Origin of the sequence: Micromonospora sp. DT233 (assembly GCF_049841815.1) — a bacterium.
In the GTDB taxonomy this organism is placed as follows: domain Bacteria; phylum Actinomycetota; class Actinomycetes; order Mycobacteriales; family Micromonosporaceae; genus Micromonospora.
This window is the reverse complement of the sequence record NZ_JBNCLB010000018.1, coordinates 57103-103383: the sequence shown is the minus strand read 5'-3', so window position 1 is coordinate 103383 and position 46281 is coordinate 57103. Positions and strand designations below refer to the sequence as shown.

Sequence of the window (46281 nt, the reverse complement as noted above, 5' to 3'; positions counted from 1 at the left end):
TCGTGCCGCTGCCCGGCCACCCGTTCGCCCGGATGCGCTGCTGGCTGCCCGACCCGGCCCCGACCGGTCCCGTCGCGGCGCCGCCCGCGCCCCCCCCCCCCCCCCCCCCCGCGCCCCCCCCCCCCCCCCCCCCCCCCCCCCCCCCCCCCCCCCCCCCCCACCCACCCCCCACCCACCCCCCTCCCCCCGAACAGCAGCCCCGTCGATCATGGACTTGTGGTGCCTCGCAAAGGCCCCGTAGGGGACAAGGCCGGCACCACAGCTCCATGATCGACGAAGTGGGGCGGGCTCCGGCGGCGCGGGGGACCGCCTGCGTTGACCGGGGTGCCTAGGCTCGGCGTGTCCGCGATCCGCTGCACGGAAGGACCGATCATGATTCGGAGACTTGCCGGCCTCGCCGGCGTCGGAGCGTTGCTCGCCCTCCTGCTGGCCTGCGGTTTCGGCGGTGCGGGTGGCGATGACGACGACGATGACGACGATTTCGCCCGAGGTGCCGCCGTGGTCGCCCCGCGCTGACCGGGCGGGGCACCGGCCTGGTGCCCGGGTTTGCGCTCGTCCCCGGTGGGGCACTGCCGAGGATGGGTGAACCGTCGGACCAGGCCGGTGGGCGGACGCCCAAGACGGCCAAACGCCGAAGTGCGAAGTTTCGCACGCTTCGGCACCCCCGAGGAGGTAGAGGCACGATGTTCGGAACCGATCTGCTGGACCGCCGCAGCAAGCCCGAGCGAATCGCGGACCAGGCGTGGCAGCACCTGGTTTCCGCCTTCGACACCGCCGGGGAGAGCGTCCGGGACACGGCCCGCGCGGCCCGTCGCAACGGTTCGGGTTTCGCCGACGACGCCGGTGACCTGGTCGGCTCCGCCGCCGAGGAGGCCCGTCGCCGCGCGGTGCTGGCCTTCGACGCGCTCGCCGGGCGTCGGCCGGCCCTGCCGTGGACGCTGCTGATCGGTGCCGCGCTGGTCGGCGCGGCGGTCGGCTGGGCCGCCGGATCGGCGGCGCGGGCCGCCGTCGCCCGTGGTGAGTCGGGCACCGACGACATCGAGTTCGTCGACGTCGACCGGCCCGACTCCCCCGTCGGCCTCGACAGCTGACCCGATTCCCCGTCGGCCTCGACGGCTGACCAGACCGAACGGCGGCGGGGCGTGGCGGGGACACCGCCACGCCCCGCCGTCCCCGCCCGGTTCCGGTACCCCGCCCGGCTCAGGCGCCCCGCCCCGCCCGGCTCAGGCGCCGCGCCCCGCCCCGCCCGGCTCAGGCGCCGCGCGCCGAGCCGGCGACCAGCACGCCGACCGCTGGCGGTGACGGCTCAGTCGAGGTGGTAGACGATCCCGTCGCCGACCGTCTCGCGCCGCAGGCCGAGCCCGTCCGACGGCCTGGACGCCGCGTCGGCCCACGGGGTGCCGGCCGCGTACGTGGGCAGCAGCACCACCGTGCGCACCCCGACGCCCCGCAGGTACGCCACCGAGGCCGCGTCCGGGAACCCCGCGCTCGCCGCCCGGATCTCCTGCTGGCTGGCCGGGGTGAACGAGGCCAACCCGTTGACCACCTTCGGGAACCCCTCGGTGGACCAGAGCATCACGTGGAACTCCCGGATACCGTCGCTGGGCAGCACCAGTGCCGGCCCGCGTAGCCCGTGCAGTGCCGCCGGCTGGGCCGGGGCGGGCACGTGCGGGGTGCGGTTGATCCCCTCGGCCAGCACCAGCAGCACCGGCAGGACGAACACCAGCCCGGCCCAGCGCCGCCACCGCCCACCGCCCGCACCGGACGCCGGATCGGGGGCCGCATCCGCACGGGACGTCGCGGCCGGATCGGGAGCCGCGTCCGCACCGGGCGTCGCGGCCGGGTCGAGGGGTGGATCGGCACCGGGGGCCGGCGGCGACTGAGGTGACGTGGCCGCCGTCGGCTCGCGGATGGTCAGCGCGCCGGCGGCGAGGATGCCCAGCAGCAGCGTCGTCCAGAGCACGAGCCGCCCCGGGGTCCGCACGCCGTCCCAGCCGGGAACGTGCTCGACCAGGGTCACGTAGCCGGGGTCGCCGTCGCCGAAGAGCGTGCTGCCGGCCGCCAGCGCCGCGCTGACCAGCACCCCGGCGGCCAGCGCCAACCGGTGCCGCAGCCGCCACGCCGAGACGAACAACCCGGCGGCGGCGAGCCCGATCAGCACCATCCCCGGCAGCAGGGTCATCTCCCCGGCGAAGCTCAGGGTGGCGCGGGCGACGGCGTGCCGCTCCCCCCAGAGCCAGGACTCCGGCGGCGCGGTGAGGAAGCCGCGCGCCGGCGGGGAGAACATAGCGATCTGCTCGACGGTGCGCCGGCCGCTCGGGTGCCGGGCCACCACCTCGAAGTAGGGCGCGGCCATCAGCAGGGTCACCCCGGCGAAGAAGACGCCACCGGCCAGGTCGGCCACCAGCAGCCGGCGCGGGAACGCCGGTCGCCGCCGACGCCGCCACCACGACCAGCCGTACCCGCCGGCCGCGCCGAGGCAGAGCAACGCCAGCGCGTACGCGAAGGGCAGGCCGATGCCGAAGCCGAGGCTGACCTGCCAGGCGGCGACCAGCCACCCGGCCGCGACCCAGCCCGGCCGGACCCGGTCCGGGCGGTGGCCGTGCCGCAGCGACCAGCCGTGCCCCCGGGCCAGCATGGCCAGGGCCAGGGCGATCCCGCCGATGCTGAGCACGTGCAGGTGCCCGGCCTGGGCCAGCTTCCACGGGGCGTACGCGAAGGACGCGCCGGCCACCGCCGCGCCCGCCCGGCCCGCGCCGAGTTGCCGGGACAGCGCGTACGCGCCGACGAAGGCCAGGGCGTGCACCAGCACGTACAGCAGGTTGTAGCGGACCACGGCGGCGACCGGCCCGTGCCCGATCATCCCGAACGGGGCGTAGCCGAGCAGGGTGTCCGAGTAGGCGTAGGTGTACGGCTCCGGCCAGAACGTGTTGGAGTGCCAGAGCTGCGTGGGGTCGGTGAGCAGCGCGTGACCGCCCCAGGCGACCTGCCACGCCTGCAGCGTCGGGTCGCCGACGTCCTGCGGGATGGTGCCGGTCAGGTCGGCCAGCGTCGGCCAGGTCAGCACGGCGGCCAGCAGCAGCGAGCCGAGCACCGCCAAGGTCCACTCGTGCCGCGCGAACCCGATCAGCCGGGCGAGCGCCGCCCGGCCCGGCCGAGGGCGCGCAGGCCCGGTGACGGCGGCCGGGGCCACCTCACGAACGTCACTCACCGCTTACTCCCCGCTGCCGCTGGTAACACCGCCCACGATGCTGCCGGACCGGACGGCGCTTGTCGATGTCTGCCCAGCACCGAGGTCTCCTCGCTGGGCGCGCAGGCGACGGCGGCTGCGCTGCGGCTGCTGCGCCGACGACCGTACGCGACGACCGGGGCTGCTCAGATCAGGCGCAGCTCGCGGGCCCGGAGCACGGCCTCCCGGCGGCGGGTGGCCTCGAGCTTGCGGTAGATGTTGCGCACGTGCGTCTTGACCGTGTTGACCGACAGCGACAGCTCACCGGCGATCTCCACGTTGGACAGGATGCTCTGCAGGTACCGCAGGACGGTCAACTCCCGCTCGGTGAGCGGCTCGCTCGGCACCCGCCCGGACACCGGGGCCGGGGCCGACACCCCGACCGGAACCGATGCCGGGGCCGGGGCTGGCCCTCCGACCGGAACCGATGCCGGGGCCGATGCGGGGGCCGATGCGGGGGCCGATGCGGGGGCCGATGGTCGGGCGGTCGGGGCCGGGGCACGGAGCAGGTCGCTGACCGTCGGCCAGTGCGCCGTGCCGGAGTCCAGGTGCGCGGCCAGCAGGTCCCGCACCTCCGGCTCGGCGCGGGTGAAGACCCGCCGGTGCCCGTCCGGGTCGGCCAGTTCCAACGCCCGTTCCATCAGCCGCCCGGCCCGGCGCGCGTCGCCGGCCCGCCGGGCCAGCAGCGCGTCGAGCACCGCCGCGTCGAGGCGTACGGGCAGCGACCAGTCGGCGGCGTGCGGGCCGTCCCAGTCCGGCAGGGCGTGCCCGGCGGCTCGCAGGTCCCCGGCCCGCAGCTCGACGCGGGCCAGGGCCACTGCCAGCGCCTCGCCACCGCCCCCGGGCGGGCGCGGCCCGCCGACCAGCAGGCCCCGGGCGGTGTCAAGGTCGCCGTGGGCGGCCCGCAGGTCCGCCTCGGCGGCCGACAGCCAGTCGGTGAGCTCCCGCGCGCCGCCCCACCCCCACGCCACCGGCCCGTCCGGGTTCCCCAGGCCGTCCCGTGCCGCCGCCACCGGCCCGTCCGGGTTCCCCAGGCCGTCCCGTGCCGCCGCGAGCAGGCGCAGGCCGGCGACGGGGTCGCCCCGGTCGCGCAGCAGGTGCGCCCGGCAGAGCGCGGCCAGCGCCCCGGCCACCGGCCCGGCGTCGTCGAGATCGTCGCCGCCGCCGGCCGGGGCGGCCAGCGCCAGGTGCGCCGCCGCCTCGTCGGGCCGGTCCCGATGAAGCGCCACCAGCGCCAACGCCAGGTGACCGCACGCGCAGTCGACCCGGCAGGACCAGCCGTGGCAGGACGGCAGGTCCAGCGCCTGCCGGGTGAGGCGTTCGGCCGCCCGCAGTTCCCCGAGGGCCGCGTGCAGCAGGGCGGCCCGGCTGGCGCAGAGCAGTGCGGTGCGCGGCCGACCCGCCTCGCGGGCCGCCAGCAGCGCCGGACCGAACTCGGCCGCCGCGGCGCGCAGGTCGCCGCCGGCCAACGCGGTCAGGCCGAGCGCCGCCCCGGCAACCGCCCGCACGTCGGCATCACCGCCCCCCGCCGGTACGTCGGCATCACCGCCCGCCGCCCGGACGTCGGCGTCACCGGCCGCCGCGAGGGTGGCATCGTCGGCCGTCCCGGTCCGCGGGTCGTCCCCCACCGGCGCACGCGTACGCGTGGCCAGCAGTCGGCACGCCGCCCGGCGTACCTCGTCGTGGTCGCCGGCCAGCCGGGCGAGGGTGAGCTCCAGGGCGGTGGCCAGCCGGTGGAACCGGTCCCGGCGCGGCGCCGGCAGCGCCTGGGCGTGGCCGACGGCCCGGCGCAGCTCACCGGCGGCGGCGTCCCGGTCGCCGGCGTGGGCCCGCTCGGCGGCGGCGGCCAGGCCCAGCTCCGGGTCGCGCCGGATCGTCTCCTGGGCCGGTGCGGCCGGCGCCGGCCCGCCGAAGCCCTCCCGGTCGTACGGAATCAGCTCCGGCCAGCGGGTCACCAGCAGCTCGGTGGCCCGGTCCCAGCCCTCGGCGGTCAGCGCGTGCCGCAGCGCCTCGGCGGCCCGCCCGTGCGCGGCGTGCCAGTCGGACGCCCGCAGGTGCAGCTCACGCCGCTCCTCGGCGGGCAGCCCGGCCAGCTCCGCCCGCAGCAGGTCGGCCAGCAGCGGGTGGCAGCGGTACCAGGGCGGCGCGTTGTCGTCACGGCGGACGAAGCCACCGGTCGCGGCGAGCGCGGCGAGCAGCGGCTCGGCGTCACACCGGCCGGTGAGCGCGTCGACCAGGTCGGCCCGGAAGACCTCCGCCACGGCACCCCGACGCAGGCAGTCCCGGGCCGGGGCGTCGAGCGGGTCGAGCACCTCTTCGCGCAGGTAGCCGGCCACGTCCGGCTGGTGGCCGCCGAACCGTTGCAGCCAGCGCGCCGGGTCGGGCCGGTCCCGTGCGGCGAGTACGGCGAAGCGCAGCCCCGCCGGCCACCCGCCGGTGCGCTCCCGCAGTCGGGGCGCCACGGCCGCCGGCAGCTCCGCGCCGTACGCGGCCAGCAGCTCCGCCACCTCGTCGTCGGTGAAGGCCAGCTCGTCGGGGCCGACGGTGCTCAGCCCTCCGGCCAGTCGCAGCCGGTGCAGCCCCGGCGGCAGACCGGTGCGCGCCCCCACCAGCAGCCGCAGCCGGTCTGCGGCGTGGCGCAGCAGGAACTCCAGCCCGGTCAGGGCCGCCGGGTGGGTGATCCGGTGCAGGTCGTCCAGGACCAGCAGCACGGGGCGTTCCCGGGCGGCGAGCCTCGCGGCCAGCAGTTCCAACTGGTCGGGGCCGGGCGGCGCGTCGGGTGGCGACGGGTCGGGTCCCGGTTCCGCCGGGTCGCGCAGTGCCGCCGTCAGGTACGACCAGAGCCGTGCCCCCGTGTCGCCGGCCTCGACCGACACCCACGCCGGGGTCGGCTCCACGAACCGGGCCCAGGAGCCCAGCAGGGTGGTCTTGCCCCAGCCCGCCGGGGCGGCGACGAGGGTCACCGGGCCGGCGGTCCCCTCGTCCAGCCGCCGCAGCAATCGTGGCCGCAGGAGCACCGGTTGGGCCAGCGGGGCGGGGGCCAGTCGGGACGCCAGCAGCGGAACCCGCCCGAACACCGCCGCGCCGTTCATCCGGGTCGTCGCCGGTGCGGTGCCGGTGGCGGCGTCGGCCGGGGCGTCCCGGTCGTCCTGCGGCGTCCCCGTCCCCACCCCCACGGATGCGTCCACCTCCCCCGAGTCGCGCGGCGGGCGGTTACCCGCGCCCGCCCGGTTCACCCCTTCAGGGGGAGCCCGCCTCACCCGGTCGGCGGCGACCGTGATGGCAGGCGGCGGGCGAGGTGGGGCCGGCCGGCGACGAGTGTCGACGGAGCCGGACGAGTGCCGACAGAGGCAGGGGGCGGGTGGGACGGATGGGGCGCGCGACGTGGGGCGGGCGGGCGTCGGCCCGTACCGCCGGGGTGGCGGGCGGCGGCGGGACGGCGCGGGTGACGGCGCGCGCCGGGGCGGCGGTCGCGCGGGCGTTGCGCGGCTCCGGGCGGGCGGTGCGCGGGTCCGGGCGGGCCGGCCGGCGCCACGCCCCCGGGGAGGGTGCCCGAGCGGACCGCTGGCAGGTGGTGACGGTCGACGGGCCGCCGGAGCGGGTGCTGCCCGGCGGGCGGCGGCCCGAGCCGCTGCGCCACCTCGGCGACGGGCTGGAGGTCGTCACGCGCCCGGCACCCGGTGGCCGCGGCACGGAACTCGCCGCCCGGCCGGTCGGCGGCCGGCCCCTGACCGGGATGGCCGCCCACCTGGTCGGCGACGATCCGGGGCTGCTGATCCGGGAGAGGCTGCGGCAGGCCAAGCAGCTCGCCGAGACCGGTGAGGTGCTCCGCCCGGACCGTTCGTCACTGGACGGACCGGCGGGGCGCGGATGAGGGCGCTGTGTTGGCTGGGCGACGAGGGCCTGGGGGTGCGCGAGGTCCCCGACCCGGAGCTGCGCAACGCCGCCGACGCCGTCGTACGGGTGCGCCGCAGCAGCACGAGCGGGGCGGACCTGCCGCTGTTGGGCGGCCGGATGCCGTACCAGTCGGTCGGCGACGTGCTCGGCCGCGAGTTCCTCGGCGACGTGGTCGAGGTGGGCTCGGGGGTGCGCCGGCACCGGGTCGGCGACCGGGTGGTGGTCTGCGCCGTCGTGGCCTGCGGAGGCTGCTGGTTCTGCCGGCAGGGCCGCTACGGCTGCTGCGACAACGGCAGCACCGGCCCGGCCGTGGCCGAGCAGGCGTGGGGGCAGCCCACCGGCGGGTGCTTCGGCCAGCCCAGGGCGGCCGGCGGGTTCGCCGGTGGCCACGCCGAGTACGTCCGGGTGCCGTACGCCGACGTCGGCGCGTTCGCCGTGCCCGAGTCGGTGGACGACGACCGGGCCGTCTTCGCCGCCGACACGGTGCCGACCGGCTGGCTCGGCGCGGAGCTGGGCGAGGTGCGCCCCGGTGACGTGGTGGCCGTCTGGGGAGCGGGGGCGGTGGGCCAGATGACCGCGCGGGCCGCCCTGCTGCACGGCGCGTCCCGGGTGGTGGTGATCGACCGGCACCCGGACCGGCTGCGCGCGACCGAGCGGCACGTCGGCGCGGAGACCCTCGACTACGAGGCCACCGACGTCGCCGCCGAGCTGCGCGAACGCAGCGGCGGGCGGGGCCCGGACGTCTGCGTGGAGGCGGTCGGCGCGGCCGGGGACGGCGCCGGACCCCGGTCGCTGGCCGAGCGGTTCGCCACCGCCGCGCGGGCCGCGCCCCCGGACCGGCCGATCGCCGTACGCGAGGCGGTGCACGCCTGCCGCAAGGGCGGCACGGTCGTCGTGCTCGGCGCGTTCGCCGGTGGTGTCGACGCGTTCCCGCTCGGCGCGGTCATGCACAAGGGGCTGACCGTGCGCAGCTCCCGGCAGCACGGCCAGCGGTTGATACCGATGCTGCTGGAGCGGATGGCCGGCGGCGAGATCGACACCGCCCACCTGGCCACCCACCACCTGCCCCTGGAGCAGGGCGCGCACGGCTACGCCCTGTTCCGCGACCGGGTCGACGGCTGCCTGCGGACGCTCTTCACCCCCTGACCCGTCACCGAGGTGCTTGTCGGGGCTGCGTGCGGCGGGTTGCGGCGGGTGCGAGACTCGCAGGATGCGTGAGGACCGGGCGTACGACGTCGTTCTGTTCGGGGCCACCGGGTTCACCGGGGGGCTCACCGCCGAATACCTCGCCCGGCACGCGCCGGACGGGCTGCGCTGGGCGTTGGCCGGGCGCAACCCGGCGAAGCTGGCGGCCGTGCGGGACCGGCTGGTCGACATCGACCCGACGCTGGCCGAGCTGCCGCTGCTCACCGCCGACGTCACCGACGCGGAGTCGCTGCGCCGCGTCGCCGAGGCCGCCCGGGTGGTGGCCACCACCGTCGGGCCGTACGTGCACCACGGCGAGCCGCTGGTCGCCGCGTGCGCGCGGGCCGGCACCGACTACCTCGACCTCACCGGCGAGCCGGAGTTCGTGGACACGATGTACGTGCGTCACCACGCCGAGGCGGTGCGCACCGGGGCGCGGCTGGTGCACGCCTGCGGCTTCGACTCGATCCCGCACGACCTGGGCGTCTGGTTCACGATCAAGCACCTGCCGGCGGACGTGCCGATCACCGTGGACGGGTACGTCCGGGCCGGCGGGAAGTTCTCCGCCGGGACGTACCACTCGGCGCTCACGGCGTTCTCGCGTACCGCGCAGGCCAGCCGGGCGGGCCGGGAGCGCCGCGCGGTCGAGCCCCGGCCGCAGGGCCGCCGGGTCCGGGCGGTGCCCGGCAAGGTGGGTCGGTCGGGGGAGCTGGGCGGGTGGGCGGTGCCGCTGCCGACCATCGACCCGCAGGTGGTCCGCCGATCGGCTGCGGCCCGCCCCGAGTACGGCCCGGACTTCCGCTACCGGCACTTCGCCGCCGTGAAGCGGCTGCCCACGATCGTCGTCGGCGCGGCCGGCCTCGGCGGCCTGATGGGGCTGGTGAAGGTCCCGCCGGCCCGGCGCTGGCTGCTCGGCCGGCTCGCCTCCGGGCAGGGGCCGACCCCGCAGCAGCGGGCGAAGTCCTGGTTCCGGGTGACGTTCGTCGGCACCGGCGGGGACCGTCGGGTATTCACCGAGGTCTCCGGCGGCGACCCCGGGTACGACGAGACGGCGAAGATGCTCGCCGAGTCCGCGCTCTGCCTGGCCCTGGACGACGGTCTCCCGGCCACCTCGGGTCAGGTGACCCCGGTGACCGCGATGGGCGACGCCCTGCTGGGCCGGCTCCAGCGGGCCGGGCTGACCTTCCGGGTGCTGAAGGAGCAGCGGGCGCGCTCGGCGGTCGACGCGGCGGCTTGACCCTCGACCAGGTCGAGGCAACAGGATCTGCGGTCGTGGAGAGTGAACTGCGCAGCATCGGCGAGCTGGCTCGGGCCAGCGGGCTGACGATCAGCGCCCTGCGGTTCTACGACCGTTCCGGGGTGCTGGTGCCGGCCCGGGTCGACCCGGCGACCGGCTACCGCTGGTACGCCGACGACCAGGTCGCCCCGGCCCGCCTGGTGGCGGGGCTGCGCCGGGTCGGGATGCCGCTGGCGGAGATCGCCGCCGCCGTGCGGCTACGCGCCGAGCCGACCGTGGTGCACCGGCTGCTCGACGAGCACCTGCGCCGGCTGGAGGACGGCCTCGCCGACGCCCGCCGTGAGCTCTCCCGGGTCCGTGCCCTGATCGACTCCGAGGAGAACCTGATGATCACCGATCTCGCCCTGTCCCGCGCCGACCTCGTCGCCGCGATCGACGCCGTCCGCTTCGCCGTCGGCGCCGACCCCGAGCTGCCGATGCTCTCGGCGGTGCTCTTCGAGGCCGAGGCCGACGGCGTACGCCTCGTCGCCACCGACCGGCACCGGCTGGCGGTCTCCCGGGTGCCCGGCCGGGTCGACGGGCCGGCCGTGCGGACGCTCGTCGCGGTGGAGTCGGTGGACCGCATCCGCGCGCTGCTCTCCGCCGACGCCGACGCCGACGCCGACGTTGCGGCCGGCGACGCGGCGCGGCTGCGGGTGGACGGGTCCACGGTCGTCGTCTCCGTAGCCGGTCGGGAGGTCACCGGCGCCGCCCTCGCCGACGACTTCCCCGACTACCGGCGGCTGCTGCACGGGCACGTCACGGGCACGCCGACGCACCGGATCCCGGTGGACGTGTCGGTGCTGCGCGCGGCGCTCGCGGGCGGGGCGCCGGCGCTGGTGCGCCAGTACGAGGGGGTGGACGTCCCGGTGACCGTGCTCGGTCTCGACGACCGGGGCGGGCTGCGGGTGCTCGACGGCGACGCGCTCGGCGACGGCGACCCGGGCGCGGTGCGGGTCGGGGTGAACGGGCGGTACCTGCTCGACGCCCTGGACGCGGCGGACCGGGGTCAGCTCGTGCTGGAGCTGGACGGCCCGATCGCGCCGCTGGCCGTGCGCCGCCCCGACGACGCCGACGCGTTCTCCATCCTGATGCCGATCCGGCTCTGACGGTCGACGGGTGCGTTTGTCGTCGCCCTGGCGGCAACAGATGCACCCGTTGGACGGCGGCGGAAGGCGGGACCGGGGGCGGCCGGCCGCGACGGTAACATCAACGGGTTACCTGACCCCCGGACGGAGGCGTACGGAGCAGCATGCTCGACATGGAGTTGATCCGGAAGGATCGCGAGGCGGTGGCGACCGCGCTGGCGAAGCGACTGGATCCCGCCGAGGTCAACCGGGCGCTGGACGAGATCCAGCGGCTCGACCAGGAGCGCCGCGCCCTCATCACGGAGATCGACGCCGAGCGGCAGCGCCGCAAGGCGGAGGCCCGGGCGTACGCGGCAGCGAAGCGGGCCGGCACCGCGCCGGAGTCCGCGACGCCGGAGGCGGAGCGCAAGCAGCTCGCCGAGCTGGAGTCCCAGCTCGACGAGGTGCAGTCCCGGCTGCGCGACACGATGAGTGAGCTGCCCAACCTGCCCGCCGACGACGTGGTCGCCGGCGGCAAGGAGGCCAACCGGGTCGTGAAGACCTTCGGCCAGCCACCGGTCATCGAGAAGGTCCGCGATCACGTGGAGCTCTCCCGGTCGCTGGGCCTGGTCGACTACGAGCGGGGCGTCAAGCTGGGCGGCTCCGGCTTCTGGATCTACACGGGGCTGGGCGCGCGGCTGGAGTGGGCGCTGGTCAACTGGTTCATCGACCGGCACGTCGCGGCGGGGTACGAATTCCTCCTCCCGCCGCACCTGCTGCTCGACACCGTCGGCTTCGCCGCCGGGCAGTTCCCCAAGTTCTACGACGACGTCTACCACCTGGACCGGGAGTCCGCCCCGCGCGGGCAGTTCCTGCTGCCCACGGCGGAGACGGCGCTGCTGGGCACGTACCGGGACGAGATCCTGGACGCGACGAAGCTGCCGCTGAAGACGTTCGCCTACACGCCCTGCTACCGGCGCGAGTCGGCCGGGTCGCACTCCGACGAGCGGGGCACGGTGCGGGGCCACCAGTTCAACAAGGTGGAAATCTTCCAGTTCACCCTGCCGGAGCAGGCGGACGCGGCGCTGGAGGAGATGCTCGCCCACGCGGAGAGCCTGGTGGAGGGGCTGGGCCTGCACTACCAGCGCACCCTGCTCTCGGCCGGCGACGCCAGCGCGGCGATGAAGCGGACCCTCGACATCGAGGTGTGGATGCCGAGCACCGGCAAGTACAAGGAGGTGTCGTCGGTCTCCTGGGCCGGCGACTACCAGGCCCGCCGGGCGGCGATCCGCTACCGCGAGCCGGGCGGTAAGCAGACCCGCTTCGCGCACACCCTCAACGGGTCGGCGCTGGCCACCAGCCGGCTCTTCCCGGCGATCCTGGAGCAGTTCCAGCAGCCCGACGGCTCGGTGCTGGTGCCGGAGGTGCTCCGCGACCGGCTGGGCACCGACCGGCTCGTCCCGGGCCGCTGACCGGTCGCTGACCGGAGCGCGGACGGGTCACTGACCGGTCGTTGACCGGGAGGCGACCGGGGTCGTCAGACCGCGAGCGTAGGCGGGGGGTTCGGGTTCGCCCGAGCCCCCCGCCTTTGTGCTGCCCGGGGCCGGTTCAGCGGGCAAGGGGGCGGCGAGGGCAACGACGCATGTCCATGCATTGACAGGCCTTGCAACACGCTTGTAATCTTCCCGCAAATTTCAGCCTGGCCTGCAAGATCCCGTCAGCCGGGCTGGGCCCTCCCCCGCCGCGCCACCCACCCCCACGATTCCCCCTCAGGAGAACCGATGCATCGACGTAGCCGCCGTTCGGCGGTCCTCGCGCTCGGCGTGATCGCCAGCCTGCTCCTCCCCACCGCCGTGGCGGCACCCCCGGCCGCCGCCGCCCCCTCCGGCACGAAGCGCGTCATCGCCAATCTCTTCGAGTGGAACTGGCCCTCGGTGGCCAGCGAGTGCACGTCGACCCTCGGCCCGAAGGGGTACGGCTACGTCCAGGTCTCCCCGCCCCAGGAGCACGTCAAGGGCAACCAGTGGTGGGTGGCGTACCAGCCGGTCAGCTACCGCATCGAGTCGCGCAAGGGCACCCGCGCGCAGTTCCAGTCCATGGTGAACACCTGCCACGCCGCCGGGGTCAAGGTGATCGTCGACGCGGTGATCAACCACATGTCCGGGCAGGCCAACGGCGGCACCGGCTGGGCCGGCTCGTCGTTCGGCCACTACGACTACCCGGGCATCTACGGCACCCAGGACTTCCACCACTGCGGACGCAACAACGGCGACGACATCGCCAACTACAACGACCGCTGGGAGGTGCAGAACTGCGAGCTGGTCAACCTCTCGGACCTCAAGACCGAGGCGGAGTACGTCCGGTCGAAGATCGCCGGGTACCTCAACGACCTGCTCTCCCTCGGGGTGGACGGGTTCCGGCTGGACGCCAGCAAGCACATGCCGGCCGCCGACATCGCCGCCATCAAGGGCAAGCTCTCCCGCTCGGCGTACCTGGTGCAGGAGGTCATCTACGGCGCGGGTGAGCCGATCCAGCCGACCGAGTACACCGGCAACGGCGACGTGCACGAGTTCCGCTACGGCAAGGACCTGGCCCGGGTGTTCCGCAGCGAGAAGCTGTCGTACCTGAAGAACTTCGGCGAGGGCTGGGGCCACCTGGCCAGCGGCAAGGCGGCGGTCTTCGTGGACAACCACGACACCCAGCGCGACGGCGGGGTGCTGACCTACCGCGACGGCGGCATCTACGCCCTGGCCAACGCGTTCATGCTGGCCTGGCCGTACGGCTCCCCCACGGTCATGTCCAGCTACACCTACAGCAACCGCGACGCCGGCCCGCCCTCGGACTCGGCGAACAAGACCCGCAACACGACCTGCTACTCCGGCTGGGAGTGCGAGCACCGCTGGCGCGTGGTGGCCAACATGGTCGGCTTCAACAACGCCACCCAGGGCACGGGCGTCATCAACTGGTACGACAACGGCGGCAACCACATCGCCTTCGGCCGGGGCGCCAAGGGGTACCTGACGGTCAACGACGAGGGCAGCGCGATCAACGGCCGCTCGTACCAGACCGGGCTCCCCGCCGGCCGGTACTGCGACGTCATCCACGGCGACTTCTCGGGCGGGTCGTGCAGCGGCCCGGTGATCACCGTGGACTCGGGCGGCTGGTTCGCCGCGAACGTCGCGGCCCACGACGCGGTCGCCATCCACGCCGGCGCGAAGCTGAGCTGAGCTGACGCCGACGGCCCCCTGCCAGCGCCGTTCCGGCTGGCAGGGGGCCGCTTCGCACATTCAGCCGTTACAGTGTTTTTGTGCTCTTTGCCCGGATCGCCTCCCGGCGGGCGCTCGGCTGGGCGGCCGCCGCGCTCGGCGTACCGCTGCTGGTCGCCGCCGCGCTGCTCGGCGGCCGGGCGCTCACCCCCGACCCGGTGCCCCCACCGCCCGCCGCCCCACCCGCGCAGGCCGCGCCCGCCGACGAACCGGTGCCGGCCGCCGCGCCCGCGCCGGCCGACCTGCCGGTCGTCGACTACGACCCCGCGCCCGGCGGCTTCCCGGCCGACCCGCGCCCGCTGGAGACCGCCGGGCTCGCCGAGGGCCTGACCCCCACCCGCAGGATCCCCGCGTACGACGCCCCCGGCGGTCGCCCGCTGGCGTTCCTCGCCCCCACCATCAGCGGCGTCCCGCTGACCGTGCCGATCGTGCAACGCCGGGCGGGCTGGACGGCGGTGCTGCTCCCCTCGGCCAACCGGCAACTCGCCTGGCTGCCGCCCGGCGACGACGACCGCAGGGCCGTCGCCCTGCGCGACCAACTCGTGGTGGAGCGCCGGGCGCACCGGCTGCACTGGCACCGCGACGGCCGCACCCTGCGGTCCTGGCCGGTCAGCCTCGGCGCGAACGGCCAGGCCACCCCGCTCGGGCGCACCTTCGTCCTCGGCCGCACCCCGCCGCCCGAGGAGGTCTACGGCGGGGTGGACATCCTCGCCCTCGGCGCGCTCCCCGACGACCCGGACGCGGTCCCGGCCGGGCTGCGCGGCGCGCACATCGGCCTGCACTCCTGGCACGACGACGACACCCTCGGCGAGGACGTCACCAACGGCTGCATCCGGCTGACCCGCAGCGCCCAGCGTGAACTCCTCGCCGAGGTGCGGCCGGGAACGAGCGTGGTGGTCGTCGAGAAACTGCCCACGTCACCGCCTACCTGACGCGGGCCGCCTCACCGCAGCCTCGGTCGCCGGGAGCACTCGCCGTCATGATCCGGCCGGAGCAGGCAGCGTCGGCCGCCGGACAACAACCGGTCACAGAAGACCCAGTGGCGTACGTTCTGGTCGTCCTCGGCCGAAACGGTTGTTCCGCCCGGCTCGGTCTGCGGCAGGACGTGCGTCCAATGCGCCACTACCCGGGCGAGCCGTTGGGCGGAGAGCAGGTCGTTGGCGACCACCGGCAGGTGGATGACGAAGCGCTCGCTCACCGGCCCTGCTCCCGTTCGTCGCGGCCTGGACCCCGCTCGGACTGCCACTGGCACAGCACCAGCTTGATCCGACTGGTAACCGGGCCGTAGACCGGTCGCCGGCCGTGCCGGGCCCGGCGAAAGAAGACGCTCAAGACAGGACCTGCCTCTCGTCGAGATTGACCTGTGGAAGGGCGGGCCCACCGGCCCGCCGCGCACCGGCGGACCCACCCGGCACCTGCCATCGCAGCTCAGATCAGCGGTACGACAGCAGGGCACACATGGCCGCTGAGCAGCGAGAACTCCACAGTGACCGCACAAGGAGTGAAGCACCACGTCATCTCAATTGCAATGTGTCAACAGCGCTGCCCAGGACGCGATGTGGCAGAGGTCGAGTACACGCCGTGATGTGTCTATTGCTTATGAGACAGAAGCACGGTTCAATTGGGCGCACTGCTGTCGACGGATGACCACCAGCGGAGGCAAAGAGTGTCACAATCAGTGACCGCATCTACGATGTTGCGACGGCAGATCGGGCGCAAGTTCGAGTCGCTTCGCAAGGCGGCCGGGCTGACGATGGAACAGGCCGCCGAGCGCCTGGATCGGGCGCGAGCGACGCTGCACCGGATCGAGAACGGCGCGGAACACGTCCGCTTCAGGCAGGCTGACGTGCAGCAGATGCTCGATCTCTACGGCGCCTCCGCCGAGGATGCCGAGCTGCTTCTCGCGATGACGGCAGCCACCCGGGAGAACAAGAACTGGTGGCACGACTACATCGGCTCCGGACTACCGCGCTGGTTCCAGCTCTACATCGGACTGGAAGCCGGGGCATCGAACATCCGGCAGTACGAGGCGGAGTTGGTTCCCGGTCTACTCCAGACCCGCGCCTACGCGGAGCAGGTCTTCCGGATGCCCGGCGGTGCGGTCGACTCGAAAGCCACGGACGAGCAGCAGCGAGCCGTCCAGCTCCGAGTCGAACGGCAGGCACTTCTCACCCGGTTCTCCGCCCCGCAACTGAGCGTGATAATCAACGAGGCCGTGTTGCGCCGCCCGGTGGGCAGCAACACGATCATGGCCGAGCAGCTACAGCAGATCCTGAAGGCCGCAGAGCTACCCAACGTGACCGTGCAGGTACTGACTTTTTCTACCGGTCTACACGCCGGCGCGATGGCCGGAGCGTTCTCGATCTTGGACTTCCCTCAGGACAGCGGGGGCAAGGAGGTGGAACCACCGGTGGCGTACCTGGAAGCCGCCACCGGGGCGATCTACCTCGACAAGCCGCACGAGACGGCCGCGTACAACGCCATCTGGACCGACATGGCGAGCCGCGCCCTCAACGAGTCACGCTCCAAGAGCCTCATCCAACAAGTTGCAGAGGAGTACTCCCGTGCCTGAACTAACCGGTGCTCGCTGGCGCAAGTCCACCCGCAGCAACAACGGCGGCAACTGCGTCGAAGTCGCCGACAATCTCTCTGGCATCGTCGGGCTGCGCGACAGCAAGAACCCGACCGGCCCGGCACTGGCCTTCACTCCGAGCGCTTGGTCCGCCTTCGTGTGCGGCGTCAAGACTCATTCCCTCAGCCGCTGACGCTAAGTCACGCCGCCTCCGCATCATCGGAGGCGGCGTGCTGATCTCACTAGTCCGACACCAGAATCAGGTCGAGCCCTTGATCCGGGTGATACGTCCACGACGCCCGGATCTTGCCCCACTGAGCCGCCTGCTTACCGTCGAGGGCGCGAGTGGACGACATCTCAGAGACGACATGGTCGGGCGTCTTCAACTCCTCCAGGACACAGCGGATATCCATGGAGGTGAGGCCGGAATCTTCTTCTCCTCCACCGTCGAGGATGAGGGATTTTCCCCCGTCCCCCACCCTTGCATCGCCTGAGCCCAGCAAGCACTTCTCCTTGGCAAGCACCAGGCTGGACTTGCCCTTTTCCTCGCCTGCACCGTCGCCAGCAGGGCGGAAGATCAGGGCGCCCACACCAACACCAGCCCCGAACAGCAACACGCCTCCCACGACCGCAGCAACAATCTTAGACTTCCAGATCGGCTGCACAGGTGCCGGGACCGGCTCACCAAGCGATTCGGCAAGCGCTCTCAACTGCCCGTAATTCATCGAGTCAATTTGAGCATCCGTTGGATACGGATCATCTGACCGCTGAGGGCCAGGAGCTTCAGGCGTCACTAATCATCCTTACAAAAATTCTACGTGGCGCGATATTTCAGCATTATCCGGCGGGGTCAGAATGGTAACTACCTAACGGCGGCCGCTCGCCACAACCTGGTAACGCAGCACGATCTCGCGGAGGCCGTTGCATGTTTTTATCAGGACGCCAAGCCAGGGGCCAGCCAGCAAGGTGTCGACAACCTGACAGACCCGCTACCCCGATCGAGACTTGCAACCGGGCCAGTGGGCAGTTGAAATACCCGCCCGGTTGCCATCCAGACGAGGAGAGCCATGGCCCGAACCATACGCGGCGACGATAAACTTCCTGAGGGTGCAGCGGAAGCCATCCGCACCACCGCCAAGGAGACCACCGCCGACGCCGCGTCGAAGGCAGTCGCCGATCGGGAGAAGCGGCGGGCGTTCGCCGACTGGCTCAAGAGTGGCGGGCTACCCGGCCTCATCGAGTAAGCCGGAATTACCAGACGAGTCGCAGCAACTCCTGACGACCACCAAAGCTTGCGGACTGATCAGCGGGTCTCCGGGACGGATCGTCCAGGAGGTACCTCTGCTCCCGCTTCCCCGCCCAGGTTGCGCCACAGGAACTCCAGCGTCAGCGCCCGCACGAACGCGCGCTGCGCGCTGTTCGCCGCCGCCCCGTGCCCGCCCTCGACGTTCTCGTAGTACGCCACGTCGTGACCCAGCTCGCGCAGCCGCGCCGCCATCTTCCGGGCGTGCCCCGGGTGCACCCGGTCGTCGCGCGTCGAGGTGACCAGCAGCAACGGCGGATACGGCCGGTCGGCGCGCACGTTGTGGTACGGCGAGTACCCGCGCAGGTAGGCCCAGTCCGCCGGGTCGTCCGGGTCGCCGTACTCGGCCATCCACGAGGCCCCGGCCAGCAGCCGGTGGTAGCGGCGCATGTCCAGCAACGGCACGTGCGCGACGACCGCGCCGAAGAGCTCCGGGTAGCGGGTCAGCATCACCCCGGTCAGCAGGCCGCCGTTGCTGCCGCCCTCCACGCCCAGCCGCGCCGGCGTGCTGATCCCCCGCTCGGCCAGGTCGGCGGCCACCGCCGCGAAGTCCTCGTACGCGCGGGGTCGGTTCTCGCGCAGCGCGGCCCGGTGCCAGCGGGGGCCGTACTCGCCGCCGCCGCGGATGTTCGCCACCACGTAGGTGCCGCCGCGCGCCAGCCAGCCCCGGCCGAACGCCTGCGGGTACTGCGGGGTGTGCGAGACCTCGAAGCCGCCGTACCCGGTCAGCAGGGTCGGCCCGCCGGCCGCATCGGGGTCGCCCACCACGAAGTACGGCACCCGGGTCCCGTCCGCCGAGGTGGCGAAGAACTGCCGCTCGGCCAGGGTGTCGGCGGCGAAGAACGCCGGGGCCCGCTTCAGCGTCTCCGCCGTGCCGCCGACCCGGCCGAGCCGCAGGGTCGCCGGTTCCCGGAACCCCTCGGATGCCAGCAGGTATTCGTCGCCGGTGTCCGGGTCGGTCTCCACGACGCGGGTGTGGCCGGACTCGGGCACGCCCGGCAGCGGCTCGCGCCGCCACCCCGCCCCGTCGGGGGTGAGCAGCTCCAGCCGGCTGCGTACGTCGGCGAGGCTGACCAGGATGAGGTGGTTGCGGGTCCAGGCGTGGCCGCCCAGCGCGGTGCGCTCGTCCGGCCGGAACAGCACCGTCAGCTCCCGAGCACCGGCGAGGAAGTCGTCGAACCGGGCGGCCAGCAGCGTGCCCGCCGGATGGGTGACGCCCTCGACCGTCCACGGCGAGCGGAGCCGGATCACCAGCCATTCCCGGTGTACGTCCCACTGGGCGTCGGCCGGCACGTCGATGCGTACCCGCTCGCCCGCAGCCGTCAGCAGGTGGCTCTCGCTGCGGAAGAAGTCCAGCCGGCGGGCCAGGAAGGCGCGCTCGAACCCGGGGGTGTGGTCGTACGAGCCGTACACGGCGACGTCGTCGGCCTGCCCCTCGAAGACGACCTCGGCCGCCGCCAGCGGGGTGCCCCGCCGCCAGCGCCGGACCGTCCTCGGATAGCCGGAGGTGGTCAGCGACCCCGGCCCGAAGTCGGTGGTCACGAAGATGTGATCGGCGTCGATCCAGCAGACCGTGCTCTTGGCCTCGGCGAGGGTGAAGCCGTCGGCGACGAAGGCGCGGCCGGTCAGGTCGTACTCGCGCACCACCACCGCGTCGGAGCCGCCCCGCGACAGGCTGACCAGGCAGCGGTCGTAGCCGGGGCGCAGCACCGTCGCCCCGTGCCAGACCCAGTTCTCGCCCTCCTCGGCGGCCAGCGCGTCCAGGTCGAGCAGCACGTCCCACTCCGGCTCGGGCCGGCGGTACTGCTCCAGGGTGGTGCGCCGCCACACCCCGCGCGGGTGCGTCGCGTCGGTGCGGAAGTCGTAGTAGAGGTGGTCCCCGCGCCAGCGCGGGTAGGCGATGCGCTCGTCGGAGTCGAAGATCTGCCGGAGCTCGTCGCGCAGGGCGGCGAAGCGTTCGCCCCCGGTCAGCGCGGCCAGGGTCTCCGCGTTGCGTTCCCGCACCCACCCGGCGGCCTCCGGGCCGTCCAGGTCCTCCAGCCAGAGGTACGGGTCGTCGTCCTCGTCGGTCACCCTCGTCACCCTTGCCACTATCCCCCCACCCGTCAACCCGACCGTCCCCCCACGCGTCGGGACGAATGGGACCGCCCGGTCGGGCATGGGCGGCGGTCGGCGGGGTATCACCCGAACATGAGGGCGACTTTCCGGATCGGTCGGATCGCGGGCGTGCCGGTCGGGGTCAACTGGAGCGTCCTGGTCATCTTCCTGCTGATCGCCTGGGGACTGGCCGCCAACCAGTTCCCCCGGTCGTACCCGGACCGCCCCGGCTGGGCGTACGCGCTGGCCGGGTTGAGCGCCGCGGTGGTCTTCTTCCTGGGGCTGCTCGCCCACGAGGTCTCGCACGCGGTGGTCGCCAAGCGCAACGGCCTGGAAGTCTCGGGGATCACCCTGTGGCTCTTCGGCGGGGTGGCCGAGCTGCGCGGGGAGGCCCGCGACCCCGGGGCGGAGCTGCGCATCGCCGGCGTCGGGCCGCTGGTCAGCCTGATCATCGGCGTCGTCTTCGGCGGCGTCGCCGTGCTGCTGGCCGTGGCCGGGTTCGGTGGGCTGTGGCTCGGCGCGCTGGCCTGGCTGGCCGGCATCAACATTCTGCTGGCGGTCTTCAACGTGCTGCCCGCCGCCCCGCTGGACGGGGGCCGGCTGCTGCGCGCCGCCGTCTGGAAGGTCACCGGCGACCGGACCAGGGCGTCGGTGGTGGCGGCCCGCGCCGGCTGGTTCCTCGGCGCGCTGCTGATCGGGCTGGGCCTGTGGCAGTTCCTGGCCGGGGCGGGCTTCGGCGGGCTCTGGCTGGCGCTGATCGGCTGGTTCCTGATCGGGGCCGCCACCATGGAGGAGCGGCAGGCGAAGGTGGGCAGCGCGCTGCGCGGGGTGCGGGTGGCCGACGTGATGACCCCGCAGCCGCAGACCGCCTCGGCGGAGATGAGCGTGGCCGACTTCGTCGACAACTACTTCTTCGCGTACCGGCACTCCGCCCTGCCGCTGACCTCCCCCGACGGGCGGCCGGTCGGCCTGGTGACCCTCGCCCGGGTCCGGGCCGTCCCGGCCGACCAGCGCGCGCAGACCACGCTGGCCGACGTGGCCTGCCGGGCCGACCAGCTCGTGCTGGCCACGCCGGAGGAGGCGCTGACCGACCTGCTGCCCCGGCTCAGCGAGTGCGCCGACGGCCGGGCGCTGGTGGTCACCGACCAGCGGCTGGCCGGCATCGTCTCGCCCAGCGACATCAGCCGCGCGGTGCAGCGCGCCAGCCTCCGCGACCCGTCGACCGCCCCCCGCCCCTGAGCCCGTTGGAGGCCGCCGGCCGCGCTCAGTCGCGGGGTCGGGGTCAGTCGCGGGGTCGGGGTCAGTCGCGGGGTCGGGGTCAGTCGCGGGGGAAGTAGCGGTCCAGCAGCGGGGTGCGGAACTTGCCCGCCGGGTCGGCCTCGCGCAGCAGCGCCAGGAAGTCGGCATGCCGAGGGTACGCGGCGGCGACCGCCGCCGGGTCCAGCGTGAAGACCTTCCCCCAGTGCGGGCGGGGCGTGAACGGGGCCAGCCGCCCCTCCACCTCGGCCAGCACCGGGGCCACCGCGTCGGCATCGTCGACCCAGGTGAAGTGCACGGCGAGGCTGTCCCGCCGGTACTGCGGGCTCAGCCACAGCTCGTCGGCGGCCACCGTACGCAGCTCGCAGACCTGGAGCACCTCGGCAATCCGCTCCGCCACCGGGTCCAGGGCGGCCAGCGCCTCGGCCGCCGCCGCCCGGGGCAGGTGGTACTCCGACTGCAACTCGTCGCCGCTGCTCGGGGTGAAGCCGAGCCGGAAGTGCGGCAGCCGGTCGTGCCACGGGCCGGGCTCGCCGAGCTGGGCGGTGCAGTTCTCCGTGGGCATGCCGGGCACCGGATGCACCGGCCCGGCCGCCGCCGTGGTGCCCAGCCAGTCGGCGGCCGGCGGCGGGGCGTCCGCGAGCTGCTTGCGCCACACCTGACCGATCCGGCCGCCGCGCCAGTCGGTGAAGAGACTCACGCTGTACGCCGACGCGAACGCCTCGTCCAGCGCCGGGCGCGGCAGGTCGAGCCGGACGTACTGCCGCACGTCGAAGGCGGGCACCACGTCCAGGGTGACCCGGGTGACCACGCCCAGCGCGCCCAGCCCCACCACCATCCCGGCGAACCGGTCGCCGTCGGCCTCCCGGCGTACGGTCAGCAGGTCCCCGTCGGCGGTGACCAGTTCCAGGGCTGCCACGGCGGTGGCCAGGTTGCCGATATCGTTGCCGGAACCGTGGGTGGCGGTGGCCACCGCGCCGGCCACCGAGATGTGCGGCAGCGACGCCATGGTCGGCAGGGCGTACCCGGCGGCGTGCAGTTGGGTGGCCAGGTCGCCGTAGCGCACGGCGGCGGCCACCGTCACCCTGCGCCGCCGCGGGTCCACCTCGACGGTGGGCGGCAGCCCGGCCAGCGACACCAGGTCCCCGACGGTGTCACCGAACCGGTTGAACGAGTGCCCGCTGCCGACCGCCCGGACCCGCTCGCTGCCGGCGACCAGCCGGCGCAGCTCGTCCACGCTGGACGGGCGGTGCCGCCGCGCCGCCGCGTACCGGACGTTGCCGGCCCAGTTGCGCTCCGGCACGCCGGCCGGTGGTCCCTGTTCCCCTGCGCCCACGGCGTCCCCCCTTCGCCCGGGCATCATCCCGCACCCCCGCCCGTCCCGAAACCCACCCGCACCCCCGTCCGAGACCGCACCCCCACCCACCCCGAGTCCCACCGACATCAACGCCGCCCTCGACAAGCCCGCCCCGCCCCGCCCCGCCCCGCCCCGCCCCGCCCCGGAGATCTTGGAGCCAAATGGCCCCCATAGGGGCCGTTTCCTACCAAGATCTTCATGTTTCCCGTCGAGTGGAACATGGTTCCCGACATTCGGGCTCGCTGAAGGGATCAAGCCCTCCACTGGATTCCTCGGCCCCGCATACGCGCAGCCGGGGCGTGGGAACGCCCCCGGAGTGCAGCCAACCGGGCAGGTCTAGCCGTCATGGCTGGCCTGGCCCGCCCCCCGGAATCCCCCTTGGCCCTCTCCACGTACGGCATATCGCGCTCTCCAGGAGCGAAAAAAAGCCCGTTGTGCCGCACATTGAGTGGATCAAGGTGGGCCCGGACACCCCGGAGTGCACCGCGTGCCGGAATCGCCGACGACGGCGCACGCGGCGCGGGGCGGCGAAGGGCAGCGCGGGGCGGTGAAAGGCGGCGCAGGCGGTGAAGAGCGGCGCGGGCGACGAAAGGCGGGGCGACGAAAGGCGGGGGCGCGGGGCGCGCGTAGCCCGCTCAGAGTTGGGGCATCACCTCGGCGGCGACCAGCTCGACCTGGTCCAGGTCCGCCAGATCGAGCAGCTGCAGGTAGATGCGCTCGCTGCCCGCCTCCGCGTACCGGCCGATCTTGTCGACGACCTCGGCCGGGGTGCCGGCGAGACCGTTCTCGCGCAGCTCGGCCGGCTCCCGGCCGATCGCCTCGGCCCGCCGCCGGATCTCCGCCTCGTCCCGGCCGCAGCACAGCACCAGCGCGTTCGACCAGCGCATCTCCGCCGGGTCGCGGCCGATGTCGGCGCAGGCGGCCCGGACCCGCTCGAACTGGGCCACGGTGTCGGCGACGGAGACGAACGGCAGGTTGAACTCGTCGGCGTAGCGGGCCGCGAGGCGGGGCGTGCGCTTGGGCCCCATGCCGCCGAGCAGAATCGGTGGGCGTGGCTGCTGCACCGGCTTGGGCAGGGCCGGCGAGCCGGTCACCGGGTAGTGGCGGCCGGCGAAGTCGAACGTCTGACCGGAGGGCGTCGCCCAGAGCCCGGTGATGACCGCGAGCTGCTCCTCCAGCCGGTCGAACCGCTCGCCGACCGACGGGAACGGGATGCCGTACGCGGTGTGCTCGTCGGCGTACCAGCCGGTGCCGATGCCCAGCTCCACCCGGCCGCCGCTCATCTGGTCGACCTGGGCGACGGTGATCGCCAGCGGGCCGGGCAGCCGGAACGTGGCGGCGGTCATCAGGGTGCCGAGCCGGATCCGGGACGTCTCCCGGGCCAGGCCGGCCAGGGTGGTCCAGGCGTCGGTCGGGCCCGGTTCCCCGCTCGCCTCCCCCATCATCAGGTAGTGGTCGGAGCGGAAGAAGGCGTCGTAGCCGGCGTCCTCCGCGCAGCGGGCCACGGCGAGCAACTGGTCGTAGCTGGCGCCCTGTTGGGGTTCGGTGAAGATCCGCAAGTCCATCCCCCGAGCATAGGGAGCCCGCCGGAGCGCACGAGCGCCTTCCCCCGACGCCCACGGCTCAGTCGCGAGGCCGCCGAGACGCCCGACCGGCCGGTACTACCGTCCCTTCCCGCCGGGACGCCGGGCGGCCGACCGTGTGGTGGTCGGTACCGCAGGTTGGTGCCGTCACCCCGCAGGCGTCGGCAGTGACGCCGCGACGCCAGTGAGCAGGAGGCAGCCATGGACGACCAGGACCGGACGCGACTGATCGGCGCGGTACGCGAGCTGGCCCCGGAGTTGAGGCGGCGGGCCGAGGAGATCGAGGCGGCCCGGGAACTCCCCGCCGACCTGCTCGCCCAGCTCCGGGCCGCCGGCTGCTTCCGGATGTTCGTGCCGCGCAGCCACGGCGGGTACGAGGCGGACCCGCACACCGGCCTTGCCGTGCTGGAGGAGTTGGCCCGCGCCGACGGCTCCACCGGTTGGACGGTGATGATCGGCGCGGAGACCCCGCACCTGCTGGCGCTGCTGCCCCGGGACCGGTTCGACAAGCTCTACGCGCAGGGCCCGGACGTCGTGGTGGCCGGCGGTTTCGCCCCCCAGGGCCGCGCCGAGCTGGCCGACGGTGGGTTCCAGGTCACCGGGCGGTGGGGGTTCGCCAGCGGCGCCCGGCACGCGGACTGGATCTTCGGCAACTGCCTGCTCACCGGCGACGGTCAGCCGCTGCCCGGCCCGGACGGGCAGCCGGGGCAGCTCCGCTCGATGCTGCTGCCGGCCCACCAGGTGACGGTGCCGGACACCTGGCACTCCCTGGGGCTGCGCGGCACCGGCAGCCACGACGTGCAGGTGGACTGGGTGTTCTGCCCGGTGGAGCAGAGCTTCGACCTGTTCACCGGCACCCCGTGCGTGCCGGGGCCGGGCTTCGTCGCCCCGCTGGCCCAGTTCGTGCTGCACCTGGGCGCGGTGGCCGTCGGGATCGCCCAGGGCGCCCTGGACGAGACCGTCGCCCAGCTCGGCGGCGGCCGGCAGCGGTTGTACGCCCGGCAGTCGCTGGCCGACTCGCCGGCCTTCCGGGTGCAGCTCGGCCGGACCGACCTGACCGTCCGGGCCGCCCGCGCGCTGCTGCGGTCGCTGGCCGACGAGCTCTTCTGGGCGGCCTGCGACAACGACCCGGCCGCGATCGACGCGCTGCGCCCGCGAATCTCGGCGAGCCTGCCCTGGGTGACGCAGGCCGCCACCGCCGCCGTGGACGCCTGCTACCGGGCGGGCGGGGGCGGCGCGGCCCGGGACTCGTCGCCGGTGCAGCGCCGCTTCCGGGACATGCACACCTTCGGCCAGCACGCGGCGGCGGCCGAGGGCTGGCTGGGCAACAACGGCGCCCAGTTGCTCGGCCGGCCGGTCGAGTTGGCGTACTAGGGACCGGCCGCGTGCCGCCGGGACCCGGCACGCGGCCACGCCAACCGCCCGGCACGCGCCACACCAACCGCCCGGCACGCGGCCACGCCAACCGCCGGCACGCGGTCACGCCCTCCGCCCGGCACGGGGTCAGGCCGTCCGGCGCGGGTCAGCCGGCGCGGGTCAGCCGGCCCGGTCGATCACCTCCTCGGGCGTCAGCGGCGCCTTGGGGTGGTGGGTCAGGCAGAGCGGGGTGTCGACCTTGACGAACGGGAAGCCCTCCCCCGCCACGTAGAACTGGCCGCTGGTCAACAGCCCGATGTCCGGCATCCGGCCGCCCTTGGCCTCGGCGAGCTGCCGGGCCGCATCGATCTGCGCGGGGGCGTTGAGCAGGCCGAAGAACTGGGTGGTGGCGTTGCCGGAGATCCGGTTGTGCAGGCCCTTCGGGGCCTGGGTGGCGAAGACCAGCCCGAGGCCGTACTTGCGGGCCTGCGAGGCCAGCGCGATGGAGCTGGCCGTGCAGGCGGTGCCCCCGTTGGACGGGACGAGCGTCTGCGCCTCGTCCATGACGAAGAGCCCACCCAGCGGGCGGTCCCCGGCGGGGTGCCGCTTGATCCAGGCGAAGAGCGCCATCTGCAACTGGTTGACGAAGCTCTGCCGCTCCTGGTCGGAGGTGAGCCCGACGAAGCTGACCACCGACACCCGGGCCCGCTTGCCGGGCGCCGGGGTGAGCAGCAGACCCGGGTCGGCCGGGGCGCCGGCGCCGCCGAAGAGCGGGTCGGTGACCATTGCCGCCTTCAGTGCCTCGGCCAGCTCCAGGGCCAGCTTGTCGGCCCGCGCCAGCCGGCTCACCCCGTCGGGCAGGTCGGTGAGGAACTCGGTGAAGCCGGGCAGGCCCACCATGCCGGTCCTGGCGTAGGCCAGCAGCGCCTCCGTCAGCACGGCCTTGCCCTGCTGGGCCAGCCGGGTGGGGCGGTCCACCCCGGCGCGGGGCGCGAGCGCCTCCACCGCCGAGCGGATCGCCTGGTCGAACTCGTCGGGCGAGTCCCGCACCGGGCCGAAGTCGGGCAGCGGCTGGAAGCTCAGCGGTCGGCCGGCGACGACCCGGGGCGTCCAGACCACGACCTCGGTGTCCGCCAGGTAGTCCCGGGCCGCCTCGTCGTCGCCCGGCCCCCAGCCAGCCGGCGGCTGCGGCCACGCCTCGCCCAGCCGGGCCAGGTCGTTGTTCGGGTCCAGCACGATCGCGGAGACCCCCTGCCGGGCGCACTCCTCGACGATCCGCCGGATCAGCACCGTCTTGCCGGAGCCGGAGCCGGCGAAGATCACGGTGTGCCGGCGCAGCGACTCCAGGTTGAGGTGGAACGGCTCCCGCCGCTCGGTGGTGTGCCCCAGCCGGATCGTCGCGCCCCCGTCGCCCGCCGGCCGGCCGTCGCCGGCACGATCCGACACCGACCCGTCTGCGGTACGCGACGCTGGCGGGTCACCCCGGCCCGCCGCCGACCCAACGGTGGAACCCGGTCCCGTCCCCTCGGCCCGCTGCGGGGTCGACGACCCGCCGGGGCCGGTGACGGCCGGCGCGCTCTCCGGGTCGCCGGCACCGTTGACGGCCGGCGCGCTGTCCGGGTCGCCGAGGACCGCGCGGAACAGGGCGGTGCCGCCGGCCGGGCGGCGGGCCACCAACCACTCCTGGTACGCCGCGTCCGGGCGCGCGCCCAGCTCGCGCAGCGCCGCGAAGACCCGCAGGTCCGCCTCCGGCACCGGGCAGCTCGTCCCGCCGGAGGCGTGGAACGCCGCCAGCACCTCGGCCGTACGCTTCCCCGTCGGCCAGGGGCCGTTGCGCAGCAGCACCAGCCGGCGCTGCGGGTACTGCCGGTCCAGCCCCGCCATCGTGGAGGCCGCCCTGATCCGGGCGATCGTGGCGACGGCGTTCGAGTGGGCGATGGCCCGGAAGCACCAGTGCGCCTCGTTCTCGGTGGCCTCGTCCAGCACCTCGATCAGCCGGCCGTGCAGCGCCGGCCGGCGCCCCGGCGGCGGGTCGTGCTTGTACGTGGCCCCGGTCGGGGCCTGCTCGGCGATCCAGGCGGCCAGCCCGGCGGCCAGCAGCGGCGGCAGGTGCTCGTCCTCGGTGCGGTGGTCGAGCGCCGGGCCCACGTCGGCGGCCTCGACCAGCCGGGCGAACCGCTCGTCCAACGGCCGCAGGTCCACCGCCCCGGTCGCCGGCGCCGGTGCCGGCGGCGGTTCGCCGCCGTCGATCAGCCGCTCCAACACCGCTACCTCGTCGGCGTCGCGGCACCAGGAGACGTGCCGGTCCACCCGGCGCAGCAGCGCCCGGGGGGTCAGGTTCGGGGCGTCGGCGAACGCCTGCGGGCTGACCGGCCACGTCGGGGTCGGGGGCGTGAAGCGCAGCGCGGCGAACGCGGCGGTGAAGCGCTTCTCCACGATGGCCAGCCCGATCTCCGGGGTGGGGATGCGGTCCGGCAGAACGGAGACGCGGAACCGGTCCGCGACCGAGGTGGGCGCGCTGCGGATCAGCAGCTCCCAGGTGTCGGGCAGGCAGGAGACCACCACCAGCGACCGGCGGGTCACGTCGCGCAGGGTCAGCAGCCCGTCGGCGATCGGCCCGAACGCGGTCGCCTGGGCTTCGTCCAGCTCGGCGCGCGGGTCGAACATCGAGGTGCTGGTCTGGGCGAAGAGGGTGTCGAGCTGGTCGAGGGCGATCACCGTCGGGTCCAGCGTCAACGCCATCAGTCGGGAGATGTCCTGGACGATCTGTTGCGGGGTGCAGAGCCGGGGAGTCAGCCCCCAGGCCGCCCGGCCCGCCGGGTCGCCGGGCTCGCTGATCAGGTGGGCGTACCCGACGTCCTGGTCGTCGAAGTCCCGGGAGCCGTGCAGCACCAGGGCCCGCGCGGTGTCCTGGCAGTCCCGGCCCACCTCCCGGTGGTGGGTCCGCAGGGCCCGGATGAAGGTGTCCAGGTCGTCGCGGCTGAGCGGTCGCAGGCCGGCCACCGCGTCGCGGACCTCGGCCGGGATGCCGAGCTGCGAGGTGAGCCGGCGCAGGAACTTGCGCAGCTGGGTGCCCCAGCCGTAGCCCTCCCGGCCCATCCCCTCCACCATGGCCAGCGCGACGCTCGCCCAGAACGTCTTCCCGCTGACCATGTTGACCAGGAAGAAGTAGCCGCCGTCGCGCTGGATGCGCTCGCGGACCGCGCCGAGCAGGTGGGTCTTGCCGGACCCGGCCCGGCCCTGCATGGCCACCCCGAGGGGGCGGCTGGTGTCGTCGGTGCGGGCCCGTGCCACCCCGCGCAGGATCTCGGCGACCACCCGCTCGTGCAGCTCCGGCACGTCGTGCGGGGCGGGACGCCAGACGTCGTCCGGGGTCACCGCCGGGTTGAACGTCAACGCCTCCAGCGCGGTGCGCTCGTCGTCGCCGATCATGCCGCCCCGATCGACAGCATGTGGTTGTCCTCCTCGCCGATGCGTACCGCCGCCGCCCGGTCCCGGGCGGTCAGCGACTTGCTGTTGGCGACCGGGATGATCCGTACGCCGGGCTGGCGGACCAGCGCCCGCAGCGCGGCGTCCACGGCGGCCCGGTCGGTGTCGCCGAGGCGCTCGCGCAGGTCGGCCAGGCCGACCCAGCCGCCGGGGGCCTTGGCCAGCTGCCAGTACGCGGCCCGGATCAGCTCCGCCACGTCGCCGCCGCCGGGGGCGGTGGTGGCGGGCCTCGTGGGCGCGGCGGCCTCGGCTGCCGCGGCCGGCGCGACGGTGGTGGCCGGCGCGACGGTGGCCTCGGCGAGCTGCGGCGGCGCGGTGCCGGTCTGCTTGAAGAAGTCGGCGTGGCTGATCCGGAGCCGGTCCAGGCCCCGGTGCAGGTTCGTCAGCAGGGTGAACAGGGACCGGCTGGCCGACTTGCCCGCCTTGGGCGGGGCGCCGGTGTGCAGCTCGCGCATCACCCGCCAGCCCTCGTCGGTCAGCTCGTGGCTGAACGTACGACGGGACTTGTCGGTCTCGACCAGGCCGAGGTCGACCAACGCCTTGTTGTCCTTGCCGGTGAGGGTGAAGCCGGCCAGCTCCCGCAGCTCGGCGTTGCTCAGCTTCCGCGCCTCCACCATCAGCACGACCAGCGCGTTGATCTGGTTGGGAGTCAGCTTCGGAAGCTCAGCGGTGTCGCTCGACATGGTGCCTCATTCCTGTACGGGGTGCGCGCCGGCCGCGCGCCGCCGGGCCAGCAGGTCCCGGATGCTCCGGGCCACGGCCTCGACGTCGGCCAGCACCTGCTCGTTGGTGAACCGGAGCACGTCGAGCCCGAGCAGTTGGAGCTGGACGTCGCGCCGCCGGTCGTCGGCGAACATCATGCGCCCCCGATGCTCCGGGCCGTCCACCTCGACCGCAAGACCCTCGACCGACCAGAAGACATCCAATCGGTACGACCGGCCCAGCGGGTGCCACTCGTAGACATGGTTCCACCGCCGGCCCCGGGCCCAGTCGTGCGGGGCGAGGGCCCGTTCCAGGGCCTGCTCGGCGGCGCTGTCCGGGCGCGGCGTCCCGGCCACCGGCGGGTACGCCAGGCCGGTCCCGCCCGTCGCGTCGTCGTCGGAAACCCGACGGGGGCCCTGCGCCAACTCGACCAGGTGCGCCGGGAGCGCGACCGGCACCGACCGGACGCGATCCGTGCCGTGGCCGAGCGGACCGGCGAGCCAGACGGCGCACCGGCCGTGCTGCGCCAGCCACTCGGCCCCCGCCACCAGCACCCGCTCGTCCTGCGGCCCGGCGCCCTGCGGCGGCTCGACCAGCAGCGCCAGGGCGTCCCGGCCGTACGCGTCGGCGAGGACCCGGGCCAGGCCCGCGGCGCGTACCTCGGGGGGAAAGCGCGAGCGACGCCGGGCCCGGCCGCCGACGCCGGCCGCCGTCCGGGGAGTGCTGGGCCGCTCGGCCAGGTCGGCGAGGAACGGGCCGAAGTGGTCGGAGCGGGCGGCGACGCGACCGGCGAGGCTCCGCAGGGCCGCCCGGCCGAGCGCGGTGCCGCCGTCGAACCGGTCGGCGTCGGGCAGCCAGCGCGGCAGCAGCGCCTGGGCGGCGGCCTCCCACTCGTCGAGCACGGCGGCGACCAGGCCGTCGAGGGTCAGGCCGGGCTCGGGGCGGTAGGCGAGCACGGCCGGCGCGGCCGGCGGCAGCGGATCGAGGGCCAGCCGCAGCAGCTCCGGGTCGACGCCCGAGAGGTGGCTGACCCGGCGCGGTGGAACGGAATCCCACCACCGCGCGCCGCCCCCGGTATGCCCGGCCCCACCCCGCATGGTGGGGCACCCTACCGAGCCGTTGACGCCCCCGCCGCCCCCGTCTGACGAATGGCGGCGGACGCCCCGTGAGGGACGCCCGCCGCCGGTGCGGTCACTCGCCGGTGCCCAGGGCCACCGTCGGGCTCACCCGGCTCGCCCGGCGCGCGGGGAGCAGGCCGGCCAGCGCCGTCGCCGCCGCGAGCCCCAGCACCACCAGGGCAAGCGGGGCGGCGGGGAACTCCACGGAGACCTGGGCATCGACCGCCGCCACGGCCAGCCACGAGTACGGCAGGGCCAGCAGCAGGCCGAGGGTGGCGCCGACGACGCCGTACAGCCCCGCCTCGACGGTCAGCATCGCCGCGAGTCGGCGGCGCGACATCCCGACCGCCCGGAGCAGCCCCGACTCCCGGGTGCGCTCCACCACCGACAGGCCGGTGGTGGTGCCGACGCCGACCACCGCGACGAGCACGGTCAGGCCGACCAGACAGAGCAGCACCGTCGACAGCTCGCGCAGCCGCCCGTCGAGGTCGTCGCGGTCGTCGGCGTGCACCTGGATGCTCGCCTCGGGGCCGACGGCGGCCCGCAGCGCCCGTACCGCCGCCGAGCGGGCCTGCTCGCCGTCGTCGGCCACGTCGGCCAGCACCCCGGTCGGCCCGGCCGGGACGCCGAGCCGGTCCAGGTCGGCGGGGTCGACCAGCAGCCCGGCGCTCAGCGGGGTGTCGGCCATGGTGGCGGCCACCCGCAGCCGCACCGACCGGTCGCCCCGCACGACCGTCACGCTGTCGCCCGCTCCGACGCCCGCCGCCTCGGCGACGCTGCGGCGCAGCACCACCCGCCCCGGCCCGGCGTCGGCGAGGCTGCCCGCGCTCACCCCGAACTCTCCCCAGGTGGACAGCGCGGGCAGCTCCAGGTCGGTGGCGGCGAGGCCGTCGAGCTGCACCTGGTCGACCCGCACGTCGGTGCTGCTGCGGTACGGCACCACCCGGTCCAGTTCGCCGACGGCCCGCACCCGCTCCACCAGCCCGGTCGGCAGCGCGGCGGCGTCGGGGGCGGTGACGCCGATGTCGGCCGGGGCCATCCCGGCCAGTTCCCCGCGCGTCAGCGCGTTGAGCGTGGCGCCGCCGATCAGCGCGCCGGCGGTCAGCGTCACCCCGAGCGCGACGACGACGCCCACCGCCGCCGCCCGGCGGGGAGCCCCGCCGACACCGCCGACGGCGAGCCGGCCCAGGGGGCCGAGCCGGCGCAGCGGCCAGCCCAGCACGGCCAGCGCCGGGCGCACCAGCAGCGGCCCGAGGGCGACCAGGGCGGCGTACGCCAGCGCGCCGGACGCCACGATCACCAGCAGCGGCCCGAGCGGGTCGTAGTTCTCCGGGTTGGGGCCGGGCAGCATGCTCACCACCAGGGCTGCCACCAGCGCCGCGCCGGCGGCCAGCAGGATCCCGGTGACCAGCCGGAGCCGGCCGATGCCGCGCCGACCGGCCGTGGTGCTGGCCGTGCGCAGCGCCTCCAGCGGGGCGACCCGCACGGCGGTGACGGCCGGCGCGAGCACGGCCAGCGCGGTGACCCCGGCCGCGCCGAGGACCACGGCGAGCGCCGCCCCCGCCGGGTGACCGGGTGCGGCCACGTCGAGGCCGAAGACCCGCAGCAGCGGCGGCAGCGCGTGGCCGAGGGCGTACGCGCCCAGCACGCCGGCCAGGCCGGCGACGAGGCCGGTGAACGCGCCCTCGGCGATCAGCGCCCGGAGCAGGCCGGCGCGGCCGGCCCCGACGGCGCGCAGCAGGGCGAGCTGGCGCATCCGCTGGGCGAAGACGATCCGGAAGGTGGAGACGGCGACGAGGACGGCGGCCACCACGGCGATCGCGATGAACATCGTGGCCAGGGCGAAGAGGTTCCGGACCCCCGCGACGGCCCGTTCGGCCTCCTCCTGGCGGACCTCCGCGCCCGAGCGGACCTCCGGCGGCGCGCCGGCCGGCGTCGCGCGGCTCAGCGCGGCGGTGACGGCGGCGGTGACCTGGGCCGGGTCGGCGTCGGGGGTGAGCCGCAGCTCGATCTGGCGCAGCCCGTCCCGGCCGGCGAGGCGGGCGGCGAAGGTCTCGGTGGTGTAGCCGGTCGTGCCGTAGTCGTCGCGGGTCGTCACCACGCCGACGACGGTCAGCGTGACCGGCTCGTCCCGCCCGGCCGCCGCCAGCCGGATCGTGCCGCCGACGGCGAGCCCGAGCCGCTGCGCGGTGCGCGGGGTGACGGCGATCTCGTCGGCCGCGTCGGGGTACTCGCCGGAGCGCGGCCGGACCGTGGCGAGCGGGCCGGAGCCGGGGTCGGCGTACACGGAGATCCCGTCGCCGCCGGTGCCGGGGAACTCGTGGAAGCTGTCGGTGCGGCCCACCGCCTCGGCCACCCCCGGCAGCTTCCGGGTCGCGGCGAGGGCCGCAGCGCTGACCCCGTCCTCGCCGGAGACCAGCAGGTCGACCGCCGCCGGGGTGCCGCCGACGTCGGCGAGCACGGTCCGCTCGGCGATCTGGTACCCCAGCACGCTGCCGAAGACCACGAACGCCGCGACGACCACCGCCAGCCCGGTCAGCAGGGTCCGGGCCGGGCGGCGAGCCGCGTCGACGAGTTGGGCGCGCAGCAGGCTCGTGCGCCGGGTCACCGGGTCACCGCCGGGTCGCCCAGGGCCGGGTCGTTCAGGATCCGTTCGTGCCGGGCCTCGCCGCGCAGGGAGACGGCGTGCAGGGCCGCGATGATCGAGGCGCGGTCGGGCGAGGCCAGGTCGCCGGCGATCCGGCCGTCGGCCAGCAGCACCACCCGGTCGGCGTACGTGGCGGCGGCCGGGTCGTGGGTGACCATGACCACGGTCTGACCGAGGGTACGCACGCAGTCGCGGAGCAGGTCGAGCACCTCCGCCCCGGCGCGGGAGTCCAGGTTGCCGGTCGGCTCGTCGGCGAAGACGACCTCCGGGCGGGCGACCAGCGCGCGGGCCAACGCGACCCGCTGCTGCTGACCGCCGGAGAGCTCGCTGGGGCGGTGGGTCAGCCGGTCGCCGATGCCCAGCGCGTCCACCACGCGGGCGAGGAGTTCCCGGTCGGGTTTCCGGCCGGCCAGGTCGAGCGGGAGGGTGATGTTCTGCACCGCCGTGAGCTGCGGCAGCAGGTTGAACGCCTGGAAGACGAAGCCGATCCGTTCCCGGCGCAGCCGGGTCAACGCCCGGTCGGACTGCCGGCCCAGGTCGGTGCCGCCGAGCAGCACCTGCCCCGAGGTCGCCGTGTCCAGCCCCGCGAGGCAGTGCATGAGGGTGGACTTGCCGGAGCCGGACGGACCCATGATCGCGGTGAACTCGGCGCGGCGAAAGCCGACGGAGACGCCGTCGAGGGCGCGTACCGCCGTTTCTGCCTTGCCGTACACCTTGACCAGGTCGACGGCCGCGACGGCCGGGGTCGGGTCCGGATGGTGGGTGGTCATGATTCCTCCAGCTCTGACGGGACCCGGCAAGCCTGCGTTGCCGCAGGTGGGGGGCGCATCGGTCCGCAGTCGGACCCACCGTGCGCCGGGTCCGTCTTTCGGCAGATCCCCCGGTCCGGCCGAGTGGCTACCGTGGGCTGGTGATCTCACTTCCCCGCCGCCGGTGGCACCGGGCCGGGCAGGCCGCCGCCCTGCTCACCATGGCCGTCCTCGGGTTGGCCGACGTCGGCGGCGGTTGGATCTTCCCCGTCGGCGGCACCTTCGCCGTGCCGGCCGCGCTGGCCCAGGTCGCCCTGGCGGTCGCCACCGCGGCGGTGTGGCTGACCGCGCACCCGCAGCACTCCCGCCGGCTGGCGGCGGCGGCCGGCGCGGTGGCGGTGTGGTCGCTGGCCACCACCGTGCTCTACGGCTACCTGCGGCTCAGCGGCGGGTTCGGCGGCCGGGTGCCGCTGCTGACGGCGGCCCAGATGTGGGGGTTGGCGGAGTCCTGCGGGCTGCTCGGGACGGTCTTCGTGGTCGCCCGGCGGGCCGCCACGGTGCCGGCGCTGTTCGCCGTCGCCGCGACCGGCCTCGCCGTCACCCTGCTGCCGCTGCGCGCCGGGGTCGACAACGGCCACCTGCTGATCGGCATGGGGTACGCGCTGCTGGCCGCCGGGGCCGCCGCCGCCGGCATGTACCTGCGGCTGGTGGCCAACGCCCGGCAGCGGCAGCTCGCGACGGTACGCGCCGAGCAGCGCGCCGAGTTCGCCCGGGACCTGCACGACTTCATCGCCCACCACGTCACCGGCATCGTGGTCCAGGCGCAGGGCGCCCGGTACGTCGCCGCACAGGACCCCGAGCGGGCGGTGGCCGCGTTGGAGCGCATCGAGCACGCGGGCGCGGAGACCATGGCGGCGATGCGCCGGATGGTCGGGGTGCTCCGCGACCCCGACGCTTCGCCCGACGCCCCGATGGCGCCCCTGGCCGGGGTGGCCGACCTGCCGGAACTGGTCGCCGACTTCACCGCCGCCGGGCCGGCGCGGGCCCACCTGCACACCGACGGGCCGCTCGACGGCCTGCCGGTCGACGTGGCGTCCTCGGCGTACCGGGTGGTGATGGAGGCGCTGACGAACGTCCGGCGGCATGCCACCGGGGCGAGCCGGGTCGACGTGCGGCTGCGCCGTACGCCACGGTCGTTGCTGGTGCGGGTGGTCGACGACGGGTCGGGGCGGCGCGGCGGCCGGCGGGGTTTCGGGCTGGCCGGGCTGGCGGAGCGGGTGGAGGCGCTGGGCGGGCGGCTGCGGGCCGGCCCCGGCGACGACGGAGGCTGGGTCGTGCTGGCGGCGCTGCCACTGGACGACCGGCCGCTGCCGGCGGACGCGCTGTCGCCTGATCCGCTGCCCGTCGGGGTCGACGAGGCGAGGAGCGGCCGATGATCAGGGTGCTGGTGGCCGACGACCAGGCCATGGTGCGGACCGGGTTCGGGATGATCATTGACGCGCAGCCGGACATGGAGCTGGTCGGCGAGGCCGCCGACGGTGTCGAGGCGGTCGAGGCGGCCCGCCGGCTCCGCCCCGACGTCGCCCTGCTGGACATCCGGATGCCGAGGCTCAACGGGCTGGACGCCCTGCGCCAGCTCGCGGGCCCCGGCGTCGTCGACCCCGTCCGTGTGGTCGTCGTGACCACCTTCGATCTCGACGAGTACGTGCACACCGCGCTGCGCAACGGCGCCTGCGGCTTCCTGCTCAAGGACTCCGGCCCCGCGCTGCTGGTGGAGGCCGTGCGGGCCGCCGTCTCCGGCGACGCGCTGATCAGCCCGTCGATCACCGTACGGCTGCTGCGGCACCTGAACCCGCCCGCGACGGGCCCGGCCGACGACGGCGGCCTGTCACCCCGGGAGCTGGACGTGGTGCGGCTGGCGGCGCGGGGCGCGACGAACGCGGAGATCGCCGCGCGGCTCTTCATCTCCGTCGGCACGGTCAAGACGCACCTGGGCAGCGTGCAGGCGAAGCTGGACGCCCGCAACCGGGTGGAGATCGCCGCCTGGGCCTGGGAACACCGCCTGGTCGGCTGACCGGATCAGCGCCGGGACGGGTCTGACCGGTCAGCGCCGGGACGGGTCCCGGCGGCGGCGCAACTGGTTGGCTCCGGCGCTGACCGCGGTGCTGCCGGTCGCCATCCCGACCAGCATCAGGACCCCGCCGATCACCCAGAGGCCGGAGTCGTCGCTCGTCGCCGCCCGCCACGACCAGGCGGCGGTGAACGCCACCGTCATCACCGGCACCACCAGCCAGGGGCGCAACAGCCAACCGCCGACGGCCGCGAGCGCCACCAGGGACAGCACGCACCCGACGACCTGCCAGGTGTCGTACGGGCCGCTGGTCGAGGAGGTCTCCGGGTCGAACGTGTACTCGGTGTCCCAGCCGAGCCAGGCCCACCAGACGGCGACGGTGGCCACCGCGAGGACCAACCCACCCAACAGGGCCCGCGTACGTGTCGAGGTATGCACGGTCTGATCTTCCACCACCGTCGCCCGACCGGAGGGTCTGCGGTCAGCCGGGCTGCCCCTGTGCGGTGGAGGTCCTCGTTTCGACGCTTCCCCAGGGATGCTCCCGGGCGTCCAGGGCGGCCACGGAGCGGCTCCACGCCGGGTCACCGGGGACGAGCGCGCTGCGCAGATAGGCCCAGATCAGGGCGCGTACCGCCGCGACCCGCTCGGGATCCTCGTCGGTGGTCTCGTTGGCGTCGTACCCGGAGACGCCACCGAGCATGTGCTCGCCCCCGAAGACGGTGAGCAGCGTCTTGTTCCCGCCGGGGCTGCGGTGGTAGGCGTCCGCGCGCCAGTCCTCCCGGTCGGTGAACATGGGGTTGTGGTCCTTGTCGCCGACGACGACCAGGGCCTGCCCGGTCATGGTGTCGAAGCGCGTGCCGGCGAGGTCCGGGTAGTGCTCGGCCGCGAAGCCGGCCAGGTCCGCACCGTCGCCGGGGCCGGCCATGATGACGCTGGCGACGACGCGCTCGTCGCGCCGGTCGAGCACCGTGCCGTCCGCTCGGCTGGTCACCGTCATACCGGCGAGCATGGCGGCGGTGTGCCCACCGAGAGAGTGCCCGACGGCGGATTCGGTGAAGGGGGTGCTCACAGTTCTCCTACCGAGGGGGCGGGGCGCGGCGTGGCCGTGGCCGTGGCCGTGGCCGAAAGGACAGCGATGTTGAACGTGGGGCTCTGCAACGCCCTGACGGTGGCGAAGAACAAGGGCGCGGCGTGCTCGGTGGCCAACGCGGTGCCGATGTCGCCGAGGTCGAGGATCCACTCCTGGGGCCAGCCCAGATCGGCCAGCAGCCCGTTGACCGTGCGCTTGGCCGCCGGGTCGTCGCCGCTGACGAAGACCGTCGCGTACGACAGCCGGGCCTGCGGATCCACCATGATCGTGAAGTTCATCGTGTTGAGCGCCTTGACGACCCGGGCGCGGGGAAAGCGTGCCTGCACCCGGCCTGCCACGCTGTCGCCGTAGTAGGCCATCGTCATCTGCGGTGTCAGAGCCGCCGACGGGTCCAGCACGATCTTGTCGCCGAGGACGTCCTCGCCGATCTCCTCCAGGGTGCTCAGGACGGCCGTACCGGGAAGGGCCGTGATGACCACGTCGGCGGATGCCACGGCCGCGCGTTGGCTGAGCGTGGTGGGCGTCTTGCCGGGATTTCGTGATCCGTAGACGACGTGGTGACCCGAGGACGCCAGGCCCGCCCCGAGGGCGGATCCGACCTTTCCGGTGCCGAGGACGGCGATGTTCATGAGTTTCTCCAGTTCGTGGGCATGCGGTGGACGGGCGTGGTGGGCGAGGGACCCGTCGTCACCAGGGCACCACTCCGGCGTCCTCGAAGAAGCCGCCGGTGGGGCCGCCGTCGGGCAGGGTGGCGAGACGGATGGCCGTCGCCGCCCCTTCCTTCGGGCTGCGCACGCCCCGGAAGCCGTTCAGGTCGGTGGCGACGAACCCCGGGCAGGCGGCGTTGATCAGGATGTTCGTGTCCGCCAGTTCCCGGGCGTACTGCACCGTCACGGCGTTGAGGAACGTCTTCGAGGGCGCGTAGGCCACCGCGACCGGGCCGGTGGTGGTCTCACCGTCGGGGCCCGACTGCCGGGCCAGGGAGCCGACGGTGCTGGACATGTTCACGATCCGCGGCGCGGCCGAGCGGCGCAGCAACGGCAGCATGGCGTTGGTGACGCGGACGGCCCCGAGCACGTTGGTCTCCACGACCGTCCGGATGATCGACAGGTCGACCGAGGTGGGCTGCTGCGACCAGCCGCCGGTGATCCCGGCGTTGTTGACCAGGGCGTCCAGCCGCCCGGCCCGGTTGGCGATCAGCTCGGCGGCCCCGGCGACGCTGCGGTCGTCGGTGACGTTCAGCGGCACCCCGAAGGCGTCGACGCCGGCGGCCCGCAGCCGGGTCACCGCCTCCTCACGTCGGGCGTCGTCGCGGGCGCCGACGCCGACGCTCCAGCCGAGCGCGCCCAGGCCCGCCGCGATCTCGTAGCCGATGCCCTTGTTGGCCCCGGTGACCAGGGCGATCTTCGTTTCTGTCATGTCCCGATCGTGCGTGCCGCTCCCCCGCGACACCAAGACCAAGTGGGTCACGCGCGATACCCGCAAGGTATGCCGCCGGGGCCGGACGTACGCTGGGCGGCGTGGAGAGCCGAGAGTTGCGGTACTTCGTGGCCGTCGCCGAGGAGCTGCACTTCGGTCGGGCCGCGCAGCGCCTCGGGATCGCCCAGCCGCCGCTGTCCCGAGCGATCATGCAGCTCGAACGCCGCCTGGGCACCCCGTTGCTCCAGCGCGACAGCCGGCCGGTGTCGCTCACCGAGGCCGGCGCGGTGCTGTTGCACGAGGGGCGGGCGGCGCTGGAGGCGTTGGAGGCGGCCGAGCAGCGCGCCCGGCGGGCCGCCCTCGCCGCCGTCGGTCGGCCCAGCGTCGTCCTGGCGGTCAAGGCCGGCGCCTCCAGCGAGCTGCTGGCCAAGCTGCTGCACACGTACGCCGCCGAACCGGGGTCGGCCCACGTCGACATCCTGCTGAGCGGCCCGGGAGAGCAGACCGGCCTGCTCCGCAACGGTCACGCCGACGTGGCCATCCTGCACCCGCCCATCGACGACACGACGGGCTTCGACACCGAGGAACTGCTCACCGAGGGCCAGGTGGCCGTCCTGCCGACCGGGCACCCCCTCACCACCCGTACCCAGCTGGAGCTGGCCGAGACGAGCGATCTCGCCGACCTGCCCCGGCCCCGCTGGCCCCGCCCGGACGGCAGCTACGGCGAGGGCCCCGGGCCGGAGGTGCAGAGCCACTCGCAGCTCCTGCAACTCATCGCCCTCGGCAGGACGATGATGATCGCCCCCGACTCCTGTCGGTCCCAGCTCGGCGAGGGCGTCGTCGCCGTCCCGGTCGTCGACGCCCCCCGCATCACCACCGTCATGGCGTGGCCACCCCGCAGCCGATCCCGAGCCGTCGCCGACCTCGTCCGCACCGCCACCCGCCTCTGACGGATTCCGCAGGAGTCCCACCCCCGGCTCGCCGACCCGATTCGGGCCGCGCCTCGTGGCCGCCCGGTCACCGCAGGTGGTGGCGGGCGGCCCGGGTGGCCCTGGTTGACATGATCAGCCAGACTCGGCCCGTACGTCGTCCCTGCTGGACACGGGTCCCGGCCGGGTGGGCAGGTCCGGGGCGGGCGGGGCCGGGCCCTCGGCACGAGGTGGGAGCGCATGGCACAGACCCTTCCGATCTGGTTGGCCGGCGGCCTGCTGCTGGTGGGCGCGGGCTTCGTGACGACCCTGCTGCCCCGGTGGCGGGCCCGCGACCACGCGCGCCGGACCGCCTGGTCCGCCGCGCGGGCGGAGATCGACAGTGCCGCCGTCAGCCGGGACGCCGCGGCGACCCGGGTGCCCGAGGCCGAGCGGCTGTTCGCCCGCGCCGAGCTGATCGCCGCCGGCCGGGGCGGGCCGGCGGCGGCGCGGGAGGCCGCGGAGCACGCCCGGCGGGCCGACCGGTTGTGGCGGGGGCAGGCATGAACGTTCGTCCCCGTCGCCGGGCCCTCGAGCTGCTGCGCTGGGCGTCGCTCGGCGTCGCCGTGGCGGTCCTGGTGGTCTTCCTGCACGCTCAGGGGCAGAGCTTCGACGTCAGCTACGGTCGGTCACCGTCGTCCTCGGCGGGGGTCGCGCAGGGCTCGGCCGGCGAGTCGAGCGCCACCACCGTGCCGTCGGTGGAGGAGATGGCCGCACAGTTGGCGGCCAACCGGGTGGTCCGGCTGCCCGGCTCGATCGCCTCGTGGAACGAGCAGCGGGTCCGGGAGGTCATCGGCAGCGAGGACTACCGCATCCTGGTCGCGCCGCCCGGCCTGGACGAGGAGGAACGCCTGCGGGTCCAGGGGGTGGAGCAACAGCTCCGGGAGCGGGGCGTGAGGAACAGCACCACCATCAAGGTCGTCGGCACCGAGGTCAGCGGCGTCCTCTTCCGGGCCGTCCCCGACGACCTGCCGAGCTGGCGGGCCCAGTTCGCCGCCGGCGACGTGACGGGGCCGCTGCTGACCCTCATCACCGCGTTGCAGGACCGCCCCGCCCCGTCCGACCCCGACGAGTTGAGCTGGCGCGAGCCGACCGCCCGGGAGTTGGCCGTCGTCGCCGCCGACCTGCGATCGACCGGGCTGCACCGGGCGGTCGGGGCCACCCTGACCGACGTGCCCGTCAAGACCGCGAAGGAAGCCTTCCCGGACGGCGCCTGGTTCGCCGCCTTCCCCCAGCAGCGCGACCGCGCACCGCTGCCCCGGTACGGCCCGGCGCTGGCCAGGCTCTTCCCCGACAAGCCGATCGTGGTGATGCACGGGCTCTGGATCGAGTACCACGGCCCGGGGCAGGCGGACTTCGCCGAGCTGGTCGGGGCGAGCTTCTACGGCCAGTTCAGCGGCGTGCTCGGCCGGACCGACTACCCGCAGCGCAACGTGCTGGGCGTCTACCTGGACCGGGTCATCGACGTCCGCTACTCGGGGGTGTTCGACCGGCCGTTGCCGTACCGGCCGGCCGACCCGCTGCGGGTGGCGCTGCCGGCGCTGCCGTGGGTCTTCGCGGTGTGCGTGGCGGCTTTCCTGGCCCTGTCGGTCCGGTCGCTGCGCCGCGCCGAGGGCGGCCTGCGGGGCCGCATCGCCGGTGGCGCGCACCTCGGTGGCGCGCCGGCCCGACTGGCCGGGCTCACCGCCCTCGCCGTGGAGATGTCCCTGCTGACCGACGTGCGCAGCGACCCGGCGCTGACCCGGGGCATCGTCCGGTTGCAGGCGGCCCGCGAGGCGCTCGGCCAGGACCTGCCGGACCGGCACGTCCACACGCTGCTGACCGAGGCGACGGGCGAGTTGGACGACGCCGCCCGCACGCTGGGCATCCCCGGCTACCGGCCGGAGAACTATCTGCAGGGCAGGCTGACATGAGACGACGTTGGCTCAGCGACCTGTTGGGCACGCCCTTCGGCCTCGCGGTCGTGGGCTGCGCGATCCTGGCCGGCTGGGCGCTGTGGAGCGGCGGGCTGTTGGACGGGCCGATCGCCCGCCAGGTCCGCACCTCGTCGGTCTACGCCGCGCCCGGCGTCGACCTGGACCGGGCCGCAGCGGAGAGGGTCATCGGCAACCGCCGGCTGGTGGTGATCATGCTGGCCCCGGGGGCGGAGCTCGGCGACGCCTGCGACCGGGTCAAGCGCGCCGCAGACGGGACGCTGGTGCTGGTGATGGCCCGCGACGGGGAGGACTGGGACAAGTACGGCTGCGCGCTGCTGCCCGAGCGCGACAAGAAGAACTTCGGCCGGGCCGCCGTCGCGGAGACGACCATCGGCCAGGGCACCGACACCTTCATCGACCGTCCCCTGGAGGCGGTGAAGGTCGTCGCCGTCAACTACGACCGGCTGGTGAGCTCCGACATCGTGCCCGACGGCTCCCGTACCGTCAGCCCTTCCCTGCCCCGGTACCTGCTCGCCGGCGCGGCGCTCACGGCCGTCGTCGCCGGGGCGGCGGCGCTCTACGTCGCGGGCCGCCGGGCCGGCCGGCTCGCGGCGGCCCAGCGTGCCCGCCGCGACGAGCGGGCCGACGACCGCACCGCGCTCGGCGCCGCCACCGCCGTGCTGGCCCAACAGATCATCGACCTGGAGCCGCGGTACGCCGTGGCCGCCGACACGCGCAAGGTCAGGACCAAGGCCGACCGGGAGTTCTGCCACCTGTACCTGCGGCTGACCTCCGACTACGCGGCGCTGGTCGACGGCATCACGGCCTTGGACGGCGACGACGAGGCGGCCGTACGCGAACTCACCGAGCGGGTGAACGCGCTGATCCAGCGGGCCGTCCGCCTTCCCACGACGTAGCTGTCGGGGGCGGGCGGCCCTGCCCGGCGCAGGGCCGCTCCGCGCTGAACAGGTTTCCTTCCGTCCCTCAGTAGCTGCTGCTCCCGCCGCCGCCAGAGTCGCCGCCGCTGCTCCCACCGCCGCTGTAGCCACCGCCGCCGGAGTCGCCTCCGCTGTAGCCACCGCCGGAGTCGCCGCCGCCGGAGTGGCCCCCACCGCCGTGGTGCCCGCCGCCGTCGCCAGCGGATGATTCGGGAGGCAGGATCGGGACGACGTAGCCGAAGGTCGTGTCCTGCGACGATGTGCCGGACCCAGAGTCCGAGGGCCGGTTGCCGGCCCGATCCGCGCCTGAGTGCGGCGGCACCGGCCGGCGACGGGAATTCCGGTCGGCCCTCGCCCGCGACCGGTCGGCCGCCCAGAACAGCAGGAGGGTCACCGTCATCGCGACGAGCACCGCAACCAGAAGGACAACGGGGCGATTCATCGGGTGGCCTCCCGTGGCTGGGGCGGGGTGACGTTCGGCCTAGGCCACGGTAGACCCGGCAATCCAGTGCCCGGCGGGGACGCCGACGGCAGCCTGAACCCGCCTCGCCTCCGGCCCGGTCGGTGGGGGTCAGCTCGGCGGCTGCGGGGTGCTCCAGAGGGCGTGGGCGGTGCCCTGGGCGAGGTGCTCCTCGTACGTGCGGACCTTGTTGTCGATGAGCGCCAGGCCCTCGGTCAGTTCGGCGATCCGCCGGATGGCCGCCAGCGGCGTCGGCGGTGTCTACTGCGAGGACTGCGCGATCGTCGAGGAGCCCGGTGGGGCCGATCTCGCCGACGCCGCCCGGCTGTGGAGGCTGTCTGCCGAGCTCACCGGAGTGGACGCCTTCGCCACGTCCTGACCGGCCCCGCCCGGACCCGGTCCTGATTCCAGGCCTGATTCCGGACCCGACCGGTACCCGGCCTGGTTCCGGGGCCTCAGACCGGGCGGCCGATGAAGGCGAGCAGGCGGGTCTGCGCGTCGGCGTCCTCGGCCACCTCGGCCCGTGGCCCGTACTGCCCGCTCCCCCGGAGCACGTCGTCCATCGGCAGCATCCCCGCGAGGAGCTGGGCACACCGGTCGGGGTCGAGTCGCTCGTCCTGCCCGGTGGCGCGGGCCAGGTCCCAGGTGTGCAGGAAGACGTCGGGGACGTAGACCATGCCGATCGCCTGATCGACCGGCATCTCCCCGACGTGCGGATTCGCCAGCATTTGGCCGCTCGTCGCGGGATCGTCGAGCAGTGCCTGCACGCCGTCGCTGTGCGCCACCCAGGCGGCCAGCGGATCCTCGTCCACCGTCGGCCCCTTCGGCAGCTCGATGCCCGCGCCGGCGCTCAGGAACGCCGGGAGCCACTCGGTCAGGTGGCGCACCACGTCCAGGGCCACCCAGCCCTCGCAGGGGGCAGGGTTGTCCCAGTCGGCCGGGGCGACGCCGCGCACCCGTTCGGCGAACGCCTTGGCGACGGCGCGGTGGTCGTCTGCCACGTTGGTCATGTTCGGCAAGCTCCTACTCCCCCGCACGCTGGCGGCGGCTCAGTCCTGGTCGGTGATGTTGACGATCACGCCCTGGTCGGCGCACGCCGTTTGCAGCCCCGCGAGGTGGGTGCCCATCGGCCCGATGAACGCCAATGCCGCCGAGCTCTGGCCCTCGGGAAGCTGCTCGATCTGCCAGCCGATGTCCACGAGCCCGGTGCCATGTTCGCGGATCTTGTCGTGTCGGGAATCCTCGAAGACCTTCCGCAACTGCCGGTACTGGGCCTCGGTGACCAATTTGTTCTCCGGCGATTTGTCACGACCATCGGGGGACTTGCCGTCGCGCATCGCCTCACAGGCGGCCACTCCCGAGTCCTTTCTGAGGTAGCCGTCCCAGACGACGAAGCCGAGGGTGCCGACCGCGAGGACGCCGACGATCGCGGCGGCGGAAATGATGATGGCCTTGCGGTTCGGCTGGGGTGGGACGGTGCTCCCGCCGGGCTGCGCCGGGTAGGGCTGCCCGCCGGGTGCCGCCCACGGCTGCTGCGGCGGCTGGTCGCCGGGGTTTGCCCAGGGCTGCTGCGGCGGGCCGGCCGGGCCGGGGTTGTTGGCGTCGGCGGGGTGCTGCGGGTCGGTCAAGGGACTCTCCTAGCTCGGTGACGAACCGGTCCATGGTGGTGGTTGGGGCGGATTTGGGCAGGCCGTTGTCAGGTAGCCGACTGCGGTTCTGACCGCGCGGGCAGACCCGGGAAACGAAAGGGCCGACATGGGCAGCGATCGGCGCGTCTGGCTCTCGTCGGAAAAAGCCGTCGCCGGCTTCTCTTCTTCCGGGCGTAGACGACGACCTTCGCCCACCGACTCATCCGTACGCAGGCGGGCCGGCAGCCGGTGCAGCGGGCGGCGCCAGGCGCGCGGCGACGACGTGCAGCAATCGCAGGTCTCGTAGGGTTCAGGGATGGACGGTGCTGGCACCGGTGACCAACCGGGGCGAGGTGATCGGCTTGCTGGAGATGACCCTGCCGGACGAGCCTGCTCCGCAGGTGTTGCAGGACATCAGCAATATCGCTCACGCGCTGTCGTTCGTGGTGATCGCCAACCGGCGGCACACCGATCTGTTCGAGTCGGGGCAGCGCACGACCCCGTTCTCCCTCTCCGCGGAGATCCAGCGCCGCCTGCTCCCCTCCGCCTTCACGTGCGAGGCCAGCTCGTTCATCCTGTCCGGCTGGCTGGAGCCGGCCGCGACGATCGGCGGGGACACCTTCGACTACAGCTTGGCCCGCGACGTGCTGCACTTCAGCGTGACCGATGCGATGGGCCACGGGGTGGCCAGCTCGCTGACGGCCACGCTCGGGGTGGGCAGCCTGCGCAACAGCCGCCGCCAGGGCGACGGTCAACCGGTACGAGGCGCAGCATGAAGGGTGAGCGGACGGCCTTCTGAGGGCGTGAACGTGCATCTACGTAATGTCACGAGCCTCGGTCAAGGCGTGCGCAACGACGACGAGTTTGGTGTTCGTCTACTGCTGGCCTGGGCCAGGGCGCCGATGCGCCCGGCTACATCGCGCCGACGTCTCCGCCTCCCGTACTGGCTGCGCCGGACAAGGAGCGAGCTCGATCGGTGCATGCTCGCCGACCACGACCCTGCCGCCGAGGTGGACCAGGTGCCGCCCGCACCCGTACGTCGGCTCCAAGGCGAAGCCGTATCCCCAGCCGGGCCGACGACCGCATCTCCGCCAAAGCCAGAGGTCGGACGATCTGACGCGCAGCCCGGTAGCTTGTACAATTTATTGTACGTAACGTTGGGAGGCAGCATGCGTACCGTTCCCTACTCGGAAGTGCGACAGAACCTGGCCAAGATGCTCGACCATGTTGTGGACGACGCCGAGGAAGTGGTGGTCACCCGCTCGGGCCGGGAGGCTGCGGTCATCATCTCGCTGCGCGAGTACGAGTCGTTGAAGGAGACGGCCTACCTGATGGCCAGCCCTGCCAACGCGCGCCGTCTGAATGAAGCCGTCGAAGAGCTGCGCAACGGGGGTGGGGAGATGCACGACCTGGTCGACCCCGACGCCAGTTCAGGCGAGGCGCCGGCAGCATGAAGGTCCAGTTCGCCGGACGAGGCTGGGAAGACTACCTGACCTGGCAACGAGACCGCCAGATGCTGAAACGAGTGAACGCCTTGATCGAGGACATCCGACGCAACGGCCACCAAGGAATCGGCAAACCGGAGCAACTCCGCGGTAACTGGGCGGGCTTCTGGTCGAGGCGCATCGATCATGAACACCG

At 74.3% G+C, this 46281-nt stretch carries 42 protein-coding genes (1 of these 42 only partly in view); 24 read left to right on the top strand and 18 right to left on the bottom strand.

The genetic code is table 11. The annotated features are described in order from the left end of the window. Positions 1-339: 339 nt before the first annotated feature. Positions 340-516, top strand: coding sequence for a hypothetical protein (locus ACLQ2V_RS26225; protein ID WP_425721243.1), 177 nt, complete (start codon positions 340-342; stop codon positions 514-516). A gap of 167 nt (positions 517-683) precedes the next feature. Continuing rightward, positions 684-1091, top strand: a complete 408-nt coding sequence (locus ACLQ2V_RS26220) for a hypothetical protein (RefSeq protein WP_425721242.1) — start codon at positions 684-686, stop codon at positions 1089-1091. Between the two features lie 215 nt (positions 1092-1306). Here ACLQ2V_RS26220 and ACLQ2V_RS26215 read toward each other — a convergent pair whose 3' ends face one another. Together ACLQ2V_RS26215 and ACLQ2V_RS26210 are read right to left on the bottom strand one after the other, a co-directional pair. After that, positions 1307-3211: a hypothetical protein gene (locus ACLQ2V_RS26215; RefSeq protein WP_425721241.1), complete on the bottom strand. Its 1905-nt coding sequence runs from the start codon at positions 3209-3211 to the stop codon at positions 1307-1309. Positions 3212-3375: 164 nt separating this feature from the next. Beyond that, on the bottom strand, positions 3376-6321 hold the full coding sequence (locus ACLQ2V_RS26210; protein WP_425721250.1) for a LuxR C-terminal-related transcriptional regulator: 2946 nt from the start codon (positions 6319-6321) through the stop codon (positions 3376-3378). Positions 6322-6599: 278 nt separating this feature from the next. On the opposite strand from ACLQ2V_RS26210, the gene ACLQ2V_RS26205 reads away from it, so the two are divergent. The 7 genes from ACLQ2V_RS26205 (at position 6600) to ACLQ2V_RS26175 (ending at position 14852) form a co-directional block, all read left to right on the top strand. Continuing rightward, on the top strand, positions 6600-7103 hold the full coding sequence (locus tag ACLQ2V_RS26205) for a hypothetical protein (RefSeq protein WP_425721240.1): 504 nt from the start codon (positions 6600-6602) through the stop codon (positions 7101-7103). After that, positions 7100-8272: an alcohol dehydrogenase catalytic domain-containing protein gene (locus ACLQ2V_RS26200; protein ID WP_425721239.1), complete on the top strand. Its 1173-nt coding sequence runs from the start codon at positions 7100-7102 to the stop codon at positions 8270-8272. Before ACLQ2V_RS26205 ends, ACLQ2V_RS26200 begins: the two co-directional genes overlap by 4 nt. A 64-nt stretch (positions 8273-8336) precedes the next feature. Beyond that, positions 8337-9548: a saccharopine dehydrogenase family protein gene (locus ACLQ2V_RS26195; protein ID WP_425721238.1), complete on the top strand. Its 1212-nt coding sequence runs from the start codon at positions 8337-8339 to the stop codon at positions 9546-9548. Positions 9549-9595: 47 nt separating this feature from the next. Next, on the top strand, positions 9596-10696 hold the full coding sequence (locus ACLQ2V_RS26190) for a MerR family transcriptional regulator (RefSeq protein WP_425721249.1): 1101 nt from the start codon (positions 9596-9598) through the stop codon (positions 10694-10696). Positions 10697-10839: 143 nt separating this feature from the next. Beyond that, positions 10840-12126: a serine--tRNA ligase gene (gene serS / locus ACLQ2V_RS26185; protein ID WP_425721237.1), complete on the top strand. Its 1287-nt coding sequence runs from the start codon at positions 10840-10842 to the stop codon at positions 12124-12126. Positions 12127-12435: 309 nt separating this feature from the next. Next, complete coding sequence (locus ACLQ2V_RS26180) at positions 12436-13881, top strand: alpha-amylase (RefSeq protein WP_425721236.1); 1446 nt, start codon at positions 12436-12438, stop codon at positions 13879-13881. Positions 13882-13961: 80 nt separating this feature from the next. Beyond that, positions 13962-14852 carry a L,D-transpeptidase gene (locus ACLQ2V_RS26175; RefSeq protein ID WP_425721235.1) on the top strand — a complete coding sequence of 297 codons (891 nt, stop codon included), beginning with the start codon at positions 13962-13964 and terminating at the stop codon, positions 14850-14852. 11 nt (positions 14853-14863) lie between these two features. Here the strand turns inward: ACLQ2V_RS26175 and ACLQ2V_RS26170 are convergent, their stop codons facing one another. Then, complete coding sequence (locus ACLQ2V_RS26170) at positions 14864-15118, bottom strand: hypothetical protein (protein ID WP_425721234.1); 255 nt, start codon at positions 15116-15118, stop codon at positions 14864-14866. Between the two features lie 495 nt (positions 15119-15613). On the opposite strand from ACLQ2V_RS26170, the gene ACLQ2V_RS26165 reads away from it, so the two are divergent. Next, positions 15614-16492, top strand: a complete 879-nt coding sequence (locus tag ACLQ2V_RS26165; protein WP_425721233.1) for a helix-turn-helix domain-containing protein — start codon at positions 15614-15616, stop codon at positions 16490-16492. After that, on the top strand, positions 16485-16685 hold the full coding sequence (locus ACLQ2V_RS26160; protein ID WP_425721232.1) for a DUF397 domain-containing protein: 201 nt from the start codon (positions 16485-16487) through the stop codon (positions 16683-16685). The genes ACLQ2V_RS26165 and ACLQ2V_RS26160 overlap by 8 nt, the downstream gene beginning before the upstream one ends. Before the next feature lie 49 nt (positions 16686-16734). Here ACLQ2V_RS26160 and ACLQ2V_RS26155 read toward each other — a convergent pair whose 3' ends face one another. Beyond that, positions 16735-17217, bottom strand: a complete 483-nt coding sequence (locus ACLQ2V_RS26155; protein ID WP_425721231.1) for a hypothetical protein — start codon at positions 17215-17217, stop codon at positions 16735-16737. Between the two features lie 342 nt (positions 17218-17559). Between ACLQ2V_RS26155 and ACLQ2V_RS26150 the strand changes: the two genes are divergently transcribed. Next, positions 17560-17736 (top strand): type II toxin-antitoxin system VapB family antitoxin, encoded by a 177-nt coding sequence (locus ACLQ2V_RS26150; protein ID WP_425721230.1) that lies wholly within the window; start codon positions 17560-17562, stop codon positions 17734-17736. Between the two features lie 59 nt (positions 17737-17795). On the opposite strand, the gene ACLQ2V_RS26145 is transcribed toward ACLQ2V_RS26150, so the two are convergent. After that, a complete protein-coding gene (locus ACLQ2V_RS26145) occupies positions 17796-19868 on the bottom strand; it encodes a prolyl oligopeptidase family serine peptidase (RefSeq protein WP_425721229.1) in 2073 nt (690 codons plus the stop codon). Positions 19869-19985: 117 nt separating this feature from the next. On the opposite strand from ACLQ2V_RS26145, the gene ACLQ2V_RS26140 reads away from it, so the two are divergent. Next, the gene (locus ACLQ2V_RS26140; RefSeq protein WP_425721228.1) at positions 19986-21131 is read left to right on the top strand and encodes a site-2 protease family protein; all 1146 of its coding nucleotides are present in this window, start codon (positions 19986-19988) and stop codon (positions 21129-21131) included. Between the two features lie 79 nt (positions 21132-21210). Here the strand turns inward: ACLQ2V_RS26140 and ACLQ2V_RS26135 are convergent, their stop codons facing one another. Next, entirely contained in the window at positions 21211-22452 is a 1242-nt protein-coding gene (locus ACLQ2V_RS26135; protein WP_425721248.1) for an FAD-binding protein, read from the bottom strand. Between the two features lie 689 nt (positions 22453-23141). Next, entirely contained in the window at positions 23142-24071 is a 930-nt protein-coding gene (locus ACLQ2V_RS26130; RefSeq protein ID WP_425721227.1) for an LLM class F420-dependent oxidoreductase, read from the bottom strand. A 219-nt stretch (positions 24072-24290) separates the two neighbouring features. On the opposite strand from ACLQ2V_RS26130, the gene ACLQ2V_RS26125 reads away from it, so the two are divergent. Further along, complete coding sequence (locus ACLQ2V_RS26125) at positions 24291-25463, top strand: acyl-CoA dehydrogenase family protein (RefSeq protein ID WP_425721226.1); 1173 nt, start codon at positions 24291-24293, stop codon at positions 25461-25463. A gap of 162 nt (positions 25464-25625) precedes the next feature. Here the strand turns inward: ACLQ2V_RS26125 and ACLQ2V_RS26120 are convergent, their stop codons facing one another. From ACLQ2V_RS26120 to ACLQ2V_RS26100, 5 genes are all read right to left on the bottom strand, one after another. Further along, on the bottom strand, positions 25626-28877 hold the full coding sequence (locus tag ACLQ2V_RS26120; protein WP_425721225.1) for a helicase HerA domain-containing protein: 3252 nt from the start codon (positions 28875-28877) through the stop codon (positions 25626-25628). Then, positions 28874-29617 carry a hypothetical protein gene (locus ACLQ2V_RS26115; RefSeq protein ID WP_425721224.1) on the bottom strand — a complete coding sequence of 248 codons (744 nt, stop codon included), beginning with the start codon at positions 29615-29617 and terminating at the stop codon, positions 28874-28876. Before ACLQ2V_RS26115 ends, ACLQ2V_RS26120 begins: the two co-directional genes overlap by 4 nt. Before the next feature lie 6 nt (positions 29618-29623). Next, positions 29624-30733, bottom strand: coding sequence for a DUF559 domain-containing protein (locus ACLQ2V_RS26110; RefSeq protein WP_425721223.1), 1110 nt, complete (start codon positions 30731-30733; stop codon positions 29624-29626). A 94-nt stretch (positions 30734-30827) separates the two neighbouring features. Further along, the gene (locus tag ACLQ2V_RS26105) at positions 30828-33362 is read right to left on the bottom strand and encodes an FtsX-like permease family protein (RefSeq protein WP_425721222.1); all 2535 of its coding nucleotides are present in this window, start codon (positions 33360-33362) and stop codon (positions 30828-30830) included. Further along, positions 33359-34171 (bottom strand): ABC transporter ATP-binding protein, encoded by an 813-nt coding sequence (locus ACLQ2V_RS26100; RefSeq protein WP_425721221.1) that lies wholly within the window; start codon positions 34169-34171, stop codon positions 33359-33361. The genes ACLQ2V_RS26105 and ACLQ2V_RS26100 overlap by 4 nt, the downstream gene beginning before the upstream one ends. Positions 34172-34311: 140 nt before the next feature. On the opposite strand from ACLQ2V_RS26100, the gene ACLQ2V_RS26095 reads away from it, so the two are divergent. Next, positions 34312-35586 (top strand): sensor histidine kinase, encoded by a 1275-nt coding sequence (locus tag ACLQ2V_RS26095; RefSeq protein WP_425721220.1) that lies wholly within the window; start codon positions 34312-34314, stop codon positions 35584-35586. Then, positions 35583-36224 (top strand): response regulator, encoded by a 642-nt coding sequence (locus ACLQ2V_RS26090; protein WP_425721219.1) that lies wholly within the window; start codon positions 35583-35585, stop codon positions 36222-36224. The genes ACLQ2V_RS26095 and ACLQ2V_RS26090 overlap by 4 nt, the downstream gene beginning before the upstream one ends. 30 nt (positions 36225-36254) lie before the next feature. Here ACLQ2V_RS26090 and ACLQ2V_RS26085 read toward each other — a convergent pair whose 3' ends face one another. Genes ACLQ2V_RS26085 through ACLQ2V_RS26070 form a run of 4 tightly spaced genes read right to left on the bottom strand, consistent with a single transcriptional unit; the run spans position 36255 to position 38730 of the window. Beyond that, on the bottom strand, positions 36255-36659 hold the full coding sequence (locus ACLQ2V_RS26085; RefSeq protein ID WP_425721218.1) for a hypothetical protein: 405 nt from the start codon (positions 36657-36659) through the stop codon (positions 36255-36257). Positions 36660-36702: 43 nt separating this feature from the next. Further along, positions 36703-37290 (bottom strand): hypothetical protein, encoded by a 588-nt coding sequence (locus ACLQ2V_RS26080; RefSeq protein WP_425721217.1) that lies wholly within the window; start codon positions 37288-37290, stop codon positions 36703-36705. After that, positions 37287-37940 carry an NADPH-dependent F420 reductase gene (locus ACLQ2V_RS26075; protein WP_425721216.1) on the bottom strand — a complete coding sequence of 218 codons (654 nt, stop codon included), beginning with the start codon at positions 37938-37940 and terminating at the stop codon, positions 37287-37289. The genes ACLQ2V_RS26080 and ACLQ2V_RS26075 overlap by 4 nt, the downstream gene beginning before the upstream one ends. A 58-nt stretch (positions 37941-37998) precedes the next feature. Next, a complete protein-coding gene (locus ACLQ2V_RS26070) occupies positions 37999-38730 on the bottom strand; it encodes an SDR family oxidoreductase (RefSeq protein WP_425721215.1) in 732 nt (243 codons plus the stop codon). A gap of 101 nt (positions 38731-38831) precedes the next feature. Between ACLQ2V_RS26070 and ACLQ2V_RS26065 the strand changes: the two genes are divergently transcribed. The 5 genes from ACLQ2V_RS26065 (at position 38832) to ACLQ2V_RS26045 (ending at position 43391) form a co-directional block, all read left to right on the top strand. Further along, positions 38832-39680, top strand: a complete 849-nt coding sequence (locus tag ACLQ2V_RS26065) for a LysR family transcriptional regulator (protein ID WP_425721214.1) — start codon at positions 38832-38834, stop codon at positions 39678-39680. A gap of 219 nt (positions 39681-39899) precedes the next feature. Continuing rightward, positions 39900-40205 (top strand): DUF6403 family protein, encoded by a 306-nt coding sequence (locus ACLQ2V_RS26060; protein ID WP_425721213.1) that lies wholly within the window; start codon positions 39900-39902, stop codon positions 40203-40205. Continuing rightward, positions 40202-41611, top strand: coding sequence for a hypothetical protein (locus tag ACLQ2V_RS26055; RefSeq protein ID WP_425721212.1), 1410 nt, complete (start codon positions 40202-40204; stop codon positions 41609-41611). Before ACLQ2V_RS26060 ends, ACLQ2V_RS26055 begins: the two co-directional genes overlap by 4 nt. Then, on the top strand, positions 41608-42531 hold the full coding sequence (locus ACLQ2V_RS26050; RefSeq protein WP_425721211.1) for a hypothetical protein: 924 nt from the start codon (positions 41608-41610) through the stop codon (positions 42529-42531). Before ACLQ2V_RS26055 ends, ACLQ2V_RS26050 begins: the two co-directional genes overlap by 4 nt. A 677-nt stretch (positions 42532-43208) precedes the next feature. Continuing rightward, positions 43209-43391, top strand: coding sequence for a hypothetical protein (locus ACLQ2V_RS26045; protein WP_425721210.1), 183 nt, complete (start codon positions 43209-43211; stop codon positions 43389-43391). Positions 43392-43467: 76 nt separating this feature from the next. Here the strand turns inward: ACLQ2V_RS26045 and ACLQ2V_RS26040 are convergent, their stop codons facing one another. Continuing rightward, on the bottom strand, positions 43468-44022 hold the full coding sequence (locus tag ACLQ2V_RS26040; RefSeq protein WP_425721209.1) for a TIGR03086 family metal-binding protein: 555 nt from the start codon (positions 44020-44022) through the stop codon (positions 43468-43470). Positions 44023-44061: 39 nt separating this feature from the next. Next, positions 44062-44640, bottom strand: coding sequence for a hypothetical protein (locus tag ACLQ2V_RS26035; protein ID WP_425721208.1), 579 nt, complete (start codon positions 44638-44640; stop codon positions 44062-44064). Between the two features lie 323 nt (positions 44641-44963). On the opposite strand from ACLQ2V_RS26035, the gene ACLQ2V_RS26030 reads away from it, so the two are divergent. The 3 genes from ACLQ2V_RS26030 to ACLQ2V_RS26020 all read left to right on the top strand — a co-directional run. Continuing rightward, a complete protein-coding gene (locus ACLQ2V_RS26030; RefSeq protein WP_425721207.1) occupies positions 44964-45416 on the top strand; it encodes a hypothetical protein in 453 nt (150 codons plus the stop codon). Between the two features lie 393 nt (positions 45417-45809). Then, positions 45810-46094 carry a type II toxin-antitoxin system Phd/YefM family antitoxin gene (locus ACLQ2V_RS26025; protein WP_425721206.1) on the top strand — a complete coding sequence of 95 codons (285 nt, stop codon included), beginning with the start codon at positions 45810-45812 and terminating at the stop codon, positions 46092-46094. Beyond that, a protein-coding gene (locus tag ACLQ2V_RS26020; protein WP_425721205.1) for a Txe/YoeB family addiction module toxin crosses the window boundary here: on the top strand, positions 46091-46281 show its 5' portion. 64 nt of this gene lie beyond the right edge of the window; 191 of the gene's 255 nt are visible here — the first part of the coding sequence; the start codon lies at positions 46091-46093; its stop codon lies beyond the right edge, outside the window. The genes ACLQ2V_RS26025 and ACLQ2V_RS26020 overlap by 4 nt, the downstream gene beginning before the upstream one ends.

Excerpts from the sequence above, each read along its gene's own strand:
- ACLQ2V_RS26220 (WP_425721242.1), top strand. The coding sequence starts at position 684 with ATGTTCGGAACCGATCTGCTGGACCGCCGCAGCAAGCCCGAGCGAATC.
- ACLQ2V_RS26210 (WP_425721250.1), bottom strand. The coding sequence starts at position 6,321 with ATGAACGGCGCGGCGGTGTTCGGGCGGGTTCCGCTGCTGGCGTCCCGA.
- ACLQ2V_RS26205 (WP_425721240.1), top strand. The coding sequence starts at position 6,600 with ATGGGGCGCGCGACGTGGGGCGGGCGGGCGTCGGCCCGTACCGCCGGG.
- ACLQ2V_RS26200 (WP_425721239.1), top strand. The coding sequence starts at position 7,100 with ATGAGGGCGCTGTGTTGGCTGGGCGACGAGGGCCTGGGGGTGCGCGAG.
- ACLQ2V_RS26195 (WP_425721238.1), top strand. The coding sequence starts at position 8,337 with ATGCGTGAGGACCGGGCGTACGACGTCGTTCTGTTCGGGGCCACCGGG.
- serS (WP_425721237.1), top strand. The coding sequence starts at position 10,840 with ATGCTCGACATGGAGTTGATCCGGAAGGATCGCGAGGCGGTGGCGACC.
- ACLQ2V_RS26180 (WP_425721236.1), top strand. The coding sequence starts at position 12,436 with ATGCATCGACGTAGCCGCCGTTCGGCGGTCCTCGCGCTCGGCGTGATC.
- ACLQ2V_RS26165 (WP_425721233.1), top strand. The coding sequence starts at position 15,614 with ATGTTGCGACGGCAGATCGGGCGCAAGTTCGAGTCGCTTCGCAAGGCG.
- ACLQ2V_RS26155 (WP_425721231.1), bottom strand. The coding sequence starts at position 17,217 with ATGAATTACGGGCAGTTGAGAGCGCTTGCCGAATCGCTTGGTGAGCCG.
- ACLQ2V_RS26150 (WP_425721230.1), top strand. The coding sequence starts at position 17,560 with ATGGCCCGAACCATACGCGGCGACGATAAACTTCCTGAGGGTGCAGCG.
- ACLQ2V_RS26140 (WP_425721228.1), top strand. The coding sequence starts at position 19,986 with ATGAGGGCGACTTTCCGGATCGGTCGGATCGCGGGCGTGCCGGTCGGG.
- ACLQ2V_RS26130 (WP_425721227.1), bottom strand. The coding sequence starts at position 24,071 with ATGGACTTGCGGATCTTCACCGAACCCCAACAGGGCGCCAGCTACGAC.
- ACLQ2V_RS26125 (WP_425721226.1), top strand. The coding sequence starts at position 24,291 with ATGGACGACCAGGACCGGACGCGACTGATCGGCGCGGTACGCGAGCTG.
- ACLQ2V_RS26120 (WP_425721225.1), bottom strand. The coding sequence starts at position 28,877 with ATGATCGGCGACGACGAGCGCACCGCGCTGGAGGCGTTGACGTTCAAC.
- ACLQ2V_RS26115 (WP_425721224.1), bottom strand. The coding sequence starts at position 29,617 with ATGTCGAGCGACACCGCTGAGCTTCCGAAGCTGACTCCCAACCAGATC.
- ACLQ2V_RS26110 (WP_425721223.1), bottom strand. The coding sequence starts at position 30,733 with ATGCGGGGTGGGGCCGGGCATACCGGGGGCGGCGCGCGGTGGTGGGAT.
- ACLQ2V_RS26100 (WP_425721221.1), bottom strand. The coding sequence starts at position 34,171 with ATGACCACCCACCATCCGGACCCGACCCCGGCCGTCGCGGCCGTCGAC.
- ACLQ2V_RS26090 (WP_425721219.1), top strand. The coding sequence starts at position 35,583 with ATGATCAGGGTGCTGGTGGCCGACGACCAGGCCATGGTGCGGACCGGG.
- ACLQ2V_RS26075 (WP_425721216.1), bottom strand. The coding sequence starts at position 37,940 with ATGAACATCGCCGTCCTCGGCACCGGAAAGGTCGGATCCGCCCTCGGG.
- ACLQ2V_RS26070 (WP_425721215.1), bottom strand. The coding sequence starts at position 38,730 with ATGACAGAAACGAAGATCGCCCTGGTCACCGGGGCCAACAAGGGCATC.
- ACLQ2V_RS26060 (WP_425721213.1), top strand. The coding sequence starts at position 39,900 with ATGGCACAGACCCTTCCGATCTGGTTGGCCGGCGGCCTGCTGCTGGTG.
- ACLQ2V_RS26055 (WP_425721212.1), top strand. The coding sequence starts at position 40,202 with ATGAACGTTCGTCCCCGTCGCCGGGCCCTCGAGCTGCTGCGCTGGGCG.
- ACLQ2V_RS26050 (WP_425721211.1), top strand. The coding sequence starts at position 41,608 with ATGAGACGACGTTGGCTCAGCGACCTGTTGGGCACGCCCTTCGGCCTC.
- ACLQ2V_RS26045 (WP_425721210.1), top strand. The coding sequence starts at position 43,209 with ATGAGCGCCAGGCCCTCGGTCAGTTCGGCGATCCGCCGGATGGCCGCC.
- ACLQ2V_RS26040 (WP_425721209.1), bottom strand. The coding sequence starts at position 44,022 with ATGACCAACGTGGCAGACGACCACCGCGCCGTCGCCAAGGCGTTCGCC.
- ACLQ2V_RS26025 (WP_425721206.1), top strand. The coding sequence starts at position 45,810 with ATGCGTACCGTTCCCTACTCGGAAGTGCGACAGAACCTGGCCAAGATG.